At 32.0% G+C, this 46967-nt stretch carries 41 protein-coding genes and 4 tRNA genes; 3 read left to right on the top strand and 42 right to left on the bottom strand.

The window, feature by feature from the left end; all coding sequences use genetic code 11:
• Positions 1 to 148 precede the first annotated feature (148 nt).
• Positions 149 to 511, top strand: coding sequence for a methylglyoxal synthase (gene mgsA / locus KJ971_06140; GenBank protein ID MBU1145415.1), 363 nt, complete (start codon positions 149 to 151; stop codon positions 509 to 511).
• 29 nt (positions 512 to 540) lie between these two features.
• On the opposite strand, the gene KJ971_06135 is transcribed toward mgsA, so the two are convergent.
• The 25 genes from KJ971_06135 to mutY form a co-directional block, all read right to left on the bottom strand.
• Positions 541 to 1665 (bottom strand): alkaline phosphatase family protein, encoded by a 1125-nt coding sequence (locus KJ971_06135; GenBank protein ID MBU1145414.1) that lies wholly within the window; start codon positions 1663 to 1665, stop codon positions 541 to 543.
• Between the two features lie 20 nt (positions 1666 to 1685).
• Complete coding sequence (locus tag KJ971_06130; protein ID MBU1145413.1) at positions 1686 to 3107, bottom strand: MATE family efflux transporter; 1422 nt, start codon at positions 3105 to 3107, stop codon at positions 1686 to 1688.
• A gap of 76 nt (positions 3108 to 3183) precedes the next feature.
• A tRNA-Thr gene (locus KJ971_06125) sits at positions 3184 to 3260 on the bottom strand.
• 1 nt (position 3261) lies between these two features.
• Positions 3262 to 3337: transfer RNA gene (locus tag KJ971_06120), tRNA-Val, on the bottom strand.
• A gap of 459 nt (positions 3338 to 3796) precedes the next feature.
• The gene (locus tag KJ971_06115; protein ID MBU1145412.1) at positions 3797 to 5053 is read right to left on the bottom strand and encodes a triphosphoribosyl-dephospho-CoA synthase; all 1257 of its coding nucleotides are present in this window, start codon (positions 5051 to 5053) and stop codon (positions 3797 to 3799) included.
• On the bottom strand, positions 5034 to 6047 hold the full coding sequence (locus KJ971_06110; GenBank protein MBU1145411.1) for a GNAT family N-acetyltransferase: 1014 nt from the start codon (positions 6045 to 6047) through the stop codon (positions 5034 to 5036). Before KJ971_06110 ends, KJ971_06115 begins: the two co-directional genes overlap by 20 nt.
• 5 nt (positions 6048 to 6052) lie before the next feature.
• Positions 6053 to 7564, bottom strand: a complete 1512-nt coding sequence (gene citF, locus KJ971_06105) for a citrate lyase subunit alpha (protein ID MBU1145410.1) — start codon at positions 7562 to 7564, stop codon at positions 6053 to 6055.
• Positions 7554 to 8429 carry a CoA ester lyase gene (locus tag KJ971_06100; protein ID MBU1145409.1) on the bottom strand — a complete coding sequence of 292 codons (876 nt, stop codon included), beginning with the start codon at positions 8427 to 8429 and terminating at the stop codon, positions 7554 to 7556. The genes citF and KJ971_06100 overlap by 11 nt, the downstream gene beginning before the upstream one ends.
• 5 nt (positions 8430 to 8434) lie before the next feature.
• Positions 8435 to 8683: a citrate lyase acyl carrier protein gene (gene citD / locus KJ971_06095; GenBank protein ID MBU1145408.1), complete on the bottom strand. Its 249-nt coding sequence runs from the start codon at positions 8681 to 8683 to the stop codon at positions 8435 to 8437.
• 11 nt (positions 8684 to 8694) lie between these two features.
• The gene (locus KJ971_06090; protein MBU1145407.1) at positions 8695 to 9936 is read right to left on the bottom strand and encodes a methylaspartate ammonia-lyase; all 1242 of its coding nucleotides are present in this window, start codon (positions 9934 to 9936) and stop codon (positions 8695 to 8697) included.
• Between the two features lie 22 nt (positions 9937 to 9958).
• Positions 9959 to 11416 carry a methylaspartate mutase subunit E gene (locus tag KJ971_06085; protein MBU1145406.1) on the bottom strand — a complete coding sequence of 486 codons (1458 nt, stop codon included), beginning with the start codon at positions 11414 to 11416 and terminating at the stop codon, positions 9959 to 9961.
• A gap of 15 nt (positions 11417 to 11431) precedes the next feature.
• Entirely contained in the window at positions 11432 to 12814 is a 1383-nt protein-coding gene (locus KJ971_06080; protein ID MBU1145405.1) for a glutamate mutase L, read from the bottom strand.
• Between the two features lies 1 nt (position 12815).
• Positions 12816 to 13226: a methylaspartate mutase subunit S gene (locus KJ971_06075; GenBank protein MBU1145404.1), complete on the bottom strand. Its 411-nt coding sequence runs from the start codon at positions 13224 to 13226 to the stop codon at positions 12816 to 12818.
• Between the two features lie 136 nt (positions 13227 to 13362).
• A complete protein-coding gene (locus KJ971_06070; GenBank protein ID MBU1145403.1) occupies positions 13363 to 13902 on the bottom strand; it encodes an ATP:cob(I)alamin adenosyltransferase in 540 nt (179 codons plus the stop codon).
• A gap of 75 nt (positions 13903 to 13977) precedes the next feature.
• A complete protein-coding gene (locus tag KJ971_06065; GenBank protein MBU1145402.1) occupies positions 13978 to 14712 on the bottom strand; it encodes a cobalamin-dependent protein in 735 nt (244 codons plus the stop codon).
• Positions 14702 to 16258 (bottom strand): lysine 5,6-aminomutase subunit alpha, encoded by a 1557-nt coding sequence (locus KJ971_06060; GenBank protein MBU1145401.1) that lies wholly within the window; start codon positions 16256 to 16258, stop codon positions 14702 to 14704. The genes KJ971_06065 and KJ971_06060 overlap by 11 nt, the downstream gene beginning before the upstream one ends.
• A 2-nt stretch (positions 16259 to 16260) precedes the next feature.
• A complete protein-coding gene (locus tag KJ971_06055; GenBank protein MBU1145400.1) occupies positions 16261 to 17214 on the bottom strand; it encodes a hypothetical protein in 954 nt (317 codons plus the stop codon).
• A gap of 35 nt (positions 17215 to 17249) precedes the next feature.
• Positions 17250 to 18512: a lysine 2,3-aminomutase gene (ablA, locus tag KJ971_06050; GenBank protein MBU1145399.1), complete on the bottom strand. Its 1263-nt coding sequence runs from the start codon at positions 18510 to 18512 to the stop codon at positions 17250 to 17252.
• Between the two features lies 1 nt (position 18513).
• Positions 18514 to 19554 carry an L-erythro-3,5-diaminohexanoate dehydrogenase gene (locus tag KJ971_06045; GenBank protein ID MBU1145398.1) on the bottom strand — a complete coding sequence of 347 codons (1041 nt, stop codon included), beginning with the start codon at positions 19552 to 19554 and terminating at the stop codon, positions 18514 to 18516.
• Between the two features lie 3 nt (positions 19555 to 19557).
• Complete coding sequence (locus KJ971_06040) at positions 19558 to 20376, bottom strand: 3-keto-5-aminohexanoate cleavage protein (protein MBU1145397.1); 819 nt, start codon at positions 20374 to 20376, stop codon at positions 19558 to 19560.
• Positions 20376 to 20756 (bottom strand): 3-aminobutyryl-CoA ammonia lyase, encoded by a 381-nt coding sequence (locus KJ971_06035; GenBank protein MBU1145396.1) that lies wholly within the window; start codon positions 20754 to 20756, stop codon positions 20376 to 20378. Before KJ971_06035 ends, KJ971_06040 begins: the two co-directional genes overlap by 1 nt.
• Before the next feature lie 2 nt (positions 20757 to 20758).
• Complete coding sequence (locus KJ971_06030) at positions 20759 to 21400, bottom strand: 3-oxoacid CoA-transferase subunit B (GenBank protein MBU1145395.1); 642 nt, start codon at positions 21398 to 21400, stop codon at positions 20759 to 20761.
• Positions 21393 to 22046: a 3-oxoacid CoA-transferase subunit A gene (locus KJ971_06025; GenBank protein MBU1145394.1), complete on the bottom strand. Its 654-nt coding sequence runs from the start codon at positions 22044 to 22046 to the stop codon at positions 21393 to 21395. Before KJ971_06025 ends, KJ971_06030 begins: the two co-directional genes overlap by 8 nt.
• A gap of 9 nt (positions 22047 to 22055) precedes the next feature.
• Positions 22056 to 22472 carry a MaoC family dehydratase gene (locus KJ971_06020; protein MBU1145393.1) on the bottom strand — a complete coding sequence of 139 codons (417 nt, stop codon included), beginning with the start codon at positions 22470 to 22472 and terminating at the stop codon, positions 22056 to 22058.
• A gap of 323 nt (positions 22473 to 22795) precedes the next feature.
• A complete protein-coding gene (mutY, locus tag KJ971_06015; protein ID MBU1145392.1) occupies positions 22796 to 23839 on the bottom strand; it encodes an A/G-specific adenine glycosylase in 1044 nt (347 codons plus the stop codon).
• Between the two features lie 259 nt (positions 23840 to 24098).
• On the opposite strand from mutY, the gene pulA reads away from it, so the two are divergent.
• Entirely contained in the window at positions 24099 to 26963 is a 2865-nt protein-coding gene (gene pulA / locus KJ971_06010; GenBank protein MBU1145391.1) for a type I pullulanase, read from the top strand.
• A 53-nt stretch (positions 26964 to 27016) separates the two neighbouring features.
• Here pulA and KJ971_06005 read toward each other — a convergent pair whose 3' ends face one another.
• The 16 genes from KJ971_06005 to KJ971_05930 form a co-directional block, all read right to left on the bottom strand.
• A complete protein-coding gene (locus KJ971_06005; protein ID MBU1145390.1) occupies positions 27017 to 28657 on the bottom strand; it encodes an alpha-amylase in 1641 nt (546 codons plus the stop codon).
• 53 nt (positions 28658 to 28710) lie between these two features.
• Positions 28711 to 30114, bottom strand: a complete 1404-nt coding sequence (locus tag KJ971_06000) for an ABC transporter substrate-binding protein (GenBank protein MBU1145389.1) — start codon at positions 30112 to 30114, stop codon at positions 28711 to 28713.
• Between the two features lie 216 nt (positions 30115 to 30330).
• The gene (locus tag KJ971_05995) at positions 30331 to 31158 is read right to left on the bottom strand and encodes a hypothetical protein (protein MBU1145388.1); all 828 of its coding nucleotides are present in this window, start codon (positions 31156 to 31158) and stop codon (positions 30331 to 30333) included.
• A 49-nt stretch (positions 31159 to 31207) separates the two neighbouring features.
• Positions 31208 to 32104 (bottom strand): ABC transporter permease subunit, encoded by an 897-nt coding sequence (locus KJ971_05990; GenBank protein MBU1145387.1) that lies wholly within the window; start codon positions 32102 to 32104, stop codon positions 31208 to 31210.
• Between the two features lie 2 nt (positions 32105 to 32106).
• Positions 32107 to 33663 carry an ABC transporter permease subunit gene (locus KJ971_05985; protein MBU1145386.1) on the bottom strand — a complete coding sequence of 519 codons (1557 nt, stop codon included), beginning with the start codon at positions 33661 to 33663 and terminating at the stop codon, positions 32107 to 32109.
• Positions 33664 to 34001: 338 nt separating this feature from the next.
• Entirely contained in the window at positions 34002 to 34667 is a 666-nt protein-coding gene (locus KJ971_05980) for a nucleoside phosphorylase (protein MBU1145385.1), read from the bottom strand.
• Positions 34668 to 34775: 108 nt separating this feature from the next.
• Positions 34776 to 35624 (bottom strand): carbon-nitrogen hydrolase family protein, encoded by an 849-nt coding sequence (locus KJ971_05975; GenBank protein MBU1145384.1) that lies wholly within the window; start codon positions 35622 to 35624, stop codon positions 34776 to 34778.
• Between the two features lie 74 nt (positions 35625 to 35698).
• The gene (locus KJ971_05970; GenBank protein MBU1145383.1) at positions 35699 to 36487 is read right to left on the bottom strand and encodes a GNAT family N-acetyltransferase; all 789 of its coding nucleotides are present in this window, start codon (positions 36485 to 36487) and stop codon (positions 35699 to 35701) included.
• A 331-nt stretch (positions 36488 to 36818) separates the two neighbouring features.
• Positions 36819 to 37316 (bottom strand): hypothetical protein, encoded by a 498-nt coding sequence (locus tag KJ971_05965; GenBank protein MBU1145382.1) that lies wholly within the window; start codon positions 37314 to 37316, stop codon positions 36819 to 36821.
• 134 nt (positions 37317 to 37450) lie between these two features.
• A complete protein-coding gene (locus tag KJ971_05960) occupies positions 37451 to 39214 on the bottom strand; it encodes a glycoside hydrolase family 2 (GenBank protein MBU1145381.1) in 1764 nt (587 codons plus the stop codon).
• Positions 39211 to 39546 (bottom strand): hypothetical protein, encoded by a 336-nt coding sequence (locus KJ971_05955; protein ID MBU1145380.1) that lies wholly within the window; start codon positions 39544 to 39546, stop codon positions 39211 to 39213. The genes KJ971_05960 and KJ971_05955 overlap by 4 nt, the downstream gene beginning before the upstream one ends.
• Complete coding sequence (locus tag KJ971_05950; protein MBU1145379.1) at positions 39546 to 40508, bottom strand: MFS transporter; 963 nt, start codon at positions 40506 to 40508, stop codon at positions 39546 to 39548. Before KJ971_05950 ends, KJ971_05955 begins: the two co-directional genes overlap by 1 nt.
• On the bottom strand, positions 40508 to 42397 hold the full coding sequence (locus KJ971_05945; GenBank protein MBU1145378.1) for a glycoside hydrolase family 127 protein: 1890 nt from the start codon (positions 42395 to 42397) through the stop codon (positions 40508 to 40510). The genes KJ971_05950 and KJ971_05945 overlap by 1 nt, the downstream gene beginning before the upstream one ends.
• Positions 42398 to 42647: 250 nt before the next feature.
• Positions 42648 to 42738: transfer RNA gene (locus KJ971_05940), tRNA-Ser, on the bottom strand.
• Between the two features lie 63 nt (positions 42739 to 42801).
• Positions 42802 to 42892 (bottom strand) — tRNA-Ser (locus KJ971_05935).
• Between the two features lie 56 nt (positions 42893 to 42948).
• Positions 42949 to 43617, bottom strand: coding sequence for a hypothetical protein (locus KJ971_05930; protein MBU1145377.1), 669 nt, complete (start codon positions 43615 to 43617; stop codon positions 42949 to 42951).
• A 216-nt stretch (positions 43618 to 43833) separates the two neighbouring features.
• Here KJ971_05930 and KJ971_05925 point away from each other — a divergent pair, with 216 nt between their 5' ends.
• Entirely contained in the window at positions 43834 to 44451 is a 618-nt protein-coding gene (locus KJ971_05925; GenBank protein ID MBU1145376.1) for a GNAT family N-acetyltransferase, read from the top strand.
• Between the two features lie 124 nt (positions 44452 to 44575).
• On the opposite strand, the gene KJ971_05920 is transcribed toward KJ971_05925, so the two are convergent.
• Positions 44576 to 46777, bottom strand: coding sequence for an RNA-binding transcriptional accessory protein (locus KJ971_05920; protein ID MBU1145375.1), 2202 nt, complete (start codon positions 46775 to 46777; stop codon positions 44576 to 44578).
• Between the last annotated feature and the right edge of the window lie 190 nt (positions 46778 to 46967).

The following is a 46967-nucleotide window of genomic DNA, read 5'->3' as shown; positions in this document are numbered from 1 at the left end:
GGCACCTAGAAGTGCAAGGAGATGAAGCAGATTCTTCTGGTTACATCTTGACTTAATTATAACACTAGGACTTCAAACTTATAAATAATTAATATGTAGATAGGTAAAACCTAAAACTACACTACATATTATACGAGGAGATCTCTATATGAAAATTGCTTTGATAGCTCATGATAAAATGAAACAAGAAATGTTAGAATTCGCTGCAAAATATAAAGATGTATTAGAAAAACACGATTTATACGCTACTGGTACTACTGGAAAAAGAATTATTGAAGCTACTGGTTTAAACATAAAATGCTTTAGAAGCGGCCCTTTAGGGGGCGATCAAGAGATCGGGGCCAGAATCGCAAACGGAAAGATTGATTTAATATTCTTTTTTAGAGATCCTCTAACAGCTCAACCTCACGAACCTGATGTGTCTGCTCTATTACGTCTTAGTGATGTTTATAAAATCCCTTTAGCGACAAATATCTCTACTGGTGAATTAATCATTCATGCATTAAATTAATAAAAGAAGCCTAATGAGGGTCTCCCTCATTAGGCTTCTTTTTTCTTAGAAAACATTATTAATGGAACAATCATTTCTTCGCTTAAAAGCCCAGAATGTTGTCCTTTCATTCTAAAATTGCTTTTATCCATCTTAAAATAATAATTATCAGTTGCTATCGCAAAATAATCTCCTAAAAATTCTCGAAATTTTGGATGTTCTTTTCCTACACCAAATAGATTCATCTTTATAACTTCTTCTGTTTTATATAAAACAAAATATTCTCGAAAATAGTTATTAAATAATCTTTCGAATTCATCTTTTTTATTTTCCTTAATAAAAAAAGCTGTAGCTCTAGACTCCACTGAAGGTTCGTGAACAAAAGTGTTCCACAAATCGGTATATTTTCGAAATTCTATTGGTAAAACATCAATTTGTCCATGATCGGCGATTAAAATAATCATTGTATCTTCATCAATTTTATCTTTTAAATATTCGTATCCTTTGTTAATGGAATCAAGCATTTTATGAGCTTCAACAGATCCTGGCCCAAACTCGTGCATATAGGTATCTAACTTATCCCAATAGGTATAAATAAAATGTTTGCCTTTTTCTTGGCAAGTCTCAATAATGGTTTTGCATTGTTTTAAAAAAGAATCATGATTTGCATCTCGAAATGCAGGGAAAATTTCTCGTGTAGAAACATCTAAGTTTGCCTGTTCAATCAATTCATATATTTTTTGAACCGGAACATTTTTTTCGCTAACATTATAGTTAAAAACTGTTTTATCATCGTAATAATCTTTGTTAGTAAAAAATATAACATTTTTATTTTCTTCTTTCACATATTGACACCATCCTAACCAACCAGTTTCTATTGGCTGCAACCCAGTTAATACAGAAGTGGTCGCAGCAACGGTTGTTGGAGGGAAAACAGATGTAATTGTTGAGATTTGATCCTTTATCAAGCTTTGAGCAACGTCACTATGTCTCTTTAAAATGGAATCCCCCAAAGCATCTATCAAAATATATACTATATTCTTATAATTTTTTTCTAACTCTTTATCTAGAACAGCAATTGAAGGATATATCGATTGTATTCCATACTGTTTTAAAATTGAGATCGTGACATTCATAATAGAATTTGAATAATTTGGAAATTGGATTGGTTTCAATTCACCACCACCTTACTGTATTATACCAAAACTTCTTGCTTTTCAGGATTCATTTCTCTAATTTTAGGTCGAAATTCCATTTTTGAATAAAGAAACATTCCAACGAAAACCATAATAACATTACTTACTAGTATTGAATACCAAATTCCTGCTGGCCCTAACTGAGTATATTTCATTGATAGTAAAACTAATGGTAATCTAAAAATCCATAGTCTAATAACGGCCATAACAAAGGCTTTTTTTGTATCTCCGCTTCCTTGGAAAGTAGCTAAATATGTCTGAAAAATACCCATTAACGGTAATCCGATATGTAGATACAAAGTATATTCCGCTGCTAACGCAACTGTAGCTGGATCATGATTAAACAATCCTACTAACATAAATCGAAATGGAACAATAAATAATGCTCCAATTCCCATTAAAGTAACTCCTAAGAACATTCCTGTTTTAAATGCCTGCTTAGCTCTAGGAATATTTCCGGCTCCGACATTTTGGGCAATATATATAGCTACAATTGAACTTATTGCAGAAACAGGAAACATTATCAAAGAGTTAATTCTATTCCCTATATAAAAGGCCGCAGAAACTTCCTTTCCAAACGAATATATCATTGAATTTAATATAACAAAACCCAAAGCTTGAATTGCTTGTCCAGTAGAGGCTGGAATGGCAATTCTAAAAATATCTTTGATTATTTTCATGCTGAATATTTCTTTTTTAAGAATGACTTTAATTCCGTTTTTAGGTTTTATAAAATAATATAAAATGAATGGAGTCATAAGAATATTAGCAATTAAAGTGGAAATCGCTGCGCCTCTAATACCCATATTAAATCCGAAAATTAATATTGGAGTTAAAATAATATTAATGCAAATACTTATTGCACTAATACTAACAGGGGTAACTGTATCACCAGTTGATTGACGGACGGCTTGAAACCCAAATGATAAAAATAGAAAAGGAAGTTCAAAACTTCTAATTCTTAGATATGTTATTGCGTAGTCTAGTTCTAACCCGGTAGCACCCATTAAAGATAAAATATTTGGAGTAAAAATAAATAAAACTGTAGTAAATACAACACCTAAAAATACTGATAATATAATCGTGTTTGAAGCATATTTTGCAGCATTAAATTTGTCATTATTTCCTACGTATTGGCCTATTAAAGCGTTGCCTGCAACACTTAATCCAATTCCAAATGAAATAAAAATAAAAAAGATTGGCCAGGTTAAAGCTACTGCGCTTTGCATAGATGTAGAAATAGATACTCCATCAACATCTGGTACCTGTCCTAAAAAAATTCCATCGACAACATCATGTAGTGTTTTTAGAATATTAACCAAAAAGACAGGAATGCTTAAAGCAATAATTCCTTTCCACATGGGGTTATCATTTAAAATCATTTTGGTTTTTTTTTCATAATCAGGTTTCAAAAAAACCATCTCCTTTAGTAATAAAAGAAAAACGCACATCACAGTGCGTTATTCTTTTTTATGCAACTAATTTAAGTTAGTAAAATGGTGCCGAAAGCAGGAATTGAACCCGCAACCTACTGATTACAAGTCAGTTGCTCTACCAGATTGAGCTATTTCGGCATGGTGGAGGTTGACGGGATCGAACCGCCGACCCTCTGCTTGTAAGGCAGATGCTCTCCCAGCTGAGCTAAACCTCCAAAAAAGTGAATTTCAAAAATGAACATAGTAATTAATTAATGCAAATGTAGATCACGTAAGAATTGAATCTAATTTTTTTGATTTCCATCTTGCATTACAATTTTACTATTCATTAAATATAAAGTCAAGAAAAAAATTCTAAAATAAATAAAATAATTACTTAAACTAAACTATTATCAAATCTATAAAAAAATTAAAAAATATAAAAGGAAAAAATAATAAAATATACAAAATGAATAGTAACAAATAAAAGAGCAAGGATTGAATATTATATAAAAAATCAAAAAAATAAATATAAGCGACAAAAAGTTGTTAAAAAATAAAAATGAATAAAATTAAATGAAAACCATCTATAATAAAATTAAAATATTGATCAAACAATATTCAAAATATCACTACGGACAATGGCCATATTTAGCGTTTATCACATTAAATTGGAAGCCAAAAAATAATAGAAATCAATAATCAAATAGGTCTTTAATTTTGGTCAAAAATATACTAGCTACTAATAAATCGGCACTTCCCCCAAAACTAACATTTTTTTCAATACATTTCGAGGTTATATTAATAAATAAATCTTCATCAAAATTTCTTATACCTTCAAACATTCGCTTTACCGTTAAATAGTTTTCAAACGTTTTACATCTCTTCAAACAAATGGAATCTTCGGAAAGTTGAATGATTCTAATTAACGCAAGAATTCTTGTTTCTCTTAAGTCATCAATCAACATAGGCAACACCTCTTGAATAGTCAAATATCCTCTTTCAGCTTCTCCTCTCGCTCCAGTGAACTCAAAATTTGGGTGGTCAATCATGTTGCGTTCTCCGGAAATCACTTCAATTTCGTCTGTTAAATCTTTTGCCATAATCTTAACAATATCAAATATAGCAATATATGGATAATGGCCAAAAAGGCCGTATCCGCAGGCTGTTATAATTAGACCTAAATTAAAGATTATTCCTTTGTACGTATTAATTCCTTGAGTGAATTTGTACATTTTGCCTTCTGCTATTTTTCCAATTTCTCTAATAATTTTGAATGTTTGGTCTAAAGGCAAATTTCGACTCCCAACCAGAAACATTTCTAATAAGAACGGTTTAACAATTTTAATTGAGTTTCGCAATAATGAATATTCCATGTCAGTATGTGAACCATTAGAGGTAGGAGTGACTAATCCAAATTTTGGAGAAAGTTCTAATTCTGACAATAAACTATAATCAATTAAATTTTCTATCTTGACGTAAATATATCTTTTCACTTCATCTTGAATCTTATTAAAAATATCATTTTTTGAATGTTTTTTTAACCTCCTACAAATTACTGGATTTTGTTCACATAAAAAACAATTTCTAAAACTTTCTCTTTTGAAAATTTTGTTATATTGATATACATCTATATCAATGAACCTTCCCAATTCATGCGTGTCTTCAATGGCAATCATATTTTCTTTTATTTCTTTTCCTGTCGCGTTACTCAATACATATAAAAAATACGGTCCATCAAGACCGTCAAATTTATTTTGAAATACTACATTTGAAAAATGAATCGCTTTTGAAAATAAGTGAACTAAAAAATAAGCAATTGAAATTTGTTTGTTTTCTCCTGGAATATTTGCTTTTATTGAGACAACAACATTCGAATCAATTAGATGATTTTTAATATTATTATTTCTTGCTTCACGAGCAAGTAAAATTTCATCGAACTGATTGTTCATATTTTTCCTTTGCCATTTTTTCAAATACGCTTTTTATTTGTTCGGGGACAAAAGTCATAGCCTCGTTTATTTTATTTTCAAATATTAATTTTCTAACTAAAGATGCACTAATAATTTCTTTCTTGAATTTAAATCTTTCTTGAATATTTATTTTGTCTTTTAAAATTTCTTTTAGAATCGAATTGTACATTACCATTACAGAAGTTGTTTCGCTTCCAATATATCTCTTTCTTATATTTAATGATTTCATAAAATAATTTTTAAATATAATTGCATCTAATTTTGCATGTTCTTTTTCAACTTCATCAAGTGATTTTAAAAAATAACTTGGAAAGGTTAACGCCGATACAATATATTGTGTTGATGGTAGAATAATAATATTTTCAAAAGAAGTCAATGCAAGATAAATTAATGAAAATCTTTCTTTAAAGGAAAAAATTGATTGATCTTCTTCAACTACTAAAACTATAAAATATTCATGTTTTTTTGAGGCTTCTTCTATTAAATGATAGTGACCCAAAGTGATAGGATTACAATTTACAACAATAGCCCCTATCGAGTGTTCCAACACATCGATATGAAATCTCTTTTCAATTTGCAATTTCATTTTTTGTATTTCTATTTCTATTGAAGGATTACCCGATTCTAAAATACATACTTTTTCGGTTTTAGCCAAAGTATTAAATCCCATGCTTGTAAATACAACTTCATATTCTGTTTTAGTATACACTTGAAAATGATAAACATTATTATATCTCATAGAATTCATGACTTCACTTACAAGAATGTTTGCAATATTTTCTCCTCGATAGTCTATATCAACTGCGAGAGCTTTTATGATGTCTTTGCTTCTAGAAATAGAACCAATTATTTTATCGAATTCTTCAATATAATAGGTTTCAACTATATCTTCATCGTATTTTAAATTGTTTTCTTCTAAAAATAGAATGATTTTATATATTTCATCTTCTAATAAAGCTTGTTTAATCAACATACTATTCACCTCGATTTATATAGACAATCAATAATGCTTCCATCTCTGTATTCAACTAGTCCGATAATAGAATCACTTTTCTCGATTGCTTTCGGAATTCCAGTAATTTTATACGTAATTTCCATTAATTTTTCAATCGTTACTATTTTTAGTGATGAATGAATTAATTTACTTATTAAATCTTGTCTTTTAGGGTTGATTGCAATTCCTCTTTCGGTCACTAGTATATCTACATCTTCTCCAGGCGTAGAAATTGTGGTCACACGCTCTTTTATTATCGGAACTCTAGATTTAGTAAGCGCAGACGTAATAATCGTTATATTCGCTCCATTTGACGTGTCAGAATGACCTCCGCTTCCACCTATAATATTTCCCAAGGAATCCGTTGTAACATTTACATTAAAATCTAAATCAATTTCAGTAGCTCCTAGTATTACAAAGCTTAAATCATTTACGATAGGACTTTCTTCAAAAGGATTACCATATTTTGAAGCAGAAATAGCGATGTGATTCGAATTTTCTTTAAATGATTTGATTGCTTCTAAATCAAAACATTGAACATCATAAAGCCGACTAAACAAATTGTGTTTCATCATATCTACATAATGGCCGGTAATTCCTCCTGAAGCAAAAGATCCTTTAATTGATTTTTTAATCATTATATTTTTTATATAATCAACTACAGCAAGAGATGTTCCTCCTGCTCCGGTTTGCATTGAAAAACCATTTTGAAGTACTCCTAATTCATTCAGTAAAATGGAAGTATCTTTTGCTATTTTTAACCCAATGGGGTCTCTGGTGATTTTAGTTGTTCCGGAAACAATTCCAGATGGGTCCCCTATAGAATCCACCACAATAATTCCATCGACATACTTATGATCAAATTGAAATTCATCTAAATGCTCTATCACATTATCTGTGACTAATAATACTGTTTTAGCATATTTTAAATCGCTTATTGCATATCCCAAAGTCCCACAAGCGCTTTTTCCTTGTGATCCACTGCCATTTCCTAACTTATCAACAGTTGGACAAGCTAAAAACGCAACATCAATTGGTAATTCTCCGCTTTCGATTGATCTAGCTCTTCCTCCGTGCGTATTCATAATTAATTTCCCTTTTAGAAATCCATCTTTTATGATTGAAGAAACAGGCCCATTAAGATAATTGGTATGAATATTAGTTATTTGTTCGTTTTTTATCAAGTCAATCAACCCAATATAACTTGGAAAAATTGAACTTGGTGCAAAATGCAAATTTGTTAGCCCTTCTTCTTCTACTGTTTTGCACACTTGATTCAGAACATAATCTCCGTTACGCAAATGATGATGAAAAGAAAAAGTCATTTCAGATTTTAACTTGAAATGATGAAACGCATCTTTGTAAGAGGAAAAAAACAGTGTTTTTTCACCCTGCTTCTTTTCTTCAATGAATTTTCTTTTTTCTGTTAAATAGTTATGACTTGATATAAAAGGTTTCGCATCATCTGGAATCCATCTTCCAAGACTATTTTTCATTATATTTCCTCATTAAATTGTATTTTGAGGCTTTCTCAATTATTTTACTCGCTCTTTCAATTATTGGTTTATCAATCATTTTCCCATCCAAGCTAAAAACGCCTAATCCCTTTTCTTTCGCTTTTTTTTCACCCTCTAGAATTTTCATTGACCATAAAATTGATTCTTCACTTGGAGAAAAAACAGAATTGATTCCTTCGATATGTCTTGGGTGAATAGCTGCCTTTGAAGTCATTCCAAGAAGGCAAGCATTTTTTGCATCTCTCATAAATCCTTCGTCATCAATTACATCAGTAAAAGGAGTGTCAATCGAATCTATTTTATATGCTTTGCAGGCCATAATTACCTTTGATCTTGCATATTCTATTTCTCTTCCTTCTTTGGTTCTTGGAATTTCTAAATCACTACATAAGTCTTCTGCTCCTAAAAGCAATCCATTCACTCTATTAAGCGAAGCTATCGTATCCACTTCAAGTACCGATGAAGCCTCTTCAATAATTGGAATGATTCCAATTACTTTTTTAAGATTTTTCTTTTTTTCTATACTTGATAATATTTTGTCTAATTTTATAATTGAATCAATCCTAGCTTTTGGTAACATGATTGTATCAATTTGATCACAAACCATGCTTTCTAAGTCATCTTCAAAATAGGGAGAATTTTCTCCATTTATTCTGATGACAATCAAACCACTAAACAAACTTGGTAAAGCAAGGTAATTTTTTATCAACACTCTAGCATTATCTTTTTCAACAACGTTTACAGAATCTTCTAAATCAAATATGATTCCATCTGCGCCAAACACATCTGCATTTTGAATCATATTTGGGTTGTTTCCAGGAATAAAAAGTAAACTTCTTAACATTTAAGTCACTCCATTCTTTTTATTGCAGTTATAAGTCTTGATTTAATCGTATAATCCAAAGCACCTTTGTCTTCACAAAGAACATCAATTTTATTGATGTTTAATTCTTTTAAAGTATCAAAAATGACTTTTTCAATTTGATCATGAAAAAAATCATCAACAGCACTATGTATTGTTACTTTTAATTCTTGACTTGTTTTAACGGTGATCATGACATCGCTTGACTCTAACGTTCCTGCAATACCTATTTTCATGAATATTCCTCCTAGGATTGATTGGCTCTTGCGATAACTCGATTCATCTCATTTTTTACTATCATGTATCCAGCATCAACGCCCATTCCAGGTTTAGCTAAACATTGGTTGGCTTCACATGCAATTGCTATATTAGTTGTGACTTCAGCTGAAATATTGGTTTCATTACAAGTACCTCCGCAATAACTGCCAATATTCTTTTTATTGCAATACAGAATTGCTTCGATTACATTGTTGATTCCCCCTAAATCAGGAGTTTTAATTTGAAGCATATGCCCTGCATTGTTATCGGCAAATAGTTTTACGTCTTCAAGGGTATTACACCATTCATCAGCAACTATTTCTAGTGTGGAACCTAACATATTTATTCTTTTTGTTAAAATACTTAGATAGCTTAATGTTCCTTCGCGATCGCCTGTGTCAACGGGCCCTTCTACTCGTATTTTAAATGGTTTTGCCGTTTCTTCAAGTTTTAAAAGATATTGAATCATTTTATCAATATCATTGTCGTAAATGTTTCCAATTGTTCCATAAACATCGATATGAAGAACCGGTAAATAGGTATCATTATTTCTATGTTTTAAAATGCGGTCTCTTAACCAAATAATATATGCAATTAAGATTTCCCCATCTTTTCCTAATTTTGTTTCAACGTTATTAATCAAAGCATGCGGTAAAACATCCGCTTCTTTTAAAATCATTTTATCTACATTGATATACCTATCATCTCCGCTTTGAGTAAAAATCGGAACCGGTAAATATAGCTTGTTAGAAATATGATATTCCTTTCTCACAATTTCTGCCATAGTTACATGATGAAAATTCGCTGTTACGCTTAGTAATGCTTGTGTAATGCCGTATCTTAATGCGGTGTGAAGTTTTTTTCCTTCTAAATTCAGTCTATCATACTTTTCTGCTAAAGGTTTGAATAAATCCACTTCTTCCAAAAGCAATAAAGGAATTATTTTTTCTTCAAGAAAAGGCATATAATTTTTTGCAATAAATAAAGGATCTCTTCCTCCTGTGCCAGAATATTGGACTGCAGCGCAATCGCCATAACCTACAACTCCATTTTCAAGAATAATTTGTATCGAAATGGCTTCTCCTTTTTGTCTTACGGTCGTAAAACCTTCAATTATAGGAGTTCCTAAATAAAGAAAGCCATCATTCGTGGCTCCTTTTTTTATTGCTTTTTGGTCATCGAAAAAAAAGCCTGTATATGATTCGCTCAAAATCACTTTTTTAATTTTCATAGTATTTCCCTTCTAGTTTTTTCTATTTTTTTGGTCTTCCGATTAATTTTCCCATACTTACTGAGTAGACATCGTCTACTGTTAATTGAAATGAAATGGGCCGTTGTTCAAATGCAGCTCTTTCTTGAATTTTTAATTGATGATATTGTTTGATATCTTCACTAAACCCTAAATTACCAAACTCTAAAATACGAATATTTCCTTCATTATCTCTTGCTGGAAGAACCTTCCCCATATTAAATTTACTTGGGGCAAATGGTACATCAATTAAACCTTGTTGAAATGCTTTTACAATTCCTTTTGCAATATCTCCATCCCCAACTCGAATGATACAATCCATTAAGCTTTGAACTTCTCTTTCAATTTGATTCATTTCTTCAAAGAGTTTATCTCCTTCAGGCATAGATTGATCTTTTAGAATATTCACTATATATTTTGAAGCTTTGATTCCCATCGCGTTAACTTCCATCGTGGGAATCCCTATGGATTCATGTGGGGTTTTTGTAATCATTTTAGTCGCTTTTGAAAGTGCAGCTACCGTAGAACTCATTGCAATTAATCCCATCGCTTCAGATTCATCTTCTGGAAATCCACCCATCCATTGATGGAACACGGTTGAAACTTCCATATTATGATATCCAAACTGAAGTAGATATCTCTCAGTAAGAATTTGTAACATTCTAATTGCAGCAACATCTTGAACAAGATTTCCGCCCATACCATATCCAACTGTAATGTTTTTTACTCCTTGTTCAGCTGCAAGAATGGATTCGACGATTGCAATTGTAGTTGAAATGGAAGGGGGAACTAAGGTTCCAGTCAAAGGTCCAAAAGGTTCTCTGTTAATTGAAATTCCTCTTTCTTCATAATACCCAACCAAACGATCACAATATTGCCAATTATGAATGCTCGTTTCCAAAGGAACTGATTTTGCATAAGGGATATTATAAGAAATGCCTCCGCCTTCATTAGAAGTCCAACCCGATGCATGAATAATTTCGGATAACAATCTTGCGTCTGGTGTACCATGTCTTGCTTGAATCGGAACATTTATGGATTCCATAACTAATTTACAACCCATTACTCCGTGATTCACTATCGGAAACCCATTTAGAAGCGCTCTGCCAATTAGCTCGCTTTCTTTCATACCTTTTTCCGCTTCTGCATATCTATTTTGTCTTGTATAACTATCCACAGTAGAAGGAAGAAAATCAGCTCCGCTTTTTTCTAAATGTTTCAATAATTTAATATGTTCTGCTAAAACAGGGACTCCAGCTCTTGGTTGAATTAAAGTAATCCCTTGTTTTTTGGCGTTATTTAATTTAAACGCAAAATTTTTATGTTCTGGAATTTGCTTTAAAAAAGCAATCGCTTTGTCTAAATCCAGAGCGGGATCGCTTCCAGTCTTCCAATCAAGAAGTACTTTCTTTCTTTCTAACAAGAATTCTTCTTCGGTCCATTTTTTGTTTTTGAGTTCCATTTTGTAAACCCTCTTCTAAAGTATTTTCATGTATTTTTTCATGATTTTCAAAGCAAGCAAAGGTTCTTTTTGACTTAATAATCCCATAGCGGCTAATATGTATTTAAAATCCAACATAAAATGAGGATGAATCGGCCGAAGTTCTGAATGATTGTGTAAAATATTTGTCGTTTTAGCAAGAATTGCTGTGGGGATTTTAGAATTAATAACTACTCCACCCGTTCCGATAACATACTCTATATCAGTCAAATCTTTTCCAATTTGATTATAAATCATTCCCATTGGGGTAAATACTTCTTCCACCCTACCAACATGACGATGCATTGCACGATAGGCACACATTTCAGCTAATAGTTGGTCTATGAATTCATCGTGTGGATTTTCTGGTAATGAACTAACATTTTGATAACGAAATGCTACTTCATTAACTATATCTACACCCTTTTCTTGATTGATAAACTGAATTTCTTCTTTTGTTAAAGCTTTGATAATCCCTGGAGCAGAATATCTCATCCCTAAATCGCCTTCAACTGTTCTCTTTGCGAATGGTTCTTCAAGTCCGTGAATAATTACATCACTTCGATTGGATGCGTTACAGATTGAATAAAGGTCTGTAGTAGCCCCTCCAATATCCACAATTACAATATCTCCTAATCCAGGTTCATGAAGATAGCCTTTTGAAAGCAATTCAGCTGCATATAAAACTGCTTCTGGTGTCGGTAACACAACTTCATCTATTTCTGCTTCTATTTTTTTAATACCTTTAGCGACAATAATTTTTTGTAAGAAAATTTCTCTAATCTTTTCTCTTGCACATTTCACATTTAAAACGTTAATTCTTGGCATAACATTATCACAAATGTATCCGTCTAAATTATATTTTTTAAATATATCTTCGATTTCATCTTGGCAAGTTTTATTTCCGGCATATACTATCGGAATTTTAACATTCATTTCACCTAAAAGTTTTGCATTGAACAAAACACATTCTGTATTTCCTCCATCCGCTCCTCCTGCAAGTAAAATGATGTCGATTTTTTGAGTGATAAGTTCTTTTGCTTCTCTTTTTGTAAGATGATGTGAAAAAATCAAATCTATTTTTGCCCCTGCCCCAAGACAAACTCTTTTCGCAGCTTCCACTGTTAGTTCTTCCACTAGACCAATAGCGGCCATTTTAAGGCCGCCAGCTGCCGAAGAACAGGCAATGACTTGATCAAATTTTATTTGTCTACCAATTTCATTATATAGATTTTCAAGCGCTTTATGATAACCAATACGAATATCTTGATCCACAGTTGTAAAATGCGAAGCGGTTCCAATAATATCTTCTAATGCGGTATCAACAGCGGTCAATTTGGTAAACGTTGATCCAAAATCAATTAGTAAGTAATAACTCATTTTATTCTCCTAAGTCCTCTGAAATATCCGATAATGCCTTATCAATTGGAGTCCCTGGTGGATAAACCCGGTTAAATCCCATCTTATAAAATCGTTCTTTTACTTCTTCAAAATTTTGTTTTCCAACAACTATATTTCCTCCGACATAAAGTAAAATATCGCCTATGCCAGACTCAATGCATTTATCTCTCATTCCTCTACAATCAATTTCCCCGTGCCCATAAAGGGAGGATACCATAATTAGTTTAGCATCCGTCTCAATTGCTGCGTTGATAAAATCTTCTTGTGAAGACAAAACGCCGATATTAATAACTGTATATCCTGCGTTTTCTAAAGTATATTCGATAATTTTGTTTCCTACTGCGTGAACATCTGCACCAATCACGCCAATCACAATTGATTTCAAAGTAATCTCCTCTTCGTTTTGAAAGCGTTTTTACAGCCCCATTATATCATAGAAAAATCGAAGTTTCAAAGGGTAATTTCCCTTTTAACTGTTTTCTTTTTCTTTCAGAAAACAACGAAAAAAAGCATGGTAATTCCATGCGTTATTTCGGTTCTATTTTAGATTGATTTCTAGCAAGAATATATAAAAAATCACTTAATCGGTTCAAATACATTTGAACATAATTTAAATCTTTTCGTATTTTTTTAATTGCAAAATGGGTTAATTCTCTTTCCGCTCTTCTACAAACGGATCTTGATACATCCAGATAGCTTCCCGCTAACGAAGTAGAACTTCCTGGCAAACAAAATTTAGGCTCTAGTGGATGCTTCGTTAATTCTTTTTGACTTTCTATTTCAAGAAAAAGAACATCTTCTTGGGTAATTTGTTTTAATTTTGTGTAATTATTATGGTTTGGATTCGATGCAATAATGGCGCTTATAATTTCTAAGTGATTTTGAATGAAAAGAAGTTCTTCAATTTGGATGAAATGATAAGTTAATCCTAAGAAAGAACTTAATTCATCAATACTTCCTAATGTTTGAAATAATATGTCATCTTTAGGAAGTATTTCCATCACAGCATTTGAAGTCATTCCTAAGTCGCCTTTTTTTGTAGATATTTGTGTGATTTTGGTAATCATTTTAGATTCACCTCAAATAAAAATTTCGATTCTATTTTCGCATCATTTCTTCTATTTTGCAAGACAAAACGCCCTTTAATTTTCTTTTTTTCTTCGAATCAATTCTAATACTGCAAAGGAGGCTACATCTTCAGCGTATTTCTTAGGTCCAAATCCAGCATCATACCCTAATTCTTTTGCTAATTCGTGAGAGATTCTTGCCCCTCCGGCAATCAGTAATACTTTATCTCGAATTTTTTCTGCTTCGAGAAGTTCTACAAGTTCAATTAAATTTTTAAGGTGAACATCTTTTTGTGTGACGGTTTGGCTAACTAATAATACATCTGCTTTTAATAACTTGGCTTGTTTTACAAATTCTTCGTTTAATACTTGGCTTCCTAGGTTATAGGCCTTAATATGTTTATATCTTTCAAGACCATAATGCCCAGAAAATCCTTTCATATTCATAATGGCATCAATTCCCACGGTATGTGCATCCGTTCCGGTTGAAGCTCCAATAAAAACGAGATCTCGATTGAATTCTTTTTCTATCAAATCCTCTATTTCTTCTCTAGAAAAAGTAGGTGTCTTTATTTCTTGTATGTGTATCATCTCTGGGTCAACTGAAAAAGGAACGGCTCCATATATAACATAAAAACTGAAGCCTTCATAAATGGATTCTGCGTGTACGACTTGTGGATCCATCAAACCCATTTGCTTTGCTATGTTTTTAGCCGCTTCAATACCAACCTCTCCATATTCAAATGGTAAAGTAAAGCTAATTTCTACTTTGCCATCATTTAGAGTATCTCCATAAGGTTTAATTTTCATTGAGTTCCTCCTTTATGGCATCTTGAACCACATTAATATAATTAACGTGTTTTTTTATCACACCATCTAATCCTTTTCCACCTGTGAAAGATCTTTTCACATTTGCAAATACTCCATTTTCTAATGAATGAAATAGGGTATTTTCCTTTATCTCTTTAAGAATCGTTTTAGCATTTAGAAGAACTTCTTGAGCTCTAGTTTGGATTATTCCATTTGGTTTATAATCAATTTCGTCTCCTAAATCCTTCATTGCTGTTTGAATTATTTTAGCATTTTCAATAGCTAAAAATCGATCCGACATAAATGGAGTATGAATGGCTTCTGTCATCATACCTAATAAATGAATCGATTGTCCTGTTAAAGTTGTGGCTATGTTAAACATTGTGTTTTGCATATATGCTTTAAAAATATTCCCATTTATATGTTTGGTTGGTGGCATATATTTTAAAGGCGCATTTGGAAAAATCTCTCTTGCCATTTGGGCTTGTGCAATTTCATATAAAAAGCTATTTTCAATCATTGGTTCTATTTCAAATGCGTGCCCTAATCCCATTAATTCTTCTTTCAAAAGTGCTCTTTTTGCAAATTCTTCATTGATAAACTGAGAAGCTAAAACGGTGTGTGCTTCAGAAAACGCATCCGACGTTGTTAAATAATTATCTTCTCCAGTATTTATAATGATTCCTGCATAGGCATTAATCAATCTTGAAAAATATTGGTCAATAAACGTTCTTTGCATATTTATATCTCTAAATATAATGCCATACATACTATCATTTAGTAAAATATCAAGTCGTTCAAAAGCGGCCATTACAGCAATTTCAGGCATACAAAGTCCAGAAGCGTAATTTACAAGTTTTATATACCTGTGTTCTTCTTTTGAAACTTCATCCAGTGCTTGTCTCATGATTTTAAAGTTTGCTTGTGTGGCGTATGTTCCTCCAAAGCCCTCAGTAGTTATGCCATAAGGAACATAATCCAATAACGATTGTCCGGTTGAACGAATAACTGCAATGATATCTGCGCCGGCTTTTGCTGCAGATTTTGCTTGAATGACATCTTCATAAATATTCCCAGTAGCAACGATAACATATATCTCCGTTTTTTTTACAGGAAATTCACGAATGATTTTTTCTCTTTCTAGTTTGTTCTTTTTGATTAATGCTAATGATTTTTCTAAATAGGGTTGTAACGTCTTTTTAATTTGAGTTGGAGTTAATAAAGGATAATCACATAATTTAACTTTTTTTAAATTATATTGTTTAACAAATTCATCTAAAGATATCCCTAAATGTTCTAATGCGCTTGCTATGTACGAAGATATCCCTAACGACAAATCCCCGTTTTTTAAAACATCATCTACCATTACATTCGGAATTGGAACGTCAAATTCATCAATTCCGTCAATGCCAAGCATTCGGCAAACACTTCGTTCAACAGCTACGGTTGTATGTTGATAAATAAAATGTTGTACATCATCTGTAATTTGCGTTGCATAAAGACGGCATGCGTCAATATTATCTTGATTTAAATGTAGTTTTTTCATTTTTACTCGCTTTCTTCAAGCACATTCAAAATTGGCAATGTGGTTTTTTGCATAAATAATTCTTTAAAAAGAATTTTATCAAATGAATATCCTTTTGGAGAATAAGGATTTATCATAATTGCTATCAAATGAATGGGATGTATAACATAGATTTGTTGGTTCAATTGAAATAAATGTTTTAATAATTTTTCATTTGCTTGTAAGTTAATGGGTGTTTGTAAAATCAAATGAATTTTAATTTCATTTCTGTTATTAATCAAAGCATGAATAATTTTTGGCCCTAACGCATTTGGAATGTACAAATATTTTGTGTTTTTGTCCAATTCGGAAATGATTTGTTCAGGATGAATTAGGGTAGATGATTCATCTAATATATGAACTTTTCCATATTGATTAATTGATGCAATGTGTTCATATTTATCAAGGAACGCAAACCGTTCTTCAATTTGAGGCAACTGAAATTTTTGAATGGACATCATAGCATCTTGAATAACTTCTTCAATGGAATTTGCTTGATTTGCTCCAACACAAAAAAGAGTTGCATCAGCAAGACCTGCGGTTGTATGTCTTGAAAAAGCTCCATCTATAAATATTTTTTCGCATTGAAATTCTTTTAACTTAAGAATTATTTTTTCCATGTCACTTATAAGGGATGGCCCTGCAACTAAACAAAAACCTTCTTCAATAATTTCAATAATAACGATTTTTCCTATAGATGTTTGTATATCGGTTTCTTTTAATATTTTGTAAGTGGCTGTTATTTCTTCCAAACAATTTTTGGCAGTTCCAACAATCATTTTGGGATACACTTTAATTCTTGGCTTTGGCAATCTAGTAATTTGATCTATTTTTTCTCCATCTAATCCGATAGAGGTTATCCCAATAATTTTTTCTTTGAACGAATCAATTAATTTATTTAACACGGTTGTTTTACCTGCGTTTTTAGCATTTCCCACAATACTAATTACATCATAATTTCTTACATGACTCGCTACTGTTTTAATGGCCGTTTTCTTCTTTCTAAAGAACTTGGTTCAATAGAAATTCTTTTTCCACTTAAAAGTGCGCTTACACCTCTAACTGAATCTGAGTTTCCATTTTCGCAATCATCAATATTGACATAATCTGTGGGTTCGCTATACGTTGTAATAACTCCCTCATAATTCCTTAAAACTACCCGGTTTGGTGCCATAGAAATAATATAGTTTGGCATTAATGGAATTTTACCTCCACCACCTGGCGCATCTACTACAAATGTAGGGACACAATATCCAGACACATGTCCTCTTAACCCTTCCATTATTTCAATACCTTTTGAGATTGGTGTGCGAAAATGTTCTATTCCTACTGAAAGATCACATTGATATATGTAATAAGGTCTTACTCTAATTTGAGCTAACTTTGTTACTAATTTCTTCATAGTAGGCAAGCAATCATTGACGCCTCTTAACAAGACACTTTGATTCCCTAAAGGGATTCCAGCATCTGCTAATCTATCAATGGCTTCTTTGCTTTCTTTAGTAATTTCATTAACATGATTAAAGTGGGTGTTTACCCAAATTGGATGATATTTTTTTAACATATCTACTAGTTCTGTTGTAATTCGTTGAGGCATTACAACGGGAACTCTTGTCCCTAAACGAATAATTTCTACATGTTCAATCTCGCGTAGTCTTGAAATGATGCTTTCTAACATTTGATCGCTTAGTAATAAAGCGTCTCCACCAGACAATAAAACATCTCGAATTTGAGGCGTGTTTTTGATGTATTCAATGGCTTTATTAATTCTTTCACTCGGTGCTTGATGGTCTGTTTGCCCTGCAAATCTTCTTCTTGTACAATGCCTACAATACACACTACACATATCCGTAATCAAAAACAACACTCTATCAGGATATCTATGTGTGAGTCCTGGTACTGGCGAATCTACATCTTCATCGAGTGGATCAACCATATCGTTTTTGCCGATTAATAATTCAGAAATTCCAGGAATTGCTTGCTTGCGAATGGGACAATCAGGATTTTCAGGATCAATGAGTGTCAAATAATAAGGAGTAATTGCCATTCTGAATTTTTTTAACACATTAGCAATGTCTGATGATTCCTCTTTGGAAACATTCAAGTATTTATTTAATTCTTCAACACTTGTAATTCTGTTTTTCACTTGCCAATGCCAATCATTCCATTGAGAATCTAAAATGTTTGGAAAATATTTTTTCTTTCTTTCAAGGTAAGCATCATTTGTTTGAATCATATTATTCCTCTTTTCCATATCTTTTCATAAAAATATCATACAACGTAGGCGATTCTCTTAATAAATTTAAGGTCAATTCCGCATGATTTTCCGTATACCCATTTCCAATAATCATTGTAGCTTCACTGGCAATTCCTTCTGCGCCAAGCGCAGCTTTTGTAAAGGAGGTTGCCATACTAAAAAAGTATACAATCCCAGTATTTTTTGTAGGCAAAATTGACGTCATCTCCGTGTTTGGAATATTCACTACATTAATAGTAATATCTACTAGTTCGTTTTGATTTACCTGTAACACTTTTTCATATATTTCCATCGGATTTCTAGCATCGCCAATTATAATTTGATGACAAACATCTAATCTTTGTAATTCTTCTAATTGACTTTCGTCATATATTACTCCAATGACATTCCCTTTTTCTCCTGTGTTTTTTCTTGCTTGGTATGCACATAATAATCCGCTCTTCCCAGACGCGCCCAAAATTAAAACGCTTTGTCCTTTCTTTACAAGACGGTTTACTTGTGCCGGAGCTCCAGCGACATCTAAAGCAGAAAGAACTAAATGTGAAGGTAAATCTGAAGGTATTTTAGCATAAATTCCAGTTTCAAATAAGATGGCTTCTCCAATAATGTCTACTTGATCCTTTTCAGGATGAATCTGTAAAATTTTATGAATCTTTAGCGGTGTTAGAGACAACGAAACCAACGATGCAATTTCATCACCAATTTTCAAATCTTTTTTAAGAGAAGATCCTATTTCTTTAACCGTTCCCAGAAGCATTCCTCCAGAACCTGTAACAGGATTTTGCATTTTCCCTCTCATAGATACAATAGAAAGAATCATTTCACTCATAGCTTCTATATTTCCGTTTGACACGTTCTTTATTTGTGTAAAAGAAGCTGAATCAATATTTAATGTTTTTACATCAATTAAGATTTCATTGTCTTGACAAATCATTGTATTATCAAGAATATCCGCTCCTTGAGGTAATGCTTTTAAAGGAGAAAGAACTCGATGTGTTCCATATTTACATAGTTTATTCATACTTCACTCCATTCCTAGAATTTCTCTCGCTTCTTTTGGCGAAGCAATTTCTCGATGATGTTTTTTTGCAATATCAACGATTTTATATACTAATTCAGCATTTGAAGATGCTAATCGGTTCTTTTCAATGTATAAGTTGTCTTCTAGACCAACTCGAACGTGTCCACCTTGAATAATGGATTCTTCTGCTAAAGAAAATTCGAATTTTCCAATTCCAGCCACACTAAAAGTAGCTTCTTCAGGAATGCTTTCTTTTAAAAAGCGAAAATCTCTTTGTTCTCCTGACATTCCTCCGTTTACTCCAAGAACAAAACTAAAACGTAAGGGCGAGATAATATATCCTTTTCTGTATAACCTTAACACTGTATCAACATGCCCTTTTTCAAAACATTCTAATTCATAAGGAACCTTTTTTTCATGCATCGTTTTAGCGAAATATATAATATCGTTTTCTGTATTAACAAAAATATCATCTCCACCAAAATTTAGTGTTCCACAATCTAAAGTTGCCATTTCAGGGTTTAGGTTCAAAGGAGCAAGTCTTTCTGTTCTTGACATGCCTAAAGCGCCGCCTGTGGAAACTTGGATAATAACATCAGGACATTTTTCTTTAATGGCATGAATCAATTCTTGAAACCGATTTTCATCTTGAGTTGGTGAACCGTCATCCATTCTTGCATGTAAATGAATAATGCTAGCTCCCGCAAGATAAGCATTATATGCTTCTCTTACATTTTCATCTATTGTATAAGGAACTGCAGGATTTTGTTCCTTCGTCACTTCTGCTCCCGTAATGGCGCAAGTAATAATTAATTTTGTCATCATTTTCGTTGAAGTGATTTTGGAACAACACAAGTTCCTGTGGCGCTTGCGACTAATAATTTATTTTCTAATACACTTGCAGCACTTGGAGAAATGGAAGGCATCGCTTGAATAACTTTATAACAAGAAAACTCCATTTTTCTTGAAGTGTTTCCAATATGTGTGATTTCACCATATACTTCTAAATAATCTCCTGCATAAACTGGAGCGAAAAAATCAACTTGATCATAAGCTCTAAATAACCCTTCATCTCCATCGTTTGTAATTAATAATTCAGTCGCTACATCACCAAAAAGACCAAGAATACGAGCCCCATCAACTAGATTTCCGCCATAGTGAGCATCTTGAAATGACATTCTAACACGTAACATTGTTTTCATTTTTATATTCCTTTCATCGGGATGACATCTTTTATAATTAAAGCGGCTCCCGTAGCTTGTCTTATCTCTTCAATCGTATAATCTGGATGAATTTCTAACAAATGCAGTCCATCATTTTCTACAGAAATGACCGCCATTTCTGTTACAATTAGATTTGCTTGTTTAAATGCCGTTAGTGGTAACATGCATTCTTTTAATATTTTTGGTTTTCCTTTGTTTGTATGAGTCATTGCGATAATTACTTTTCTAGCACCTACCACCAAATCCATTGCTCCACCCATTCCTGGCACTTTTTTACCAGGAATAATCCAAGAAGCAAGACTTCCTACTTCATCCACTTCTAAAGCTCCTAAAACGGTAATATCAATATGTCCTCCTCGGATCAAAGAAAAAGATAGTAAAGAATCAATAAAAGATCCTCCTGGTAAGATTGTAGCTTTATTTCCTCCCGCATTCACAAGATTTGTTTCTTCTTCGGTTAATGGTCCTAGTCCAATCACTCCGTTTTCAGCTTGAAATGTGATATTTTTATTATGGTCTATATAATCCGCAACCAAAGTAGGAATTCCAATTCCTAAATTAACTAAATCTCCATCTTTTAATTCTAAAGAAATTCTTTTAGCAATTATTTGTTTATCATCCATGAGTTTCATCCTCCAAAATATAGTCAACCAAAGGAAAAGGAGTGATAATACACTCAGGATCTAGCATTTCAACTCGTTTGACTGCATCTACCACAACAAGATCTGAAGCAAGTGCCATTACCGGATTAAAATTTCTCATTGTTTGAATAAACTGAAGATTTCCAAATTTATCTGCAATTGCTCCTCCAATTAAAGAAATATCCGCTCTTAAAGGTTCTTCTAATAAGTAATCTATTCCTCGAACCGTAATTACACATTTGTTTACTTCAACCAAAGTATTAAGACCGGTTGGTGTTAAAATCCCCCCAAGCCCTGCTCCTCCAGCTCTAATTCGTTCCACTAACGTTCCTTGAGGAACCAAAATCACTTCCATTTCATTGGTTTGCATTAACGTTCCAACAAATGGATTTGTTCCTATGTGAGATGCGATTAATTTTTTAACACGCTGTTTTGCAATTAATTTCCCGACTCCTAAATTTTCAAATCCACCATCATTGCAAATAATTGTCAAATCTTTGACATTACTTTCTAGCACTAAATCGATGAGTCTTTCCGGACTACCATTGCTTAAAAATCCACCAACCATCAAAACAATTCCGTCTTTTAAAAGTGATTTAAAATCTTCTTTAGTTATTAACCCTTTCATTAGTCCTCCTTATCGAGGTGGCATAATTTCTGCTTCTCCCAATACTACACATTCTTCGTATTGGTTCGTCGCAACACATTCAAATACCACTCTATTTCGTTCGCTGATTATCTCTTTTACTGTAACTTTTGCATTAATTGTGTCTCCAAAAAACACGGGTTTTGTAAATTTTAATGATTGTTTTGTATAAATACTTCCAAGTCCAGGCAGTTTAACTCCAAATATAGTGCTAAACAATGCCCCTACAAACATTCCATGAACGATCCGTTTCTTAAAAATACTGTTTTTAGCATATTCTTCGTCCATATGTGCAGGATTTAAGTCTCCAGTAATTTTACCAAACAATTCAACATCTTCAAGTGTGAACGTTTTTGTAAATGTTTCGGTCTGACCGACTTTTATTTCTTCAAGCGTAAATCCTTTCATAATAGCCCTCCTTCCACAAAAAAAAGCCGCTATATTTTTACAATATAACAGCTCTCCATCATTGATGGCAGTATTTAAGCATTCGCTCACATACCAAGAGTTTGACAGATTAACCCATCATCTCTTTCGGCAATATATTCCTTTTTTTATCGCATCTAAGGTTTATCTTATTTTCATCGATAAAATACCAATATATCGCGCCTCTGTGTGTATTAAATTTAACTTCATTATACCCAATAATGTAAGCGTTGTCAACCTTCTTTTAACACAATCGCACATGTAACAAAAAGATAATTGACCAACGAAGACTTTTATAAAAATAGTTATTTTAGAGGAGTAAAATACTGAAACGCCTTTGGGATAGAATAAACCTTCTTAATGTCTTGTAACGAGACCCATTCATACAAATCAGTCTTTGGTTTTGAAAGAACTTCAATGTTGTATCCAATCAAGTACCATTCCAAATGAGAAAATATATGTTTTTTTTCTTCTAAATCAAATATATTAGAATAACTATATCCTTCATTTTGTAAAAGAAGTATGACTTCTTCTTTTGATAAATAATTCTCAAAATTAGGATACTCCCATAAGTTTGATAATAATCCTCTTTCCAATCTTTTATGAATTGCATATAACCCATTATAGTGAAGTAAAAGAATCGTTTTATATTCAATTCTTCTTGCATTATTTATCTTTTTAGCAGGAATAATTTGTAATAAGTCTTCTCTATATGCCATACAGTCAAATTGAAAAGGGCAATTTAAACAGTTTGGTTTCCCTTTTGGCAAACAAATAATTGCTCCAATTTCCATCAAAGCTTGATTAAAATCACCAACACGTTTGTCTGGTAAAAGTTGTTTCACTTTTTCTTCAATTTTCTTTTTTACGATTTTATCATTTAATACATTTTGAAATTTAAATATTCTTGCGATTACTCTTAAAACATTTCCATCAATTGCAGGATATTTTTTATTAAACGCAATGGAAGAAATAGCTCCAGCTGAATAAGGACCAATTCCGGGTAGCATTATTAATTCTTCATACGTTGAAGGAATCACTCCATCGAATTCATTCATAATGATATTTGCTGCTTTTTTTAGATTTTTTGCTCGATTATAATAGCCTAATCCTTGCCATAACTTGTACAATTCATCGTCAGTAATTTTCGCAAGGATTGTCACCTCTGGAATTCTTTTAACAAACTCTGCAAAATATGGAATAACCGTTTCCACCCTTGTTTGTTGAAGCATCATTTCGGAAATCCAAACGCGAAAAGCGGTTGGGTCATCTCTCCAAGGCAAAGATCTTTTTTGAATATCATACCAATTAATTAGCAAGTTATAGAATTTTATTTTAGTTAATGTCACGTTGTTTTACCCCTTTTTTTTAGCCAATGAATTGAGTTGAGTTTGATTTTTGACTTTCCTTTTAGCTATACAATTTATTATATACGATTCTATCTCCTTTTTTAAACTATTTAAAAAACTTGAGAAATAGTTAATCTATCTATTCCTTCCTTATAAAGTGAAAACGGTCTCTTAATCTATCTACAAGTAATATTTTTCATATTTTTAAAATAGTGTTATAATTAAGTGAAATCGGTTACAAAAGGGGGATATAAAATTTATGAAATTATTAAAAAAATTACTTGCGATTTTCTTGTTAAGTATTGTTAGTGTAACCATTCTCTCTACTCATACAAAAGTCGCAGCATACGATACATCTACTTTAAACATCCATTATTTTCGGTATGATGACACTTATACCGGATGGAGCCTATGGTTATGGCCATATGAACCAATTGATGGCGGAGGATCAGATTACACCTTTAATGGAGAAGATTCCTTTGGAAAAACTCTCTCTCTTTCTTTAGAAGATACTCCCTTAGTTGATTCAACTTCAATTGGGATTCTCGTTCGAACCGCCGATTGGGTAAAAGACGTTTCTATTAACCGCTACATTGATTTAACGAACCCAGATGAATTTGGTACTGTAGATGTCTATTTGGTTCAAAACGACTCAACAGTCTACTATGCTTTAGAAGATGCGGATGTATCAAACAAAGTCCTTTCCGCAAGTTTTATCGACGAGGACTCTGTGTATTTCGTTACTACAAAAACAATCACCGCAGATGATGTAACACTCTACGCAGATGAAGATGAAATTGCTATTTCTAATTTTGCTATGAATGGCTATGAAGGATCTTTTGACATTACAGAAGAGGTAGATTTATTCAAAAGTTATTCTCTTGAAGTAGATTTTGGAGACGTTGATTTAGCAACTTCTGCAGTAGGATTTGATGGTTTTTATACAAGCGATGCCTTTAATGAAGCTTTTGGTTATGATGGGGACTTAGGCGCAATTTATTCAAGCGCTTCTACCACTTTTAAGCTTTGGGCTCCTGTAAGCGATGCCGTTCAATTAAATCTATATACACTGGGTCACACCGCTTCTCAAACGGATTATGATGGCATTGTAGGTGTGAATGATCCCTATCAAGTATCAGAAATGATTCTAGGAGATAAAGGGGTATGGTCCGTAACCGTTTTAGGTGATTTAGATGGCATATATTATACCTACTCTGTCACAAATGGAGAAGATGAAAACGAACTCGTTGATCCTTATGCCTTCACAGTTGGGGTCAATGGTAGTCGAGGAATGGTCATCAATTTTGATAACTATAATCCTACTGACTGGGAATCTGATGTAAGACCAGAAACTATGGTTTCTTATACTGATGCGATTATCTATGAATTACATGTTAGAGATTTTACATCTCATTCTTCTTGGAACGGAACGGAAGAATATCGTGGAAAATTTTTAGGATTAACCGAAACAGGCACAACCTATAGCTCGGTAACTACTGGATTAGATCATATTCTAGAACTAGGCGTTACACACGTTCAATTGCTTCCGGTTTTTGATCATGGTATTATTGATGAAACTAGATTAAATGACGAATCTTATTATGGTATTTATGATGGTATCTTTAACTGGGGATACATGCCAGAAAACTTTAATTCACTAGAGGGAAGTTATTCAACAGATCCTTATAATGGAGAAGTCAGAACTACAGAATTTAAAGAGTTAGTTCAAACATTCCATTCAAATGATGTAAGAGTGATTATGGATGTTGTATACAATCATACTGGAAAATCCGCTGACTCCAATTTTGATTTAATAATACCTGGATATTATTATAGAATGAACAGTGATGGAACATTTTCTAACGGAAGTGGCACTGGAAACGAAACCGCTTCAGAACGATATATGTTTAGTAAATACATGGTTGATTCCTTAAAATTTTATGCAAACGAATACCATATAGATGGATTCCGTTTTGATTTAATGAAACTTCATGACATAGAAACAATGAATGTAATCGTCGAAGAACTTCATGCAATAGATGATACAATCATTATTTTTGGAGAACCATGGACAGGTGGCACAAGTCAGCTTTCCCAAACCGATGCAGCTTATAATGCAAATTTAGATGTATTACCTGGCATTGCAGTTTTTAACGATGATACAAGAGATGGTATCAAAGGGTCTGTCTTTACAGAAGGAGACAAAGGTTTTGTTCAAGGAAGCAATTATGCTGATTCTAGAGTCATGTTAGGCGTAACCGGAGGAACCGCTCAATTAAATTTAGGTATTGGGGCTCTTCCAAAAGGAGCTTGGGCTCTTCAACCAACACAAACCATTAATTATGTAACGGCACATGATAACAATACTCTTTATGATAAATTATATTTAAGTACCTATGCACCCGCTGATCAAATTATTCGAATGCAAAGGCAAGCAAATGCTATTGTCTTAACTTCTCAGGGAATTCCGTTCTTACATGCGGGTGTTGAAATCTTACGATCAAAACCTTGTACGGTTGGTGGGGATACTTGTAATTCAAGCAATTTATTTGATCATAATTCCTATAAATCGCCTGATGAAACCAACCAAATTGATTGGAATTTAAAGGTAGACAATATTGATACTTTTAATTATTACAAAACTCTAATCTCGCTTAGAAAAATGAAACCCGTGTTTACATTGAGTACAACTGCTGAAATCACACAATCCTTAACGCTGATTCCTGATCAGGAATCTGGATTCATATCCTATTTACTAAGCGATAGTACAGACCAATGGAAGACTATTTATGTTTTACATAATAACGGAGACCAAAAACGCAAAGTCACATTGCAACTTGGAACGTGGAACGTGGTTGCTACAACCGATGAAATCGGCGAAGTCACTACTACAAGTTTCAATGATGAAACCATTTCAACTCTTTCAACGCTTTATGTTCAAAAAGGTGGAAAAACAATTGAACTCGATACAAATGAAACGTTAATTATGTATAGTTTAGAAACTGTAACATACAGCGCTCCTGCAGAAACTAATTATTTGCTACCAATTTTCATTAGCGTAGGTGCTGTTATTGTTCTTATCCCTACCATCATTATTGCAAGAAAAAAGATTTTAGTAAAATAAGTTTAATTTTATAATTAAAAACAAGGTGCAAATTTATGCACCTTGTTTCTTTATTATTTTCTAAACACAATATCTGAATTATAAACCTCTAAAATTGTTGTCGAGTAAGGAGAAAAACTAAACAATTGTCCAACACTTGAAAAATCTTCGCTTTGATAAATAATATTGAACGAATCTAAATCATGAGTAATAGCTTTTTCTTGAGAACTCATATTATGAATGACTAAATAAGTTGTTCCCTCATAACTCCTAAGATAAGTCATCAACCGGTTTTCGTCATTATCGATTAATTGAATATCTCCATACTGTATTACGCTTTCGCTTTTCTTTAATGAAATCATTTGAATATAAACATTTAGCAATGAGTTTTCATCTTCTAATTGAGAAGTAACGCCATCCAAGCTTAGATTATAAGCAGTCCAATCACTAATTCCTCCGGTTTTTCCGGTAGTGTTATAAGAACTATCTTCTCCCCAAATAAAAGGTTGTCTAATTGTTTCATCAGGCTTCACTCCACTCATTCCTAATTCTTCTCCATAATAAATCCAAGAAATTCCAGGTAAAGTTAAGAGAATTCTTGAAGCGAGTTTCATTTTATTTATGTCTTGTCCGATTTGATCAAATATTCTATTTTGATCATGATTGGTAAGGAAAACAGAATCGATGTACTCTGTTCGAATTAATCCAAAAGCATCTCTTGCATTAACCAAAGATTGAATTGCTAAAGAATCATAACCCGCCTGCAAAGAATAAATTAGTTTACTTGAAAACTCAAAATTAAATGCCGAATCCATTCCTGCATAATAATCACTAACATAATCCGAACTGATACTAGCGATTTCTCCAACAATAAAGGCGTCAGGATTTACCGACTTAACAAAACTATTTAATTCTTTGAATAACTGAACGTTCTCTGTAATGGTTGATGTTCCACTTGGATACTCATTTGAGTCATATATATGTTTTGCGGCATCTATTCTAAATCCATCAACACCCTTTAAAATCCAAAATTCAGCAATATTTTTTATTTCTTCTCTTACAAATTCATTATCAAAATTAAGCTCTGGCATTTGATCCCAAAAAGAAGCGTAATAATATTGTCCGTTATTTAAATACCAGCCGACTTTACTTGGGTAAGCCACTTTGTCAGTTAAACTATTCCAAACGTACCAATCTCGATATTCACTCGTTTGAGAACTTCTAGAATTATCAAACCAAGGATGATTATATGATGTGTGATTAATAACAAAGTCCATTAATATTTTTATGCCATTTTCTTCAGAAACATCTAATAATTCTTCATAGTCAGCCATGGTTCCAAGTTGTGGGTCAATCTCATAATAATTTGTAACATCATATTTATGATAACTCGGAGAGGTGTTTACGGGATTAATCCACAGGCAATCCACATTTAGTGTATTTTTTAAATAATCGATATTTTCTGTTATTCCCTTAATGTCTCCATACCCATCCCCATTACTATCTGCAAAAGAAATAGGAAAAATTTGATAACAAACACTTACATCGTTTAAAAAATATGAAGAAGTATCTACCATATCATAATCTATTTTCCATGATAAATCTTTTGTGGTTGTAGTGGCAATTGCTTGAGTAGTTGTTGTTGTCTGTTCATGGCACGAAACAAAAACAAACGATATGATAATCATCATAATTACAAGTATCGTCTTTTTCATATATTCATCTTCTTTCTAAGAAAAAAGGCTCTTGCGAGCCTTCTTTTTAAAATTTATTCAGTTGGTGCAACGTTGTTTTCAAGAATCCAAGCATTTGCAACGCTCACTAATTCTGTTTGAGCTTCGGTTGGAGTTTTAGTTCCATCCCATACAGCAACATAGTAGTCTTGAATATTAATGTTATAATATACGTTCATTGCTCTAATTGTAGTTGCATTAGGTAAAGAACCAGCTGGTTCTAATGTATTAAATCTCATTCCTAAAGCAAATTCTGCTTTGTTTTCAGAAGCGATATCTGGATAGATTGCAGCATCTGTTTCTAAAGCTGGTAAATAAGATGAACTAGAAACGATTGTTTCCATAACATCTTTTGTGTAAAGCCATCTTAAAACTTCAGATGAAGCTGATGGATTTTCAGTATAACCATTGATAACAAAACCTTTGGTTTTCATTAATGGAGTTAATTGAACGCCATCATAAGTTGGCATTGCAGAGAATTTAAAATCATATTCATTTGCAGTTTCTTTTCCATCAACATCTTGCCAAGTTCCAACTAAACTAAATGGATAAGCTCCATCAAGATAAGCATCCCATCTCCAGCCCATTGCTGAAGCTGCTTTTTTAGCGCCTGTATCATCAACGCTCATAGCATGAGAAGCAAATTCAACGATAAAATCTAATCCAGCTTTAAATTTAGCATCTGAAAATTCAGGGTCAGCTAAATCTCCGCCTGCGAATAATTGCCATTCGCCTGCTGTAACTGAAGAGTATCCACTCCATACTTCAGATAAAGAAATAGGGAATACTTCAAGAATAGTATTGCCATCAAATGTAGGTCTTTCAGTCCAAGCATCTGCGATTGCAAAAATTTCTTCCCAAGTATCTACTGCATCTGGAAGTCCATCTTCGTTAGCGTCTGTTAAACTAATTCCTAATGAAATTAACATTGTTTTATTCCATGAGAAAGCCATTCCATCGTAGAATGCTGGCAAGTAATATGTTCCTACTGTGTTAATAGTATCATAAACAACTTTATGAGTTTGTTCTGATCCTAAGTCAGCAAAATAATCATGAAGTCCAAGTATTGAAGCAACTCTACCAGTTACTTCGTTGTCAATGACAAGAGCTACGTCTGGAGCTTCGCCTTGAGCGGTTTCAATTCCTTGCATACCGCCGCTTTCACCATTGGCTGAACCATAGTTTCTAAAAACTAATTTGTCAGCTAAAGCTGGAAAGTCTGCATTCCATTTTTCTACCAATGCTGCTCCCATTGAATCACTGTCAACACCGATTTCAACTACCGCGCCGTCTTCCCATCTAAAATTCAAATCGGTAGCGTTCCAACAAGCTACGGTTCCGTCTGGAGTTAAACAGTCTGAATATGCACGAGTCGTGTTGCATGCTGTTAATGCAAACATTGCAATAACTAGCGTAAGAAATAATCCTAATTTTTTCACTTTAATCCTCCTATTATTTTATTTATTTTAACAATTACATTTTAACATAGAATGTAAATGCTTACAAAATAAAAACATGTGTTATCGGTTACATTTTAGATATAAAATACAAATGCACATCTAGAATAAAACGTTTTATTCTTTAATCCATCTAGAAATTTATTGAATAATATTTTATTAAATATCGATGTGATTTATATTACATATCGTTTACATCTATTGCATTGTTTCTTGAACTTTATTAACTTTGTAGTACACAAACATTAGTCTAATTGCAAACATAATAACAAACATAATGCTGGCCCAAGCTGTGATAAAGACACCTAAAACAGCGGTAAGTAATGCAGGGCCTGTCATCGATAATACAAGAATTTTAATTACAGACAAATAAGATATTTTTTTAAATTTGGCTCGATAATTAATAATCATAAACATAATAGATACAATCATCAAGTAAATTAGTGTTTGAGAAAATTGAGTTGTGTAAACCGTGAAAATCCGATCACCTATACTCGAATTGTATGTATTAGTTAAAAAAACATCGGTGACATACTCATAAAACTCTGCTTTTGTTTTGTCTCCATAATCACTTCCCATAATTTCTGAAAAATCGAATTCATTTAATAGTTTATAATCTCCACTTAAATCATACACCAAATTTTCTTCATCAATATAAACAATATATATATAATCTTGTCCAAAGAAAATTGTGGATTGACTTACATCGGTTGTATCAATAACTTCTTGAAAAATAAATTGATAATCACCAAACTGTGATGAATAAGGTTCTTCACAAGATAAAACAGATTCTGAATTGATAGAACAAGATAATTCCTCATCATACATCTCAGTAAATGCTTCATTGATTCCTTCTAAATAACCGATACTTTGAACCCCATCCATCATTCCAAAATAATTTGGAATGCATATGAGACTTATATTGATAAAAAAGATGATGACTACTAGAATAATATGATAAAGATTTGCTTTTAAAAGCGCATTATTATCAAAAAGCATTCGAAAAAGTAATTTAGTTTTGTCCATTATATTTTATCACCTATAATTTTTGAAAAGCAGTAATGAAAATTCAGGTTTATCCTTTATCTGCTCCTGAAGTCAAACCATAAATCAAATACTTTTGCATGTAAATTTGTACTAACATAATTGGAACTGCTAAGAACAGCGCCCCGCTCATAAATTTAATTGGATTATAAGTAGAAACCCTAGGATCCATATACCTAAACAACCAAATCGCTACGGTATCTCTTTGAGGCATAACTACGGATGGCAAGATATAGTCTAACCAAGGCGCCATGAAAGCATTAACTGCTATAAATCCCATAATCGGAACTGCTAGAGGAATAATTACTTTAGTTAATGTTTGTAAATTCGATGCTCCATCGATAAAAGCTGCCTCATCAAGCGATTTTGGTATGTTTCTCATAAATCCTCTAACAATAAATGTATTATATGGAATCGCACCGGCTACGTAAATTAATGTAAGTGCAACAGGATTATTCAATAACCCAAATTGTCTAAAGAACATGAATATGGCAAGCATTCCCATAAAAGAAGGAAACATTTGCAAAGCCATCATTAAAAGTAATACTTTCTTTTTTCCTTTAAATCGGTATCTAGAAAAACTAAATCCCATTAAAGAAGAAAAGATTACTACTAATACAGTATTTAATGAAGCTATTCCTAAAGTAGTTAGAAATGCTCTTACATAATCTGGAAACACTTGACTTGTAGTACTTTTGTATGTGAATAAATCTTCGTAATTTGCTAAGCTCCATTCTGAAATTTTCGGAATAATTGGGACTTGTTCCAAACTAGTCGCATCTGTAAACGCCGCAGATACTAACCATAACACCGGAGTCATAACTATGACAACCATTACAAGTAACCATACATAAGCTAATACTCCTGTTATGCCTTTTCTTATAGTCAGTCTTCGAAAAAATCTGGCTGTTTTGTCTTTAAAAGTCATAATTAGTCCTCCTCCCAAAATGATTTCAGTTTAGATAAATTGTAAATTGCTGAAAGTCCTATAAAGATGAAGATTAAAATTGAATAAACAGAAGCTAAACTGTACTGATTTACTGTAGATTGAAAAGAAAGTTTATAAATCCAAGAAATTAAAATATCTGTTTGTCCTGGCGCTGCTCCAATAATTCGTACCGATTGAGGAATTTGATCAATTGGATAACCTGGTCCTCCGCCGCTTAAGAAATAAATTGCGCCAAAATTATTGAAATTAAAAGTAAATGTTGTGATAATTACCGGTGCAGTTGCTCGCAGTACCCAAGGAAAAGTTATATATCTGAATTTTTGTGAACTAGTTGCTCCATCAATATCAGCTGCTTCAAATAAGCTTTCTGGTATCGTGCCTAAAACTCCGGTAATTAACATCATAAAGTATGGATAACCAAGCCATAGATTAACGACTATTATTAATGTTTTAGCAAGTGACCCATTAAGTGGATCATTAAACCAAATAATATTACCTGCTGTTTGTTGACCGACTAATCCGATTGAAGTTAAAAAGTTCTTCACCTGGTCTGTCACGCCCGCCTGGGCTAATACCTGATTCATAAGTCCAAAATTGTCTGCAAAAACATTTCTAAATAACATTAAAGAAATCATCCCTGGAATCGCCCAAGGCAATATTAAAATCATTCTCCAAAACTTTTTAAAAATAACATATTTACTTTCAATAATCATTGCTTGAATAAACCCTAATACATAAACCGTTACGCTACTCATAAAAGCATAAAATAACGTCCAAAGTAATACATCTCCAAAAAATTTTAACCAGTCGGGATTCTCAAACACCTGTTTAAATGTTTCAAACCCGACCCATTTGAACAATCCCTGTCCAAGCGAGATCCTTCCAGTCCAATTTGTAAATGCCACCAAGAATGAAAAGAGAAACGGAATCAAAATAAATAGAAAAATCAGAATAAGTGACGGAATGATAATTATATATGCGAAAAAATCATTCCATACTCTTTTAATAAATTCGTGATAAGTTTCGTTGTGTCCTGTTTCTTGTATTTTAAGATGTGATTGAAACGCGTCTTTAATACTAAAAATCCAAGTAATAACAAACATCAAAATTAAAACCGTTGCGATGACTCCTTGTCCCAGAAGCACTTGAGAATTATCCGCAGATTTCCATGTAAATATTTGATCAAAAATTACAATGGTTTCACCACGATATACACTACCTAAAACAAGTTTTCCAAGTGTGATAAATCCCCATAACCCTTTAGTGAAAAATCCTCCATAATCTCGAAAGAAGTAGAGCTTATCTTCTGCGGGAAATTGAGAAATTTCACCACTTAATGCGTATATGTAATTGCTAGTAGATATTTCAATAGCTAGAAAAACAATGATTACAACAAACAAAGGTATTGCTTTATACCATTGTTTATTTCTTAATTGTCCAAGCCCCATAAGAAAAAAACTACTCAGTCCTTTAAAAAATGCTTTCGGTTGTTCTTTAGCGGCTTTAAAAAGATTAATAAAAAAGTTTACAAATCCCATAATAATTCGCTTAAAGAACTTAAAAATTCCTAAAATAATTTTTTTATACAGAAATAGAAGCACTTTCTTTCCAGCGTTTAGAAGTTGACCAAAAATTGATTCTGTTTCTTTCATAGATTTGCTCCTTTTATCTCATTGTCATTTCTAATTTTAATAATATTATCATAAAGATAAATTTTTGTAAACGCTTATATTTTATTATGTTATGAAACCCTTATCTTAATTTGATTATATCTTCATGCTATGAATATGTAAATGGCGTATCATAAAATATCGTAATTTAACAGTAAATATTTAGACTAAATCTCTCTTATTCATTAATGTTAATAATATGCTTATTATAATTTAAGACATGCCTCTATTGATATATCTACCAATTCTTTACGGACATCTTTTCTTGATTGCCATTTTCTTGAATCCCATAATTCTTTAGACAAATCATCTCCGGCATAGAGAATTTGACCAAACAACACTTTTCTAAATTGTGCTACTGCAGCGAAAGAGGCGCATTCCATCTCAACCGTTATGCATCCTTCTTCTTTTCGGTATTGAACCATATCTTTCGTTTCTCGAAAAAACGCATCTGTCGTCCAAGTAATTCCCTTTAAATACGGAATGTTTCTATTTTTCAATGCAGATTCAATACAATCTAAAGCATGCGGAGAAATATCTACATATCTGCTTGCTGGTAAATAATGATAAGATGTTCCTTCGGCCCTTAGTGCCTTTGATGGAACAATTAAATGCCCAAGAGCTAGTTTAGGGTCTAAAACCCCAGCTCCACCACATGCAATAAATTTAGTACATCCCAATGCATTTAACTCTTCTAAAAAACCCGCTGCTAAAGGCCCACCCAAAATCGGATGGAATAAGCATATTTTTCTTCCTTTATAATCCATTTCATATACAGGATGAATACCGGCTTCACTTTTTAAGTTTGCGACAATATATATTTTGTCTTCATCTAAAAATTCTTTCAAGATTTCTTGGAAAAATACTATCACACAATACTCGCTTATGTTAATTTTTTTTATGAGATTAGGTGCGTGAATTATCCCTTCATACGTGTTGTCATATTCTAAAATAGGTATCTGATTTTTTATCAACAAAATTCACCCTTTCTTATTTTTAGTATTTTTATTCTTTGTGCTCCAAGCAAGATAATTAATAACTTTTTTTAAGTGCAAAATTAAATGAATTCCAATTTTAAAAGTATTTACTATTTTTAAAAATGTTTTATTTCTTTTTTTATCGATAATGTTAGAAGACAATATTCCTTCTTGATCCGACATCAATCCGATTTTCTTTCCTGTAGGAGAATAGATACCAATATGTCCATTATAATAAGTTGTATTTTCTGTTCCGAATCTATTTGCTGCTATATAATAAGCCAAAGTACTTCTTCCGGAAAATCCTAAGGCAAATTTAGCGTCTTGTGGATCTGTTAAGGCGTGCAGAAAAATGGTTGCCTGTTTGCTTTTATATTGTTTATGAAACGTTGGTCCAAACATATCAAAGCAAATCGATATTGCATACTGAAAATTATTTAATACAAAGAAACTAACAGGCGTCTTTCCTTCAGAAAAAAATAATCTTTCTTTGTTTGTTAAATTGTTCTTTCTGTGATTATAAACAACGCACCCGTTTTGATCTATTACAATTTGAGAATTATAATAATTATCATGTGCTTTTTCTGAATATCCAAACGAAATACAAACGCAGTTCTTTTTGGCAACGTTTTTCATTGTTTCTATCTCTTTACCATCTAGCGAAACACTATTTAATTCAAGATAATCTTTTGAAATGATATAATTTGATAAAGCTAATTCACCAAAAAAAATAAAATCAGTTTCTTGCTCTATTTTAATTTTTGTTACCAATTCAGAAATAGTGGTTATATTTTCTTCTTTTGAATATTTCGATTGATAAGATACGGTTGTTATCTTCATTAATTTATCCATCACTTCTTCTAAAATGCCATAAACTCTTTTTGATTTAATGTTTAATATTTCAGTTATAAATGACTGTTATTAATTTAAACAATATGATACATGGTCCAAGTTTGTTCTACTTCATATCCAAGCTTAAGGGCCAAATGTGCTGATATGCTATTTGCTGAATCCCACTCTGGATTCAGATGATGTTCTAAACAATATTCTATTAAAGCGACGCTAAGAAGCGTCCCAAATCCTTTTTGACGGTGCCTAGGATCACTGTTAAAATCAACTCTAATATATACTTCTAGCACTTCGTTAATAATTGGATAATTTGAAGCTGCAAACCCTATCACTTGATTATCTTCAAGGATGCAAAAACCCAATCCCTTACCCAAAAAATCTACTGTAGAAAAATAATTCTTAAGCAAATCATTATATAGCATACCTTGAATATCTTGAATTTGATTGATTCCGATTCGAACTAATTCATATCCTGATGGAAGTGGTTTTTTTAAAGATTCTAAGTGACTTAAATTTAAATTTTTTGAATCAAATTTTGTTCTAAGATGAGACTCGAGTTTACTGCCAAAATAGAATTTCAAAGGTGCGTCCCAGAGCTCGCTTGAAGGAATAATCCAATTTCCAGTATCAATTTTCTTTAATATTTCTGTAACATCTTCGCCCTCGGGATTTCCAAGTAAAAAGAATGCTGGAGAAGAAAATATAATGGCAAATTTTAGATTTTCATACGAATCCACCCATATATCGTAAGATAAGTTTGATAACGCAAACTGCAAATAGTTGTGAAAATACGGAAAAATTCCAAATAAAACTGAAAATTCTTTTAGTCTATCTTGCGTTACTTTTATCAGTTGAATCTGTTTCATTTTTTTCATCCTTTTCTTTTGTGTTTTGTTATTTATCGAGTTTAAAACAAAACAAAAATCAAGCCCGACTCTCTATAAATCATATCACATAGCAGAAAAATTATAAATACACTATAAAAATTAAAATTACTTCTTCCATTCAAAAACAAGTCTCAATCTATTTTTTAATTATAATTCCAAGCGCTTAAATTCAAATCACTCTTTACAAAAAGTACGTTCTTTCTTCTTGAGTTTTTATTTTAAAAGAAAAATCACCCTGTAAGAAGACGTTTTAAGAATCTTCTTAACAGGGCATATTTCAAAATATACTTTTTTTGCTTTTATGAAAATTTTATAAAATTGAAAGAATCCAATTCAAGAATACAAAGTAAACTCCCCATGCCAATCCAGTAATTGCGACACAACCCAAAAATTTTATAATGGGATTGATATAGGGCGAACCTGATAATCTAGCACAAAAAATGGCACCACCTAATCCAATTAACGTTGGAACCAATCCTCCTAAGGCTACAATAGGAATGGCAAAACACGCACTAATAAATACCCACCCCATTATAGGAAGCTTCTTTAAGGGAATATAAGGTTTTTTACTATCTACAAAAACCTTATCAACAGCAATATCTGCTTTGTTTCCGCTAACAACAAGATGAATAATTTGATCTTCGATACTAAAAGAGGTATCTAACCCTAAAAAGGATGTCTTGAAACTCGTCGCAAGTCTTCTTTCTTCGCCGTCAATAAAAAATTTAGGTTTTCCAGTAAAATGATTTGGGATAAATTCAAATTTGTGTTCATTTTCTCCAATTTTAAGATTCCATTCTTTTTTCATCGTTACAAAATGACCTCCGTATAATAATTAATTTTAAACTAAATGCTTTTTTAATTATTATTCATTGTATCATTAACCGATAACTGAATCAATGGGTTTGAAATTTTTTTTGAATAACTTGTTATTATATTTTCTTATTTTAAAGATTCGTGAAATACTAAATTTATTTGATTATTTAAATTTTTAATAACTTGACAATCAACCTTCTGAATTTGTCTATCGTATGAAACAAAGCCATTTACTTCATCTTCTACATCAGATAATTGTGTATAAATCAAAACGGATAGACCTTTTTTAACCTCGGGAAGTATCTGCTTAGAATACAACTCTTGTATTCCTTTCATCAAATCTTCTTTGTTATGATATTTTTTATATCCGAAAACGCGTTCTGGATTATAACAATGATTTTCTACCACAAAACTAAATCCACCAAATTCAGTAAGTGCTAAGATCCTTTTTTTGGCTTTTGCTTTTGAAAACTTAATTTTAGTAAAATAGATATGCCTGCTACAATAATCTCCACCTTTTTGGTCTGACCACCCGCTTGCATGGTCAATTAATCTCGAAGAATCGAGTTGTCTTATTATTTTTTCGGCTTTTAAAGAATCAAACTGTCCCCAGGCTTCATTGAATGGTACCCAAGTTGAAATACAAGTACAGTTTTTCAAATGCTCAATCGTTTCTTTTAATTCTATTAGAAATTGATTTCTTCCTTTCTCGCTTTTTCTACCAAACAACCGATAAAATTTATCATTTATATTTATTCCTAATGTTGCAAAAAATCCATGTAAAAAGATATCTTTTCTTTCTGATCCACTTACCATATCTTGCCAAACTATCATCCCAAGTCGATCGCAATGGTAATACCACCTTAACGGTTCTACTTTTATGTGTTTTCTTAATAAATTAAAACCCATCTCTTTTATCCGTTTTATATCAAATATCAGAGCATCATCACTTGGATTTGTCAACAATCCGTCCGGAAAATATCCTTGATCTAAAACGCCAGAAAGAAAATATGGTTCGTTATTAAGATAGAACCTCATGATTTTATTTTTATCTTCTTTTCTTTCAAATTTCCGCATTCCAAAATAACTCTTAATTTTATCTTCGTCATATAAAATTTCAATATCATATATATTTGGTGTGTCTGGCGTCCAAGCATAAAAATCATCAATAGGAAGTATGATGAAACTTTTTTGAGATTTGATTTCTAATTTTAATTCTTTTTTATAGTAAAGTTTAATTTCAACAGGAAACTCAATGGTTTTAGAATTTGTAAGCACATGAATCTCAATGGATTTATCATCATAACGAGGAATTAACTTTATATTACTAATATAATTTTTTGGAACGCTTTCTAACCAAACTGTTTGCCAAATACCAGATTGTGAAGTATAGAATATTCCTCCACTTTTACTTCTTTGCTTACCAGTTTGTCTATCAGATGTATCTGAAATATCTTTTACAATTACTTTTATTGAAAATTGATTTGACAGAATGAATTCGCTGATATTAAAAGAAAATGGTGTATACCCACCCAAATGACTTCCAACAAATTTATCATTGATATATACTTTTGCTTCTTGATCCACCGCACCAAAATGAAGCAACAATTTATCTTGAATAAAATCGATAGGCAAAATTACTATCTTATGATAAATCAAATAGTCGCTTGGCCTGAGAGTGCGATTAACTTGAGAAAGTGTGGCTTCTGGAGAAAATGGAACGAGAATTTTTCCATCATATTCATCTTGATCTGGATTATCTGTAATTGCATAATCCCAGAATCCATTTAAATTGAAATAGCTATTTCTTTCTAATTGTGGCCTGGGATACTCTTGTAATACATTACTTGTTTCAAGCTTTTTTCCCCAAGTAGTAAAAAGTTGATTCATTCTTTTATCTCCTTCTGTGCTGCTTCTTTTTTAAATACAATTAAAAGAGGAATCATTACAAATAAAACTACGATTGCAGAGGCGATAAAAATATTAGGAGTCGGTACTGGTTTTAATACTCCAAGGTCTAGATAGGAAAGCTGGGCATTATATATGACCCTCGCTCCAATAAAAGGTCCAATAACCATCGGAATTAACACAAAGAAAATCATTCTAATTCCTTGAAAATGTCCAACTTTATCAAGCGGGGTATAATCTCTTACTTTTGCATTCAAGACTGCTGTCAGAATTAAATTACCACTCATCATCGTAAACCCTGCTATTCCAACCATTAATATATCTCTTGTAAAAAACAAGAAGATAGCCCAACAAACATTACAATCATGGCTGGATAGAAAAAACGATTTTTATTTTTGGCATTAATTTTTCTGCCTACAATAACGCTGACAACCGAAGCCAAAAGCAATATAGCTCCTAATAAGATTGCATATGAATCAATTCCTAAATACCTTTGTATATAAATAATAAAATAAGGCATGTATATTTGAGTAGAAATACCGAAAATTGCTAAAGCAAGAAGATATAAATACAAATTTTGATGTTTTTTTAATGTAGTCAAACGAAATCCATAAACTAATGTTTGCCAATAATTTGTCTCAGATTTTTTTATATTAGATTCTTTAATTAAGAAAATTCCAATAATGCCTCCTAACGAAATGAGGCCTCCTAATATCAAAAAGAATAATGGCCATTTGTCTTGTTGAACAAAAATGTCAAATCCACCAAATATGATAAGTAATGCAATAAGAGGCAAAATCGCTAATACTCCTTCAACACGTCCTCGGCTATTTTGATTTGTCACATCTGTTACCCACGCATTGAACGCTCCATCATTTGCCATTGAACCAAAAAAAGTCATAATACAATCCATAATAATAACAATGATTACTGTAATGATTACCGCATCTCCAAATTTAAAGAAAGTAGATACTGCATCAACTGAAATAAAGGCAAAAGATAAGGTCACTAATCCCCATAAAATGTATCCAACAGAAATAAATAATTTTCTTTTTGATACTCTGTCAGAAAGTGCTCCCATAAAAACGGTAGTTAATGTTGCGGTTATAGCGCTAGCGGCGACCATCCACGCAATTGCACTTGGATCTCCTGAAATTTTATTGTATAAAAACAAATTGAAATACATGTTCTCAATAACCCAAGCTATTTGTCCAAATAAACCGAATAGCAAAATGGTACTCCACACTCTTTTTCCGATTCTTTCTGTGTTATTCATTATTCTTCTCTCCTTATAAATTGTGTCTCTCGTAAAATAGTTAACCCATATGGAACTAAATGCATTTCTTGATGTTCTAAAGTATTTGGATTTACTCCTTCAATAATTACAGACAAATTATTCTTAAAAAAACAATTTGAATCAATCAGTTTTTCAAATGATTTGACAATCACTTTTCCATCTTTTAAGAAAGGAATTTGTTTGTTGTAACTTGATACAATGTAGCCCCTATCGTGAAATGGTTTTGACCCTTTAATATAAAATTCTTCACATTCAATCTTTTTTGCAAAGAGTAATGGTCCTCTACGAATACTAATCGATTTATCTTGATTCGTAATCGTTTTTATTTCAAAATTAAAAAACAAATTTATCTCATCATCTTGCATGACATTTTTAATTACAAGCGATTCTTTTTCTGAAATAATTTTCTCTATCTGATTGTGCACAATTTTAGCGCTTTCTAAATAGGGTATTCTAAAAACCCACTCTTTAAGCTGAATAGTCGTTAACTCAAGACATTTAATCTTAACCAAATCTGCAAATGGATAATTCGTATCAACTTGAATTAGCGCATATCCATCGTCAAAATCCACTCTGTAAGTTCCACTAATATATAAAAAGAATGCCAATGAAGTCTTGGACTTCATAATTGCTGACATCATCATTTTCGGCCATCCTTGATGCATGTTCGCTGCGCAACAGCCAAAATTCGGTTCAATACCAAACGTGTTAGCGTACTTATCTGTATCAAAGAAAGGATGTTTTTTTACTTCGCAATCAAGTTGATTTATCTGTTGAACATATTGATGACTACAAAAGTCTTGAGATATGGTTGTTAACAAAGCGTTATAGGCATAATACTCCAAATAATCTGCCGCTTTAAAACTACCCGTTAAGCGAATTGTTTCTTCCATTGAATACATCATTTCAACAATTACACAAAGTTCAATCCCTTGACTTGGAGATGTTCCATTTAAGTGTTCGTCAGAAGAAAATAAATCTAGGGCATTCCCGTGATACAACAGAATTTTTTCTAATGCCTCAAATAATTTTTCTTCTCCAATCTTTTGGTCCTCTTGCATATATACTAAATACTTTAAAGACATAGCAATATTTACACCATGAGTTGTTAAATAAGTATATTTAGTCTTACTCTTTCTTGATTTTAAGATGTTATTTCTGGTTTTGTTTTTCATCTGTTTCTTATTTTTAGACAAACGATCAATCCAAATTAAGATAGGCTTTATCGCATGAAATAAAAATTTATTCAAATACCTTGTGGTTGGATAAATATACGGAAATTCATAAAAGAAAAGTTGCCAATCTAATGTATTTTCAAGTAATTTATCTTCTAATAATTTCGTTTTAGGAAACGAGCCTAATTGATTTAATAAATCAAGGGCTTCTTTCCCTTCTAATCCTCTGGCAAATCCCCAAAATTCATAAGGACTCTCATCGATGTTTTGAATTAAATACTCATAATATTGATGTAAAAACAAAGGTATTCTTTCATCTTGGCTTGCGTAATAATAAGAAACAAGTGCTTTTACTACTACCAATCTTGGCCACCAATCACTATTTTGTCTGGGACCAAAGAATCCTGATTTATCTTGAGAATCAATTATGGAATTAATCCATTTATTTCCGCTATTGATGAGATTTTGATCTTTTAATAAATAAGCAAGCGGAATCAATCCATCAACATAATAAGGACCTCTTTCCCACGATTCTCCAGTGCCGCCAAGCCAAGCAGAATGATCAGATAAATCTTCAAAAACACTTCCGATATGTTTTGTTAACCCTTCGCTTTGAATTTTTAATATATCTAAGTGAATTCCGGATAAATTGATATTATTTAGTTTAAGTTTACTCCAATTTCCTTTTATCATATAGAACTCCTAAGTATAACAATTTTATTATACTAAAAAGAGTTGACTTTGTGCCCTAAATTATTGATATTTAAATAAAAAAAATTATCATTCTTAACGCTTTTACAAAATATATTCGTAAATTAAATGAATAGTAAGAATATATCGATAAAAAAAAGTATTAGCGTAATAAATGCGCTAATACTTTTTTATGATGTAATTAATTAGTTAAAGGTTCATATTAATAAATTTCAAACATTGGCAAAAATAATGGCGGAGGAGAGGGGAGTCGAACCCCTGCACCGGATTAACGATCTACTAGCTTTCCAAGCCAGCCCCTTCAGCCACTTGGGTACTCCTCCAAAATTTTTAAGTTTTATTGCTTTAGAAAAGGCGATTAAAAATAATCGCCATTATCTTTAGACTGGCGGAGTAAGAGAGATTCGAACTCTCGCGCCGGTTCCCCGACCTACGCCCTTAGCAGGGGCGCCTCTTTAGCCTCTTGAGTATTACTCCAGAAAACAGTTAGCCATTTAATATTACCCTATTTATGGCTAACTGTCAACAATTTTTTAATTGATATAAGTTTCTTTTTCCTTCTCAACTTCTGGAGTTGGATTAGGTAAATCTTTCTCAATTTTCGAATCTTTTTCTGGTTTTTTACTTTCATTTAATGCTTTAGATGATTCTCTATATTTTTTGTATCCGCCAAATCCATCATATCCCAAATAGACTCCGCCTCCAACAGAAATAAATAGAACTATCCAACCAAGTGTTGAGATGATATCTTCTCCTAGAACTGTTAAAGTCATAATAACAGGACCCAAGATGATACAAATCATATGAAACCAAAATTTTAAGGCTTCTGTTTTTTCATCAAAGTAGTAAAGTGAAACGAAATAGATGAGCCCTCTTGCAAAAAAGAAGAAAGCTAATAAATACCCATACATTCCAATCCAGAATGCATCACTTGATTTACCTGAAAATACCACATAAACCATTAAAACTCCTAGTATAGTATCAAAAATAATTTCAATTAAATTAATGGTTCGAAGCACTTCTTTTTTAAGCGTTTTTAGTAAAGGAACAACACGCAATAAAGAAAAAATTACAATTGCAATTCCTGTAGTCGCATAAACCACGTCCACTTCGTAAATTTTCATCAATACACCTGCAGAAATTAGAATTGCTGCAAGAATCCACTTTAGTAACCACCCATAACCGAATTTTAGTTTTGCCATAAATATTACCTCCTTATGACGAATTTATATCTCTATTATATAACAAAGTGCTAAAAAAAACAGAACATAAAATACTTTTCTTTAAATTGTGAAATTATTATTAAAATGAATGACTTCTTTTCATACAATTTGAAAAAAGAAAATAATATAAACTACATTTCGTTAGTCAATGCTATTCTATTTTAAAATTTGTTATGCTATAATTAAGTGAAAGCAATGAATAATATTTATAAAGAGATGATTCAAGTGATTAAAGTTAAAGCAAATGATTTAAAAAAAGCTTCAATTATTTTTGCGAATGCAATGTATAATGACCCATTACATTCGCATTTTTTCCCAAATGAAAATTCTAGATATAAGAAATTAGTACAATTGTTTATGTTTAAACTAAAACTAGACTTTAAAAATTTGTATACTACTTCTGATTCACTAGAAGGGTTTGTCATATGGAAAGATTCAAAAGAAAGACGCTTAAAATTTAGTTTTATTGATTTAATTAAAGGTGGGCTGATGACAATAATCGTTGGGCTTAGCCCCATTCTTAAAATGGTTAGATATCAAAAATGGATTACTCGATTACATAAACTTTATTTAAAAGATCCGTATTGTTGTTTAGACTTGTTAGTCATTTCGCCTCCTTTTCAAGGCAAAGGATTTTCAACCACACTTATAAAACCAAAATTATTGCATCTATCTTCTAATAATGAAGTGGCCTTTTTAGAAACTCAAAACGCACAAAACGTAGATATTTACGAACATTATGGTTTCAAATTAATCTACCAAGAAAAACTAATCAATACTAAAATTACAAGTTACGGAATGATTAAAATTTAATAGTTAATTTCTGCTTTTTTTAATAAAAACCCACAAAATAAGTGGGTTTTTTTATTAAATATATTATCATTCTTTCATAAACAGACAATTATTTGATTGAATGTCTCGATTAATCTTAAATCATCTAGTTTACAAAACGAGTTTCATTGCTAGGATCTAACATGGTAAGTTGAAGTCTTTTTCGATTTAAATCAACCGAAATAACCCATACTTTAACAATGTTTCCAACGCTTAACACTTCTAGAGGATGATTGATGTATTTTCTGCTCATCTTAGAGATGTGGACAAGTCCAGCTTCTTTAATTCCACAATCAACAAACGCTCCAAAATCCACAACATTTCTTACGGTTCCTTGTAATTCCATTCCCGGTTTTAAATCTTCTAATTTCAATAAGTCACTTTTCAAAAGGGGTTGAGGATACTGGTCTCGAAGATCTCTTGTAGGTGCAATAAAAGCATCTAAAATATCATCTAAAGTCACTAAATTAATTGATAATTCCTCTGCTAATTCTTTTCTGTTTATCAAATTTATTTTTTCAATAAGGTTTGTTGTTCCAATTTCTTTAACCCCAAGATTTAAATAGGAAAGTACCTTTAATGCTAATTTATAACTTTCTGGATGAATCGGAGTTTTATCTAATGGATTTTCAGAATCCAAAATTCTCAAGAATCCAATAGCTTGTTCAAACGTTTTAGGGCCAAATTTTGGAACTTTTTTTATAGAAGATCTATTTTTAAAAGGTCCAAATTCCTCTCGATATGAAACAATATTTTCAGCAACATTCATTGAAAGCCCAGAAATAAACCTAAGTAAAGATGAAGAAGCTGTATTTACGTTAACTCCTACTTGATTTACGGCTGTTGAAACTACAAAATCTAATGATTCCGTCAGTTTCGCTTGAGATACATCATGTTGGTACTGACCGACTCCAATTGATTTTGGATCGATTTTTACAAGTTCACTAAGTGGGTCTTGCATTCTTCTTGCAATACTTACTGCTGATCTTTCTTCTACAGCAAACTCCGGAAATTCAAGTCTCGCCAAATCTGATGCTGAATAAACAGATGCTCCAGCTTCGCTAACAATAACATAATGCAATTTTAATTTAAGTTCTTTGATTAAATCGACTACAAAAGCTTCTGTTTCTCTTGAAGCCGTTCCATTTCCAATTGCTATAATTTCAATATCATATTTTTGAATTAATATTTGTACTTTTTGCTTCGATAATTCTACTTTCCTTGGATCGGCAATATCTCCTAATCTACTTTCATGAGGATAGATTACACCTTTATCCAAAAATTTGCCAAATGAATCTATGACAGCGAGTTTGCATCCAGTTCGGAAGGCCGGATCAATTCCTAATACTATTTTACCTTTTAAAGGGGGTTGTAGTAATAACGATCTTAAATTCTCAGAAAAAATATGAATGGCTTGATCTTCTGCTTTATCAGTAAAATCACTCCGTATTTCTCTTTCAATTGAACCGCTAATTAACCTTTTATATGCATCTATAACTGCGTCTTCAACAAGCGGTTCTACTAAAGAGTGGTGATTGCCAATGACTTGTTTGTTTAAAAAACGATGTATTTCTTCTTGAGAAACATCAATTTTAACGGTAATTACTTTTTCTTTTTCTGCTCTGTTAATTGCTAAAACTCTATGTAATTTTATTGTTTTTAGGTTTTCTGTATAGTCATAATAATTTTGATAAGTTTGATATTCATCTACACTATCTTTTTTCTTACTTGTCACTAATCTTCCGTTGTGATAAGAATAATCTCGAATCCACTTACGATAATTTGCGTTATCAGAAATAAATTCTGCTATGATATATTTAGCGCCTTGAAAAGCCTCTTCAATTGAAGGAACTTCTTCTGTAATATAGTCTTTAGCAATAGAATCTAAATCAGTGATTATTGGAAAAGTTAGGATAAGAGTCGCTAAAGGTTCTAATCCTTTTTTGATTGCTTCAGTTGCTTTTGTTTTTTTCTTTTCTTTATATGGCCGATAGATATCTTCTAAGTCCACCAATTTTTCTGCATCGAATATTGCTTTTTTAATTTCTTCTGTTAGCATACCTTTTTCATCTATTAATCTGGTGATATCTTCTTTTCTTTTGTCTAGACTTTTTCCATATTCATACTCTTTTTCAATAGCACGAATTTGTTCTTCATCTAGAGATTCTGTAATTTCTTTTCGATATCTAGCAATAAAAGGAACGGTATTTCCTTCTGCCAACAAATCCAATACCGATTGAACTTGAGAAATTTTAATGTTTTGGTTATCAGCAACTTGCTTAATTAGTAAATCATTTACATACTCCATATTTTTTCACCTTTCGCCTTCATACACATACTTTATACCATATTTTTTGCAAAATTAAAATAAAAAAATGAAAAACAAGTTTTTCAACTAAAGAGGCCAAGCCTCTTTTTTGTTTGGTTGAAATTTGATAAAATAGACGTATGAATAATGTTGAATATACAAAGCGAGATGCTTTTAAACTTCAGTTGCT

It is taken from the genome of Bacillota bacterium (assembly GCA_018818595.1).
Taxonomy (GTDB): Bacteria; Bacillota_I; Bacilli_A; order Izemoplasmatales; family Hujiaoplasmataceae; genus JAHIRM01.
The sequence above is the reverse complement of the archived record's forward strand: the minus strand, read 5'-3'. Positions and strand labels throughout refer to the sequence as shown.

Coding starts and splice junctions, on each gene's coding strand:
- KJ971_06040 (MBU1145397.1), bottom strand. CDS start 20,376: ATGACAAAATTAATTATTACTTGCGCCATTACGGGAGCAGAAGTGACG.
- KJ971_06130 (MBU1145413.1), bottom strand. CDS start 3,107: ATGGTTTTTTTGAAACCTGATTATGAAAAAAAAACCAAAATGATTTTA.
- KJ971_05930 (MBU1145377.1), bottom strand. CDS start 43,617: ATGGCAAAACTAAAATTCGGTTATGGGTGGTTACTAAAGTGGATTCTT.
- KJ971_06085 (MBU1145406.1), bottom strand. CDS start 11,416: ATGGAACTCAAAAACAAAAAATGGACCGAAGAAGAATTCTTGTTAGAA.
- KJ971_05965 (MBU1145382.1), bottom strand. CDS start 37,316: ATGAAAAAAGAATGGAATCTTAAAATTGGAGAAAATGAACACAAATTT.
- ablA (MBU1145399.1), bottom strand. CDS start 18,512: ATGATTCAAACAAATGATGCTTACCTTGAAAGAAAGAAAAAATATTTT.
- KJ971_05970 (MBU1145383.1), bottom strand. CDS start 36,487: ATGAAACAGATTCAACTGATAAAAGTAACGCAAGATAGACTAAAAGAA.
- KJ971_06025 (MBU1145394.1), bottom strand. CDS start 22,046: ATGAAAGGGTTAATAACTAAAGAAGATTTTAAATCACTTTTAAAAGAC.
- KJ971_06110 (MBU1145411.1), bottom strand. CDS start 6,047: ATGTTGATTAAACAAGCTTTATTAGAAGATGAAATATATAAAATCATT.
- KJ971_05955 (MBU1145380.1), bottom strand. CDS start 39,546: ATGGTTGGAATAGCAGGGTTTACGATGATGAGTGGTAATTTAATTCTG.
- KJ971_05995 (MBU1145388.1), bottom strand. CDS start 31,158: ATGGACAAAACTAAATTACTTTTTCGAATGCTTTTTGATAATAATGCG.
- KJ971_06020 (MBU1145393.1), bottom strand. CDS start 22,472: ATGAAAGGATTTACGCTTGAAGAAATAAAAGTCGGTCAGACCGAAACA.
- KJ971_05920 (MBU1145375.1), bottom strand. CDS start 46,777: ATGGAGTATGTAAATGATTTACTAATTAAGCAAGTTGCTGATAACCAA.
- KJ971_05950 (MBU1145379.1), bottom strand. CDS start 40,508: ATGAATAACACAGAAAGAATCGGAAAAAGAGTGTGGAGTACCATTTTG.
- KJ971_06080 (MBU1145405.1), bottom strand. CDS start 12,814: ATGAGTTATTACTTACTAATTGATTTTGGATCAACGTTTACCAAATTG.
- KJ971_05990 (MBU1145387.1), bottom strand. CDS start 32,104: ATGACTTTTAAAGACAAAACAGCCAGATTTTTTCGAAGACTGACTATA.
- KJ971_06070 (MBU1145403.1), bottom strand. CDS start 13,902: ATGATTACCAAAATCACACAAATATCTACAAAAAAAGGCGACTTAGGA.
- KJ971_05925 (MBU1145376.1), top strand. CDS start 43,834: ATGAATAATATTTATAAAGAGATGATTCAAGTGATTAAAGTTAAAGCA.
- KJ971_06065 (MBU1145402.1), bottom strand. CDS start 14,712: ATGAAAATTAAACCTTATGGAGATACTCTAAATGATGGCAAAGTAGAA.
- KJ971_05985 (MBU1145386.1), bottom strand. CDS start 33,663: ATGGGATTTGTAAACTTTTTTATTAATCTTTTTAAAGCCGCTAAAGAA.
- citD (MBU1145408.1), bottom strand. CDS start 8,683: ATGAAAATAGGTATTGCAGGAACGTTAGAGTCAAGCGATGTCATGATC.
- KJ971_05945 (MBU1145378.1), bottom strand. CDS start 42,397: ATGATAAAAGGAAATTGGAGTAAACTTAAACTAAATAATATCAATTTA.
- KJ971_06090 (MBU1145407.1), bottom strand. CDS start 9,936: ATGAAAATTAAAAAAGTGATTTTGAGCGAATCATATACAGGCTTTTTT.
- KJ971_05975 (MBU1145384.1), bottom strand. CDS start 35,624: ATGGATAAATTAATGAAGATAACAACCGTATCTTATCAATCGAAATAT.
- mgsA (MBU1145415.1), top strand. CDS start 149: ATGAAAATTGCTTTGATAGCTCATGATAAAATGAAACAAGAAATGTTA.
- KJ971_05960 (MBU1145381.1), bottom strand. CDS start 39,214: ATGAATCAACTTTTTACTACTTGGGGAAAAAAGCTTGAAACAAGTAAT.
- KJ971_06005 (MBU1145390.1), bottom strand. CDS start 28,657: ATGAAAAAGACGATACTTGTAATTATGATGATTATCATATCGTTTGTT.
- KJ971_06035 (MBU1145396.1), bottom strand. CDS start 20,756: ATGAAAACAATGTTACGTGTTAGAATGTCATTTCAAGATGCTCACTAT.
- pulA (MBU1145391.1), top strand. CDS start 24,099: ATGAAATTATTAAAAAAATTACTTGCGATTTTCTTGTTAAGTATTGTT.
- citF (MBU1145410.1), bottom strand. CDS start 7,564: ATGAAAAATAGTCTTGGAAGATGGATTCCAGATGATGCGAAACCTTTT.
- KJ971_06030 (MBU1145395.1), bottom strand. CDS start 21,400: ATGGATGATAAACAAATAATTGCTAAAAGAATTTCTTTAGAATTAAAA.
- KJ971_06060 (MBU1145401.1), bottom strand. CDS start 16,258: ATGAAAAAACTACATTTAAATCAAGATAATATTGACGCATGCCGTCTT.
- KJ971_06045 (MBU1145398.1), bottom strand. CDS start 19,554: ATGAATAAACTATGTAAATATGGAACACATCGAGTTCTTTCTCCTTTA.
- KJ971_06115 (MBU1145412.1), bottom strand. CDS start 5,053: ATGAACAATCAGTTCGATGAAATTTTACTTGCTCGTGAAGCAAGAAAT.
- KJ971_06100 (MBU1145409.1), bottom strand. CDS start 8,429: ATGTTAAGAAGTTTACTTTTTATTCCTGGAAACAACCCAAATATGATT.